The sequence below is a fragment of the Cyanothece sp. BG0011 genome (assembly GCF_003013815.1).
Taxonomy (GTDB): Bacteria; Cyanobacteriota; Cyanobacteriia; order Cyanobacteriales; family Microcystaceae; genus Crocosphaera.
In genome coordinates, this window is the sequence record NZ_PRLH01000006.1 from 1 (window position 1) to 56588 (window position 56588).

Annotated in this window: 64 protein-coding genes and 2 pseudogenes (1 of these 66 running past the window's edge); 38 read left to right on the forward strand and 28 right to left on the reverse strand. The window is 39.7% G+C overall.

Annotated elements, in window-relative coordinates:
* Positions 1–70 precede the first annotated feature (70 nt).
* The 6 genes from C4E06_RS01820 to pap form a co-directional block, all read right to left on the reverse strand.
* On the reverse strand, positions 71–604 hold the full coding sequence (locus C4E06_RS01820) for a transcriptional repressor (RefSeq protein WP_107666524.1): 534 nt from the start codon (positions 602–604) through the stop codon (positions 71–73).
* A gap of 114 nt (positions 605–718) precedes the next feature.
* Complete coding sequence (locus tag C4E06_RS01825; protein WP_107666525.1) at positions 719–1606, reverse strand: D-alanyl-D-alanine carboxypeptidase; 888 nt, start codon at positions 1604–1606, stop codon at positions 719–721.
* A 210-nt stretch (positions 1607–1816) separates the two neighbouring features.
* The gene (locus C4E06_RS01830; RefSeq protein ID WP_107666581.1) at positions 1817–2515 is read right to left on the reverse strand and encodes a choice-of-anchor E domain-containing protein; all 699 of its coding nucleotides are present in this window, start codon (positions 2513–2515) and stop codon (positions 1817–1819) included.
* Between the two features lie 302 nt (positions 2516–2817).
* Positions 2818–3291, reverse strand: a complete 474-nt coding sequence (locus C4E06_RS01835) for a hypothetical protein (RefSeq protein ID WP_107666526.1) — start codon at positions 3289–3291, stop codon at positions 2818–2820.
* A 16-nt stretch (positions 3292–3307) separates the two neighbouring features.
* Positions 3308–4075, reverse strand: coding sequence for a hypothetical protein (locus C4E06_RS01840; RefSeq protein ID WP_107666582.1), 768 nt, complete (start codon positions 4073–4075; stop codon positions 3308–3310).
* 160 nt (positions 4076–4235) lie between these two features.
* On the reverse strand, positions 4236–5729 hold the full coding sequence (gene pap / locus C4E06_RS01845; RefSeq protein WP_107666583.1) for a polyphosphate:AMP phosphotransferase: 1494 nt from the start codon (positions 5727–5729) through the stop codon (positions 4236–4238).
* A gap of 181 nt (positions 5730–5910) precedes the next feature.
* Between pap and galE the strand changes: the two genes are divergently transcribed.
* The 3 genes from galE to C4E06_RS01860 are packed head-to-tail and all read left to right on the forward strand — an operon-like array spanning position 5911 to position 7739.
* Positions 5911–6915: a UDP-glucose 4-epimerase GalE gene (galE, locus tag C4E06_RS01850; RefSeq protein ID WP_107666527.1), complete on the forward strand. Its 1005-nt coding sequence runs from the start codon at positions 5911–5913 to the stop codon at positions 6913–6915.
* Positions 6916–6963: 48 nt separating this feature from the next.
* Positions 6964–7245, forward strand: a complete 282-nt coding sequence (locus C4E06_RS01855) for a hypothetical protein (protein WP_107666528.1) — start codon at positions 6964–6966, stop codon at positions 7243–7245.
* Positions 7246–7295: 50 nt separating this feature from the next.
* The gene (locus tag C4E06_RS01860) at positions 7296–7739 is read left to right on the forward strand and encodes a hypothetical protein (RefSeq protein WP_107666529.1); all 444 of its coding nucleotides are present in this window, start codon (positions 7296–7298) and stop codon (positions 7737–7739) included.
* 244 nt (positions 7740–7983) lie between these two features.
* On the opposite strand, the gene acsF is transcribed toward C4E06_RS01860, so the two are convergent.
* The 9 genes from acsF to cysE form a co-directional block, all read right to left on the reverse strand.
* Positions 7984–9060 carry a magnesium-protoporphyrin IX monomethyl ester (oxidative) cyclase gene (acsF, locus tag C4E06_RS01865; RefSeq protein ID WP_107666530.1) on the reverse strand — a complete coding sequence of 359 codons (1077 nt, stop codon included), beginning with the start codon at positions 9058–9060 and terminating at the stop codon, positions 7984–7986.
* 627 nt (positions 9061–9687) lie between these two features.
* The gene (locus tag C4E06_RS01875; protein WP_107666532.1) at positions 9688–10113 is read right to left on the reverse strand and encodes an ArsC/Spx/MgsR family protein; all 426 of its coding nucleotides are present in this window, start codon (positions 10111–10113) and stop codon (positions 9688–9690) included.
* Positions 10113–10709 carry a (2Fe-2S) ferredoxin domain-containing protein gene (locus C4E06_RS01880; RefSeq protein WP_107666533.1) on the reverse strand — a complete coding sequence of 199 codons (597 nt, stop codon included), beginning with the start codon at positions 10707–10709 and terminating at the stop codon, positions 10113–10115. The genes C4E06_RS01875 and C4E06_RS01880 overlap by 1 nt, the downstream gene beginning before the upstream one ends.
* A gap of 412 nt (positions 10710–11121) precedes the next feature.
* Positions 11122–11322: a putative nitrogen fixation protein NifT gene (gene nifT, locus C4E06_RS01885; protein ID WP_107666534.1), complete on the reverse strand. Its 201-nt coding sequence runs from the start codon at positions 11320–11322 to the stop codon at positions 11122–11124.
* A gap of 179 nt (positions 11323–11501) precedes the next feature.
* Positions 11502–11846 carry a nitrogen fixation protein NifZ gene (locus C4E06_RS01890; RefSeq protein ID WP_107666535.1) on the reverse strand — a complete coding sequence of 115 codons (345 nt, stop codon included), beginning with the start codon at positions 11844–11846 and terminating at the stop codon, positions 11502–11504.
* Positions 11833–12966: a homocitrate synthase gene (nifV, locus tag C4E06_RS01895; RefSeq protein WP_107666536.1), complete on the reverse strand. Its 1134-nt coding sequence runs from the start codon at positions 12964–12966 to the stop codon at positions 11833–11835. Before nifV ends, C4E06_RS01890 begins: the two co-directional genes overlap by 14 nt.
* A 28-nt stretch (positions 12967–12994) precedes the next feature.
* Positions 12995–13207, reverse strand: a complete 213-nt coding sequence (locus C4E06_RS01900) for a DUF2949 domain-containing protein (protein WP_107666537.1) — start codon at positions 13205–13207, stop codon at positions 12995–12997.
* Between the two features lie 290 nt (positions 13208–13497).
* A complete protein-coding gene (locus tag C4E06_RS01905) occupies positions 13498–13785 on the reverse strand; it encodes an Asr1405/Asl0597 family protein (RefSeq protein WP_107666538.1) in 288 nt (95 codons plus the stop codon).
* A gap of 16 nt (positions 13786–13801) precedes the next feature.
* Positions 13802–14512, reverse strand: coding sequence for a serine O-acetyltransferase (gene cysE / locus C4E06_RS01910; RefSeq protein ID WP_107666539.1), 711 nt, complete (start codon positions 14510–14512; stop codon positions 13802–13804).
* 959 nt (positions 14513–15471) lie between these two features.
* Here cysE and nifB point away from each other — a divergent pair.
* The 28 genes and pseudogenes from nifB to C4E06_RS02050 all read left to right on the forward strand — a co-directional run bounded on the left by nifB (position 15472) and on the right by C4E06_RS02050 (position 38839).
* The gene (gene nifB / locus C4E06_RS01915) at positions 15472–16947 is read left to right on the forward strand and encodes a nitrogenase cofactor biosynthesis protein NifB (RefSeq protein ID WP_107666540.1); all 1476 of its coding nucleotides are present in this window, start codon (positions 15472–15474) and stop codon (positions 16945–16947) included.
* 3 nt (positions 16948–16950) lie between these two features.
* The gene (locus C4E06_RS01920) at positions 16951–17151 is read left to right on the forward strand and encodes a hypothetical protein (protein ID WP_107666541.1); all 201 of its coding nucleotides are present in this window, start codon (positions 16951–16953) and stop codon (positions 17149–17151) included.
* Between the two features lie 18 nt (positions 17152–17169).
* Entirely contained in the window at positions 17170–17532 is a 363-nt protein-coding gene (locus tag C4E06_RS01925) for a 4Fe-4S binding protein (RefSeq protein WP_107666542.1), read from the forward strand.
* Positions 17533–17625: 93 nt separating this feature from the next.
* Positions 17626–18831, forward strand: a complete 1206-nt coding sequence (gene nifS, locus C4E06_RS01930) for a cysteine desulfurase NifS (protein WP_107666543.1) — start codon at positions 17626–17628, stop codon at positions 18829–18831.
* Positions 18832–18944: 113 nt separating this feature from the next.
* Positions 18945–19826 carry a Fe-S cluster assembly protein NifU gene (gene nifU / locus C4E06_RS01935; protein WP_107666544.1) on the forward strand — a complete coding sequence of 294 codons (882 nt, stop codon included), beginning with the start codon at positions 18945–18947 and terminating at the stop codon, positions 19824–19826.
* Between the two features lie 300 nt (positions 19827–20126).
* Positions 20127–21110, forward strand: a complete 984-nt coding sequence (nifH, locus tag C4E06_RS01940) for a nitrogenase iron protein (RefSeq protein WP_107666545.1) — start codon at positions 20127–20129, stop codon at positions 21108–21110.
* Between the two features lie 210 nt (positions 21111–21320).
* Positions 21321–22763, forward strand: coding sequence for a nitrogenase molybdenum-iron protein alpha chain (nifD, locus tag C4E06_RS01945; protein WP_107666546.1), 1443 nt, complete (start codon positions 21321–21323; stop codon positions 22761–22763).
* A gap of 180 nt (positions 22764–22943) precedes the next feature.
* The gene (gene nifK / locus C4E06_RS01950) at positions 22944–24479 is read left to right on the forward strand and encodes a nitrogenase molybdenum-iron protein subunit beta (RefSeq protein WP_107666547.1); all 1536 of its coding nucleotides are present in this window, start codon (positions 22944–22946) and stop codon (positions 24477–24479) included.
* Between the two features lie 222 nt (positions 24480–24701).
* A complete protein-coding gene (locus tag C4E06_RS01955) occupies positions 24702–25004 on the forward strand; it encodes a Mo-dependent nitrogenase C-terminal domain-containing protein (protein ID WP_107666548.1) in 303 nt (100 codons plus the stop codon).
* 68 nt (positions 25005–25072) lie between these two features.
* Positions 25073–26491 (forward strand): nitrogenase iron-molybdenum cofactor biosynthesis protein NifE, encoded by a 1419-nt coding sequence (nifE, locus tag C4E06_RS01960; RefSeq protein WP_107666549.1) that lies wholly within the window; start codon positions 25073–25075, stop codon positions 26489–26491.
* 101 nt (positions 26492–26592) lie between these two features.
* Positions 26593–27957, forward strand: coding sequence for a nitrogenase iron-molybdenum cofactor biosynthesis protein NifN (nifN, locus tag C4E06_RS01965; protein WP_107666550.1), 1365 nt, complete (start codon positions 26593–26595; stop codon positions 27955–27957).
* 54 nt (positions 27958–28011) lie between these two features.
* Positions 28012–28428: a nitrogen fixation protein NifX gene (nifX, locus tag C4E06_RS01970; RefSeq protein WP_107666551.1), complete on the forward strand. Its 417-nt coding sequence runs from the start codon at positions 28012–28014 to the stop codon at positions 28426–28428.
* Between the two features lie 187 nt (positions 28429–28615).
* Positions 28616–29092, forward strand: a complete 477-nt coding sequence (locus C4E06_RS01975; protein WP_107666552.1) for a NifX-associated nitrogen fixation protein — start codon at positions 28616–28618, stop codon at positions 29090–29092.
* A gap of 90 nt (positions 29093–29182) precedes the next feature.
* Complete coding sequence (locus C4E06_RS01980; protein ID WP_107666553.1) at positions 29183–29419, forward strand: CCE_0567 family metalloprotein; 237 nt, start codon at positions 29183–29185, stop codon at positions 29417–29419.
* Complete coding sequence (gene nifW, locus C4E06_RS01985; protein WP_107666554.1) at positions 29416–29766, forward strand: nitrogenase-stabilizing/protective protein NifW; 351 nt, start codon at positions 29416–29418, stop codon at positions 29764–29766. Before C4E06_RS01980 ends, nifW begins: the two co-directional genes overlap by 4 nt.
* A gap of 91 nt (positions 29767–29857) precedes the next feature.
* Positions 29858–30676: a HesA/MoeB/ThiF family protein gene (locus C4E06_RS01990; protein ID WP_107666555.1), complete on the forward strand. Its 819-nt coding sequence runs from the start codon at positions 29858–29860 to the stop codon at positions 30674–30676.
* A 49-nt stretch (positions 30677–30725) separates the two neighbouring features.
* Entirely contained in the window at positions 30726–31085 is a 360-nt protein-coding gene (locus tag C4E06_RS01995) for an iron-sulfur cluster assembly accessory protein (protein ID WP_107666556.1), read from the forward strand.
* A gap of 99 nt (positions 31086–31184) precedes the next feature.
* A complete protein-coding gene (locus C4E06_RS02000) occupies positions 31185–31526 on the forward strand; it encodes a 2Fe-2S iron-sulfur cluster-binding protein (protein WP_107666557.1) in 342 nt (113 codons plus the stop codon).
* 98 nt (positions 31527–31624) lie between these two features.
* The gene (locus tag C4E06_RS02005; RefSeq protein ID WP_198648224.1) at positions 31625–32053 is read left to right on the forward strand and encodes a hypothetical protein; all 429 of its coding nucleotides are present in this window, start codon (positions 31625–31627) and stop codon (positions 32051–32053) included.
* Positions 32043–32396, forward strand: a complete 354-nt coding sequence (locus C4E06_RS02010) for a hypothetical protein (protein ID WP_107666558.1) — start codon at positions 32043–32045, stop codon at positions 32394–32396. The genes C4E06_RS02005 and C4E06_RS02010 overlap by 11 nt, the downstream gene beginning before the upstream one ends.
* Before the next feature lie 339 nt (positions 32397–32735).
* Positions 32736–33362, forward strand: a complete 627-nt coding sequence (locus C4E06_RS02015; protein WP_107666559.1) for a FeoB small GTPase domain-containing protein — start codon at positions 32736–32738, stop codon at positions 33360–33362.
* Positions 33328–34790: pseudogene (locus C4E06_RS02020) on the forward strand (nucleoside recognition domain-containing protein). The gene C4E06_RS02015 and the pseudogene C4E06_RS02020 overlap by 35 nt, the downstream one beginning before the upstream one ends.
* On the forward strand, positions 34790–35044 hold the full coding sequence (locus C4E06_RS02025) for a FeoA family protein (protein ID WP_009546656.1): 255 nt from the start codon (positions 34790–34792) through the stop codon (positions 35042–35044). Before C4E06_RS02020 ends, C4E06_RS02025 begins: the two are co-directional and overlap by 1 nt.
* A gap of 167 nt (positions 35045–35211) precedes the next feature.
* The gene (gene modB, locus C4E06_RS02030; RefSeq protein ID WP_107666560.1) at positions 35212–37167 is read left to right on the forward strand and encodes a molybdate ABC transporter permease subunit; all 1956 of its coding nucleotides are present in this window, start codon (positions 35212–35214) and stop codon (positions 37165–37167) included.
* A gap of 18 nt (positions 37168–37185) precedes the next feature.
* The gene (fdxB, locus tag C4E06_RS02035) at positions 37186–37482 is read left to right on the forward strand and encodes a ferredoxin III, nif-specific (protein ID WP_107666561.1); all 297 of its coding nucleotides are present in this window, start codon (positions 37186–37188) and stop codon (positions 37480–37482) included.
* A 111-nt stretch (positions 37483–37593) separates the two neighbouring features.
* A complete protein-coding gene (locus tag C4E06_RS02040; protein ID WP_107666562.1) occupies positions 37594–37830 on the forward strand; it encodes an antitoxin in 237 nt (78 codons plus the stop codon).
* Positions 37831–38226, forward strand: a complete 396-nt coding sequence (locus tag C4E06_RS02045; protein WP_107666563.1) for a type II toxin-antitoxin system VapC family toxin — start codon at positions 37831–37833, stop codon at positions 38224–38226.
* Between the two features lie 136 nt (positions 38227–38362).
* Positions 38363–38839 (forward strand): hypothetical protein, encoded by a 477-nt coding sequence (locus C4E06_RS02050; RefSeq protein WP_107666564.1) that lies wholly within the window; start codon positions 38363–38365, stop codon positions 38837–38839.
* A 12-nt stretch (positions 38840–38851) separates the two neighbouring features.
* Here C4E06_RS02050 and C4E06_RS02055 read toward each other — a convergent pair whose 3' ends face one another.
* The 3 genes from C4E06_RS02055 to C4E06_RS02065 all read right to left on the reverse strand — a co-directional run bounded on the left by C4E06_RS02055 (position 38852) and on the right by C4E06_RS02065 (position 42836).
* A complete protein-coding gene (locus C4E06_RS02055) occupies positions 38852–39310 on the reverse strand; it encodes a DoxX family protein (RefSeq protein ID WP_107666585.1) in 459 nt (152 codons plus the stop codon).
* Positions 39311–39363: 53 nt separating this feature from the next.
* Positions 39364–40911: an efflux RND transporter periplasmic adaptor subunit gene (locus tag C4E06_RS02060; protein ID WP_107666565.1), complete on the reverse strand. Its 1548-nt coding sequence runs from the start codon at positions 40909–40911 to the stop codon at positions 39364–39366.
* A 290-nt stretch (positions 40912–41201) separates the two neighbouring features.
* Complete coding sequence (locus C4E06_RS02065; RefSeq protein WP_107666566.1) at positions 41202–42836, reverse strand: alpha-D-glucose phosphate-specific phosphoglucomutase; 1635 nt, start codon at positions 42834–42836, stop codon at positions 41202–41204.
* Between the two features lie 961 nt (positions 42837–43797).
* On the opposite strand from C4E06_RS02065, the gene C4E06_RS02075 reads away from it, so the two are divergent.
* Both C4E06_RS02075 and C4E06_RS02080 read left to right on the forward strand, forming a co-directional pair.
* Positions 43798–44088 carry a nucleotidyltransferase family protein gene (locus C4E06_RS02075; RefSeq protein WP_107666568.1) on the forward strand — a complete coding sequence of 97 codons (291 nt, stop codon included), beginning with the start codon at positions 43798–43800 and terminating at the stop codon, positions 44086–44088.
* On the forward strand, positions 44078–44428 hold the full coding sequence (locus C4E06_RS02080; protein WP_107666569.1) for a DUF86 domain-containing protein: 351 nt from the start codon (positions 44078–44080) through the stop codon (positions 44426–44428). The genes C4E06_RS02075 and C4E06_RS02080 overlap by 11 nt, the downstream gene beginning before the upstream one ends.
* Positions 44429–44478: 50 nt before the next feature.
* On the opposite strand, the gene purQ is transcribed toward C4E06_RS02080, so the two are convergent.
* Both purQ and purS read right to left on the reverse strand, forming a co-directional pair.
* Positions 44479–45162, reverse strand: a complete 684-nt coding sequence (gene purQ, locus C4E06_RS02085) for a phosphoribosylformylglycinamidine synthase subunit PurQ (protein ID WP_370051235.1) — start codon at positions 45160–45162, stop codon at positions 44479–44481.
* Complete coding sequence (gene purS / locus C4E06_RS02090) at positions 45162–45434, reverse strand: phosphoribosylformylglycinamidine synthase subunit PurS (protein ID WP_107666571.1); 273 nt, start codon at positions 45432–45434, stop codon at positions 45162–45164. The genes purQ and purS overlap by 1 nt, the downstream gene beginning before the upstream one ends.
* A 32-nt stretch (positions 45435–45466) precedes the next feature.
* Between purS and C4E06_RS02095 the strand changes: the two genes are divergently transcribed.
* Complete coding sequence (locus C4E06_RS02095; RefSeq protein WP_198648226.1) at positions 45467–45622, forward strand: transcriptional repressor; 156 nt, start codon at positions 45467–45469, stop codon at positions 45620–45622.
* Positions 45623–45648: 26 nt separating this feature from the next.
* On the opposite strand, the gene C4E06_RS02100 is transcribed toward C4E06_RS02095, so the two are convergent.
* Positions 45649–46914, reverse strand: a complete 1266-nt coding sequence (locus C4E06_RS02100; RefSeq protein ID WP_107666572.1) for an RNA-guided endonuclease TnpB family protein — start codon at positions 46912–46914, stop codon at positions 45649–45651.
* A gap of 31 nt (positions 46915–46945) precedes the next feature.
* On the opposite strand from C4E06_RS02100, the gene tnpA reads away from it, so the two are divergent.
* Together tnpA and C4E06_RS02110 are read left to right on the forward strand one after the other, a co-directional pair.
* The gene (gene tnpA, locus C4E06_RS02105; RefSeq protein WP_107666573.1) at positions 46946–47359 is read left to right on the forward strand and encodes an IS200/IS605 family transposase; all 414 of its coding nucleotides are present in this window, start codon (positions 46946–46948) and stop codon (positions 47357–47359) included.
* Positions 47360–47449: 90 nt separating this feature from the next.
* Positions 47450–47695 (forward strand): annotated as a pseudogene (locus tag C4E06_RS02110) (Fur family transcriptional regulator); the annotation flags it as partial.
* Positions 47696–47998: 303 nt separating this feature from the next.
* On the opposite strand, the gene C4E06_RS02120 reads toward C4E06_RS02110, so the two are convergent.
* A complete protein-coding gene (locus tag C4E06_RS02120) occupies positions 47999–48292 on the reverse strand; it encodes a YkvA family protein (protein WP_107666574.1) in 294 nt (97 codons plus the stop codon).
* A 223-nt stretch (positions 48293–48515) separates the two neighbouring features.
* Positions 48516–48938 carry a hypothetical protein gene (locus C4E06_RS02125; RefSeq protein WP_107666575.1) on the reverse strand — a complete coding sequence of 141 codons (423 nt, stop codon included), beginning with the start codon at positions 48936–48938 and terminating at the stop codon, positions 48516–48518.
* A 309-nt stretch (positions 48939–49247) separates the two neighbouring features.
* Between C4E06_RS02125 and C4E06_RS02130 the strand changes: the two genes are divergently transcribed.
* Positions 49248–49610, forward strand: coding sequence for a hypothetical protein (locus tag C4E06_RS02130; RefSeq protein WP_107666576.1), 363 nt, complete (start codon positions 49248–49250; stop codon positions 49608–49610).
* 117 nt (positions 49611–49727) lie between these two features.
* Here the strand turns inward: C4E06_RS02130 and C4E06_RS02135 are convergent, their stop codons facing one another.
* Genes C4E06_RS02135 through C4E06_RS02145 form a run of 3 tightly spaced genes read right to left on the reverse strand, consistent with a single transcriptional unit; the run spans position 49728 to position 53123 of the window.
* Positions 49728–50579: an energy-coupling factor transporter transmembrane protein EcfT gene (locus C4E06_RS02135; RefSeq protein ID WP_107666577.1), complete on the reverse strand. Its 852-nt coding sequence runs from the start codon at positions 50577–50579 to the stop codon at positions 49728–49730.
* Positions 50566–52290, reverse strand: coding sequence for an ABC transporter ATP-binding protein (locus tag C4E06_RS02140; protein ID WP_107666578.1), 1725 nt, complete (start codon positions 52288–52290; stop codon positions 50566–50568). The genes C4E06_RS02135 and C4E06_RS02140 overlap by 14 nt, the downstream gene beginning before the upstream one ends.
* A 56-nt stretch (positions 52291–52346) precedes the next feature.
* Complete coding sequence (locus C4E06_RS02145) at positions 52347–53123, reverse strand: hypothetical protein (protein WP_198648228.1); 777 nt, start codon at positions 53121–53123, stop codon at positions 52347–52349.
* A gap of 149 nt (positions 53124–53272) precedes the next feature.
* On the opposite strand from C4E06_RS02145, the gene C4E06_RS02150 reads away from it, so the two are divergent.
* Entirely contained in the window at positions 53273–55486 is a 2214-nt protein-coding gene (locus tag C4E06_RS02150; protein ID WP_107666587.1) for a cation:dicarboxylate symporter family transporter, read from the forward strand.
* Here C4E06_RS02150 and C4E06_RS02155 read toward each other — a convergent pair whose 3' ends face one another.
* Both C4E06_RS02155 and pyrF read right to left on the reverse strand, forming a co-directional pair.
* Positions 55487–56065 carry a hypothetical protein gene (locus C4E06_RS02155; protein WP_107666579.1) on the reverse strand — a complete coding sequence of 193 codons (579 nt, stop codon included), beginning with the start codon at positions 56063–56065 and terminating at the stop codon, positions 55487–55489.
* Positions 56031–56588 carry the 3' portion of an orotidine-5'-phosphate decarboxylase gene (gene pyrF, locus C4E06_RS02160; protein WP_107666580.1) on the reverse strand. The gene runs 159 nt beyond the window's last position, so the window shows 558 of its 717 coding nt (coding positions 160–717); its start codon lies beyond the right edge, outside the window — the gene reads right to left on this strand; the stop codon is at positions 56031–56033. The genes C4E06_RS02155 and pyrF overlap by 35 nt, the downstream gene beginning before the upstream one ends.

Here is a 56588-nt window from a genome sequence, read left to right on the forward strand (position 1 = left end):
ACTGAGTTCATCAATTTGCTTTTTTATTAACTCTGATCAGAAATATTATTATCTAGAAAGAGGGTTATTCTCACTCGCTTTCATCGTCACTTAAATCGTGGGAATTTTTGTCAGAAATAGCGCGAGTACAAACCCAATTACTAGGAAGAGAAGAAGGCCAACCCATACGAATGGCCTCAGGACAAATAGTCATGACTGTTAATTGACAATCTATCAATTGATAACCTTCTTTATCACACTGCTTTAAACTATGTTTTAAGATAGAATCGTTCTTAAATTCAGTGGTTTTATTACACTGAATACAAACCATGTGATGATGATGGTTAGGATGAGGATGATTTAATTCATAATGTTTGTGGCCCTCCGCTAATTCTAACTCTCGTAAAATTCCCATACGAGACATTAACTTAACACTACGATAAATCGTCGATAAACTAATGGTTTCGCCTCGTTCCTCTAATAACTCAAACAATTCCTCAGCACTTAAATGATTCCCTCGTGGGAGGTTTTGGAAGACGTGGAGTATTTTTTCCCTTTGTGGAGTCAAACGCCAACCTCTGGCATTCAATTCAGCTTTTAGGGAATTGGCTGTATAGGGAGACATAATAAATTGCTCTATACTAATTCTATTTATTAAATATGATAGTCTTTCTTAAGAGCGATTTGCAACAATTCTTGCTTATTGACAATAATTGGCAACTGATCTCCATACAGCGTATTAGTCACAAGGACGGGTGCTACTCAATTGCAGCACGATTTTATCAATAGAAGAGATCATCGAAGAACCAGACACATTGGGATTGTTCACTAAGATACTAAACACTACCATACCAAAATGGGGGTGTTTCATGTAACCCGATAACGCTCTTACCCCTCGTAATGTGCCGGTTTTAGCAGATACAGTTCCTTGTGCGGGGGTTCCCTTCATACGGTTGCGCAGGGTACCGGTGACTCCAGCAACTGGTAAAGAACTGTAAAAGACATCTCTGTTAGGGGTATAATACATGGCTCTGAGGATTGTCACGAGAGAGCGAGGGGTGGCCACATTGCGACGGGATAACCCGGAACCATCTACTTGACGAAACGCATTCGGAGGCACGCCTAATTTACCTAAAGCACTTTGAGCGGCTTGTTGTCCTCCAATGTGACGTAAAAGGGTGTCAGCATAATAGTTGTTACTTCTGACATTGGTGACATTAACCCAAGATTGTAGGGATTTTGAGCCGATTTTCGATTGAGGGGTTTTTAACTGCAGTGCAGCGGCCGTGGTAAAGATTTTATTATTAGACGCAGGGATAAAATGTCTATCCGCATTATGGCTGTATAAAACTGTGCCATCGTCTAATTTTTCCACTAAAACTCCCCAGTGTTTTTGATAGGGACTGATGATATTATCAATAACCGGGGTAATTAAAGCCGAGCAACTTCCAGAGGTATTATTTTCTGGGGGGGGAACAAAAATTTCAATGGGACCGTCTGAAACGGGAGCCGGTTCAGGATTATTTAAAAGGGGTCTTAAGTTGTTACCGAAACTAGGGTTAATTACGGTTAAGGATGTTGTAGCAACAATGGCTAAAGTTGGGAGCAAAGAACGGGTTAATCGCATAGTTGTAATGTTTCTGTCACTACCTCACTGGCTTACTCAAAGGTATAGCTAGTAATAATAGAACTAATAGGAGTAAGACGTTTTACTCCCGAAACCTTAGCTTATGTTTTGTGATAAGTCAAGTTCTTTTTTGGTGCTAAAAAGATGAGGGTTGAAACCTCATCTTTATTTTTTAATCAGCATTAAAAAAACTGGATATTAACTAAATCCCTATGATTTGCGACGACGACTGATGAAACCAGCACCAGCAACGCTCGCAAGACCTAACAGCATTCCAGGTTCTGGAACTGATTCGGTTGCTGCTGGCTCAAATTCATAGAACACTCTTACTGTAACGTCTGCATTCCCGTTGTTACCTGTTAAAACGGAGTTAGGTACAGAACCCCCTTGTGAACCAGAAGATGATAATAAAACGCTTACTGCATTAGTTCCACCGATTAATGAAGAAAGATCATTAGCAGGAGAAGAATAGGACTGTGATGCCATCTGATCAGTGGTCGAAGCCGTACCTACCACATTAACCATTGAGTTATCAGGAACGATTCCATCAAATTCAGGAGTGGTTAGTGAATCAGATACACTTAGACCAAGAGCTCCTAAAACTGCTGCTGTGATAGTTGCAGTGGCAGTTAGAGGAGTAGGGGTTCCAACATTCTGATCGCCACTACCTGGAGGAAATACGGAAGCTGTATTATTCAAAGTGGCATCAAATTCAAGTTCGATGTTGAAACCAATCAATTCTCCTAGACTAGAATCAAAACCATCGAAACTTAGAGTTGTATCACCACCTAAAGAAGCAAATGAAAAGGATTGTTCTTGAGTAGGGGTAAAGGACGCTGCACTGGCAGCACCAGCCAATATTATTGTGCTTAGGGAACTAGCTGCAACAGTCTTCAGTATAGATACCATAGGGAACTCCTCATTATGTTAAAAAAATCAAAAAACGATCAGTAAGATTACAGATTTTATGTAAACGTAAAATTTTACGAAAGTCAAGCTCATGACGATAAAATTTTATTTATGTCCGTAAGAACTCTTAAATTCTCCTTTATACTGTCGTCAAGAATACCTAAATCTTCTCTATACTTAAAATTACCTCTACTTGATAAAGTCGTTTTCAGTGACCAGTTATGTTTCTCTACAAGTCAAGGGAGACAACACAGAAGAAATTGTTCACACTGAGTCTGGGTAACGTTTTTTCTTTTTTTCTTTCATTTTTGTTCATTGTCAATTATTTGGTTGACCAGGACAACAAGAGAATTTATTTCTAGATGAATCATCTTTATTTCATTTTCTATCCTTAAAAGACGTTGAGATAAATTACTAAGCGAAGGTTCTGAGATACTATTGTTCTGGTTTTCAAGCTTAACTTTGGAGTTCAGTTTATCGACTAATGACTGCCAACTATTGGCTTTGATTCCTAAAGCTGATTTAGCATTACGTAACTTTTGATATTGTTGCTTTAAGTCATTAATAGTATAAACTATTTGAGTTTCAGGAGATTCTTTATCTAAATCTTCCATGACTACATCAACAACTTCATCAATTAATTGATCATGATTTTCTGCTATTTGAGCTGCTGCTGCTAAAATATGAGAAGTTGCTTTAATTTGAATTTTGGTTTCTTGTTGAAGTTGATCAGCAATTGTTCTTATCGTTTCACTGATTGATGATTTTTTTGTCATTTTTGAATTCCCTTGTTTACTCGGCTAAAATTTCTCTAATTGCTAACCAGATTTTTTTTAGTTTATCTAATAAAACAACAGGGGTATGACTTGATTCATTATCCACTGAATCAACTAAATTTTGTATTCTTTCCATGCGTTCAGCAACGATATATAAATTATTAATTGCTTGATCTTTTCTTTCGAGAGATTCTTTTAATAATTGTGTCATTTTACCAATTTCTTGTTTTAGCTGTTCATTTTCTTTCTTTCTACGGGTACTCCATCCTTTAATCCCTGCTTTTGATCGTCGTTCAAGTTTAAGATCCGCCTGAGCTTCATGATATAATTTGATATAATTTTCTTTTTGTTGATTCGCTTCTTCATACTTCATTAATAATTCATTTGTTTTATTTTTTTCTTCATTATATAGGGCTAAGGTTGTTTGATATTTTTCTTGTTCTTCTAAGAAGAATTTATTATTTTTGTCGGCTCTATTTTTCCAGTTTTCTACCTCAACTATGACTGTATTTAACTGTTGTTGCTTCTCTTGGTATTGGTTTAATAATTGGATAGAGTGAACTTTTTCTTGGTCATAAAGAATCACTACTTTTTGATGTTCCTGTTGAATATGAACTAATTGTGATTGATTATCTTTTAATTTTTGTTTTAACTCATCCCGTTGACTTTGAATTGTTAAAAAACGTTGTTCTAGTTCACGTCTTGACATCGGTTCTTTTTTTTTACTAATAGGATGTCTAATGGCATTATCATCACTAGGTATTTTACGATCTGCTCTTTTCATTGCCATAGTCTTAAATTTCTAATATAATAATTGTTAAATATCGAAAAATCCACTGAGGCTCTTTTACTAATATTTTAGCAATATTCTTCAATATTAGTTGTCAGTGGATCTCCGTATTATTAATTAATTTTTGTGAAGAATAGTCTTAATAAGCTCAAGACTACCCCCATTTTTTCAACTCAGTTTCGATCCCATGAATCACTGTTTCTAACACATCAACACGGGCATAATATTTATCATTCCCTGGTACAATAGTCCAAGGGGCATAAGGGGTACTGGTACGGGCAATCATTTGATTAACAGCAACATAATATAATGGCCATTTTTCGCGATTTCTCCAATCTTCATCGGTTAATTTATAAGCTTTAAAGGGATCATTTTTTCTGTCTTCAAATCGTTTTAACTGTTCTTCAAAGCTGATATGTAACCAGAACTTAACAACGACGTATCCTGATGCTGTTAACTGTGCTTCAAATTCATTAATTTCTTTATAAGAACGTCGCCAGGCCAACTCCGAAGCTAACCCTTCTACCCGTTCGACTAACACTCGTCCGTACCAACTTCTATCAAAAATACCAATGCTACCTTGAGAAGGAATTTCTCGCCAAAATCGCCATAAATAATGATAGCTTAATTCTTCAGAAGTGGGCGCAGAAAAGGCATGGACTTGATAACTTCTTGGATCTAAAGTATCAGTTAATCGTTTGATGGCTCCCCCTTTTCCGGCTGCGTCCCATCCTTCAAATAGCACTAAAACAGGAATCTTTTTTTTGAAAATTTGTAACTGTAATTCTCTTAATTTAACCTGTGCTTCTCGTAACCGTTGTTTATAATCATCCTTGGGGAGATGTAAACCTAAGTCTATTTTGCCTAAAAAATCTGGTTCTGTAGGTTGTAACTCCCTTTGAGGGGGTAAAGAAGGAATATCGGTTTTTGGCAGTCTGAGACGGTCTAAAGCTTGGGTAATGACCGCTACAATCTGAGATAGTACCTTAACCCTTGCCCAACGTTTACAGTCCCCTTCTACCAAGGTCCAAGGAGCGTGACCGGTACTGGTATAAGTTAACATTTCCTCGGCAAAACCGGCGTAGCGATCGTATTGTTTGGACTGTTGCCAGTCTTCTGGACGCACCCGCCATGATTCTAACTCATCGGAAGCATATTTTTTGAGTCGCTTTTTCAGTTCTTTTTGACTCAAATGTATCCAAAATTTGGCTATGGCTACGCCATCATCCACTAATTGTCTCTCAAACGCATTAATATCTCGCATTAACAAGGGAATACTGCCGTCGGTTTCTATGTCAAATAAACGATCTTCTAAAACATGGGTGTACCAACTATGATAAAAAATACCAATACTGCCTTTTGGGGGCAAATCATGCCAAAATCGCCAAAGAAAAGGATATTTTTTTTCTTGTTCTGTGGCTGCTAAAATAGGATGAACGTTAAAGCCACGGGGGTCCATATAACCGACGGTTTTCTGTAATAGCTTTCCTTTCCCGGCTGCGGCCCATCCTTCTAAGACGATGATGACGGGTAGTTGATGATCCCAACAGTCTTTTTGGAGCGATCGCAACTGTCGCATTAAGGCTTCTATCTCAGTCTGATAGGTTTCTTTATCTAACTTTACTTGAAGATCGAGGGTATCTAACATGGTTAAGTAATAATAAGTATTATGGGATACATTGATAGACTTACCAGTATAGAAGCAATAGAACCAAACCATTCTTGATTTTGGCTTTTCTTAAGGGTAAAAATGCCCTATCCTAAGTAAGTAAAACCCATTACGGGCGATCGCTGTAAGGAGCGTCTTTAACCCATGCTCAGGAGTGCTTGTGTCTGACACCAAACCCACCATTTTAGTGACAGGAGGGGCCGGATATATCGGTTCCCATGCTGTTTTATCGTTACAAAAAGCTGGTTATAACGTTATTGTCTTTGATAATCTTTCCTATGGCCATCCTGAGATTATAAAAGATGTTTTAAAGGCTGAATTAATTGTGGGAGATACTAATGATCGCCCTCGGTTAGATGAGCTATTTTCCACTCGAAAAATTGATGCTGTCATGCACTTTGCTGCGTTTATTGCGGTAGGAGAATCGGTCAAAGAGCCGTCCATATATTATCAAAATAATGTGGTGGGAACCTTAACTTTATTAGAAGCGATGATAGCGGCTAATATTAACAAGTTTGTCTTTTCTTCTACCTGTGCTATTTATGGGATGCCTCAAGAAATTCCCATGACAGAAAACCATCCCAATCAGCCATTAAGTCCCTATGCTTCTAGTAAGTATATGGTAGAAAAAATTCTCAAAGATTTTGATCAAGCCTATGGCTTGAAATCCGTTGTGTTCCGCTATTTTAATGCATCTGGGGCTGATCCTTCTGGTAATTTAGGAGAAGATCATACCCCCGAAACTCATCTCATTCCTTTAGCTTTATTAACAGCTTTGAAAAAACGGGATCATCTGTTTATTTTTGGCACAGATTATGATACCCCTGATGGTACTGCAGTTCGAGATTATATTCACGTTAATGATCTCGCCTCAGCCCATGTTTTAGGATTAGAATATCTTTTAAATGGGGGTGATAGTGAAATGTTTAATTTAGGGAATGGCAATGGATTTTCTGTTAGAGAAGTGATTGACATGGCTAAAAAAGTAACAGGCATTGATTTTCTGGTCAAAGAAAGCGATCGCCGTTCGGGGGATGTGCCTATGTTAGTGGGAAGTAGCGAAAAAGCACGATCTATTTTAGGATGGAATCCTCAATATTTTGAGCTTGAAACCATTGTTAATCATGCTTGGCAGTGGCATCAAAAACGTCATGGTAATTCCTAACGATTCGATTTTTATTTTTCAAAATTGAGATAATTTATTGTTATACAAATGATTCATAATACACAAAAAATAGAAACAATTTTAGAACGCATGGGAGAGACGGTTATTGCTACTACTGAAACCGTGGAAAGTTTAGCGGAAAAAATGGAAAATTTAGTTGAACAAATGCAACAACAAGAACAACAAATCCAACAACAAGGTTATCAAATTTTTGCCTTAAGTGAATCGATTCAAACCTTAGTGGATGCCCAAACCGAGTCTAGAGAACAACTGACCCAACTAACTTATTTAATTCATACTTTAGTGAATAGTTTAGCGCAACAAGAATAAAAAAATAACTATTGTATTCAAGCAATTATTATCACAGTGAGGAACATAAAATGATTAAATTTTCTACAAAAAAATATCTTTCTTCAACTCTATCTTTAATAACAGTTTTGATGAACTTATTTCTAATAAGTTGCGCTGAAACTAAAGTCTCCCAATGCCAAAAAATCATTCTTTTAACCCAAAAAATGTCCGAAGAAAGCGAAAGTTATCGTCAAACCACTGACATTAAAAAAGTTTTACAAGTTGCGGATTTATTTGAAGAAACTTCTCAACAAATGAAACAATTAAAAATAGAAGATGAACAATTACAAGAATATCAAAAAGGGTTTGCTGATATTTATCAAGGCAATGCAGATACAACCCGTCAATTTGTGGCTGCCTTGAATGATAAAGATATCGATACCGCTAAATTAATACAGCAACAGGTTCAACAACTGGGTAAAAAAGAACAAGATTTAGGAACAGAAATGAATGCTTATTGTCAAGAAAATTAGCTAGAGTGCTACGCACAAGGCAAGAGGCAAACGCAAGCTGTCATTTCTACCCCTACCCCCCTGCCCCTAACCCCCCTGCCCCTTACCCCCCCTGCCCCTAACCCCCCCTGCCCCTAACCCCCCCTGCCCCCCTTATAAAGGGGGGTGTGGGGGGTGTGGGGGGTGTGGGGGGTTAGGGGGTGTAATAAATAAATGAAAAAACCCGCCTAAGCGGGTACTCAAAACGTAAACTAACTCAAAACTTTTAACGAACAGTTCCTTCTAAATGATCAACCCGAATGGGTTTAATGAAATACAGTTTCAAGAACTGAACCCCATTAGAAACAAAAGCAGGTAACTTTCTCAAGAACTTAACCGGAGTTGGACTATTAGAAGCGTCAATTTCCCGTAACTTTTCATTGTTCTTGACACAAGTTTCTAAACTGCCATAAAACTCAGGATTTTCCACGTCTAACACGATCGGAAAGACTCGACCTGCTGTTTCGTTGGTCTTCTCAATAACATATTTATCATATTCCCGTGCATCAAGTCCAATGGAGGCATAAAAATCAGACCGTTGGATATCATTGAGATACATGGTGGCAAACACAGACAACAGGAAGAAACGACACCACAAACGGGCTTTCCAGTCGTTTAAAATGTTGGGGGTTGCCTTCATAATGGCATCGAAAAAGTCCCCGTGACGGTTCTCATCTTGACACCAGTTTTCAAAGAAGTTGAAAATAGGATAGATTCTGTCTTCGGGATGTTGTTCTAAATGACGATAAATGGTGATATAACGCCAGTAACCAATTTTTTCAGATAAATAGGTGGCATAGAAAATAAACTTAGGTTGGAAGAAGGTATAACTCCGACTCTTGGTTAAGAAACCTAAGTCCAAAGACATATTAAAATCAGAGAGGGCTTTATTGAGGAACCCGGCATGACGGGCTTCGTCACGGGACATGAGGGTAAAACATTCAGCTAAAACAGGACTTTTATCCTTTAACCGTCTACCTAATTCCTTATAAAGCAGGAATCCTGAAAATTCCGCCGTGCAAGAACGTTCTAAAAATTCTACAAACAAGCGACGGGTGTCCCCATCAATATGATCCCAAGTTTGGGCAAATTCTTCACGACGGATAAAATGATGACGGTTATAATCAGTACGAAATTCTTCGAGAATAGCTTGTAATTCCTCTTCGTTTACTGAAATATCCATTTTGGCCATCGCTTCAAAGTCGGTGGTGTAAAAGCGAGGGGTTAGGATAGTTTCTTTGGCCGGAACTTTAATTCCTGGACGGAGTTCCTCAAATTCAGGTTTTTGAAGGGTATTGACCATAGCTTGTTTAAAAGGATTTTTTTTGAATCGATCAAGGACTCGTTTTACTGTTTTGTAACAAAATTGTTACTTTTTTTAGCAGGCATTTACGAGGCTTGGATCACAGTCTACCAGCCTTAATGCCATTCGTAACCCCTCTTTTTATTAAGAGTTACAACACATTATAAATTTATGTGAAAAAGATTGTCATTTTTCTAGTTTATGATGTATGCAATATGGAGCTAAAGTTAAGGTTCATGGGTCTGGTGGCGATCGCACTATACGCAGTATCAGTAGATCACAAAGATCCTAGTTTAGATTGCAAGGGAGAAGGGAGACGAGCGACCCCGGCGGACTCGAAGAGGGACGAAGTCTATCGAATTCGCCTTGGGAACGCGCGAGTAAGGAGCAGGGGAGAGCAAAAACACCGAGTAAAGTGATTTAAAACTTAGTATTATTTCGTTTCGATCTAAAAAACTTAATCTGAACATAGACGTTGAACCTGCAGTTGCAAATCTTTATAAAAAAATGGATTCAACTCAACAAAAAAAGATTTATGTATTATAAAAAATTAGGGGGACAAAGTATCTAATTATTCTTAATGCTGGAAGAATTAATTGTAATTTTGTCCACCCAACCCTTATTTATTTAAACCGTTGTACAAGGTTTTTCCTGATGACTACGGGGACAAGTTTCTAAGTCCTCCGTCACGGGATTTTCTGGGTTTAAACCGATCCAAGCCTCAATTTTTTCAGGATCGAAACCCACCCGATAAACTCCCTCAACTTGAATTAAAGGACGACGAATTAATAAAGGATCAGCTATCATTAATTCTAAGGCTTTTTCCTCAGTTAAATTATCAGGAATAACCTCGCCCGATTTAATTCTAGGTGCGCTTTTATTGAACCATAAACTAACCGGTAACTCGCCAAAAAATGGGCGTAATGTTTCGGCTGTCCAAGGTTCAGTTAAGAGACTTTTTGCCTCTAAGTTGTGACCGGCTGCCATTAGCAAGTTTTTCTGTTTGGTGTTATTTTTACACCCTGGTTTTTCGTAAAAAGTAACGTTAGCCATTATTTGTTTAAGGAAGTAATATAGTGGTCTTCGAGCAATTCTGCGATGTTTTTGGGATTCGCTTTACTGTGTTTAGCTTTTCCAGGCATTAAAATTAAATTAGGAGCTTTTCCACAGCGTTTTTGGCAACTGGTTTTCTCAATGGTAACATGATCTTGAAGCCCTAAATTACAGAGGGTTTGTTCAAGCATTTGATGTAATTTTTTGCCTCCTCTTTTGGCACAATCAGATTTACCACAGAGTAAAATTTTACCCTTTTTCGGACAAGTTTTACCTCGTGGGTTGACGGTAGCATCATTTTCTTTTTCTTGATCGCATTTGACATCACAACTGAGGCGAGTGATCTCATAAGCTTTTAATTTTAATTTAGTAAAATTACCCTTAAATTCTTGTTCTCCTGCTATAGAAATCCACTCTCCAGGTAATACATTCAAGGCTTGAGTATCTCGCAAAGTCTTATCAATTTTAATCCTTAATTCTCGTTCTCCCACTGCTAGAATTAAAGCTTTCGATTGACCATTAGATTTATAAACAAAGCCGACAAACTTGCCTTGTAATTGAAAGGGAATGGTTTGACTAGAATTAACTGAACTCATGACAACTTTCCTGAAATGATAGAAGGAATTATCAGTTATTGTAAATTTAGAATTTAGAATTTAGAATTTAGAATTAATTAAAGATAAAGATTCTGCATTCTACATTCTTCATTCTTCATTTTGTTACACTGTTCACTGACACAATTACCATTTTTTTTGAACTGATGAGAGGTTTTGTCAATTAAAATGACAATAAAGTTCCTGTCAGGTTTGGTAAGATAACTTAACCTGTACTCAAACTATAAACTTTCTCAATAAGTAAGAAAAATGATCAGAAAAAACTTGAAGAAAGGGGCTTAAAAATTTAGAATTTAGAATTTAGAATTTAGAATTAATTAAACATTCTTAATTGTGCCTTCTATCTTCTTAATTCTATTTACTATTTAATTAAGCCCGAAAAACTGGAGGAAGACTAGAGACGTTTTGCGTCCAAGGTTTGGGGTAACTTGGTATCATCAGTGAGGTTAGGAAATTGTAATTCCCAACCATTGGCTAAGGTTAAAATTTTGCCGTCTCCTTCAATGGTTTCGTTAACCACTGCTTCCTCTAAATCTTTCTTAGGAACGTAAACGGATAAATTTCCGGCATCTTCTCTGCTTAAGATCACTTTCATAGGGTAACTCCTGAAATTAGTTAATTGTTGATAAGGAATAGTTAATAGTTTTCACTATTGCCACCTCCTCTAACTCCCCCTCACAAAAGGGGGAGAACCCTTGCCTGTTGGCTATTGCCTCTCTTGAAAAGTTGCTCTACTTGGGGAGACCCCAAGACCGCACTTTTCGCTGTTGCCTTCTAAACTTGAGACTCTTGTAAAGAAGGTTCTTCGACAAATTCTTCAATGTCTTCATCATCGGTATCATCGATGAATGTCTCGTCTGCCGGAATTAATTCCTTACGACGACAACCGACAACGTAACCCTTTTCAAGAAAATGAACTGCGTAGATGTAATAACTTTGCAGATAGGTTCCAATGCCGACAACATAGCCCACATCGCCTTTTTTCGCTAAAGTTTCGCCAACTTCTTTCCCAGGAAACGTCCCATCATTGCGAATCATTCTCCGAAGACGAACCTTTGCCTCCATTTCAAAAGCTGGGGGATCATTAAGTTCAATTTCACCTGGATTATACAATCCCATGAGACATACTCCTATTGGTTACAACATCAATTAACTCCTCAACTGTCAGACTGCGTTTCATCTGTACCGATAAACGACGAACCGAGTCTAACACCACTTGGGACTCTTCATGGTTTAAACTAATGCCATGTTGACTCAATAAATTGGTCAATAAATGTCGTCCCGAATGCTTACCTACCACTAAACGGCGTTTCCACCCCACCTCATCTGGGGAAAAGGGTTCATAGGTTTGGGGGTTCTGTAAAACACCGTGGGCATGAATACCCGACTCGTGGGCAAATACATTGTCCCCGACGATCGCTTTCCAAGGGGGAAGGGCTATTCCAGAAGCCTTAACCACCAGTTGAGATAATTCTCGCAGACGAGAAGTATCCATTGCTAAATCAACCTGATAGAGTCGTTTAAGAGCCATGATCATCTCTTCTAAGGCGGCATTACCGGCCCTTTCGCCCAAACCATTCACCGTAGTATTGACCGAAACGGCTCCAGCTTGTAACCCGGCTAACGCATTGGCTGAAGCTAAGCCAAAATCATTATGGGTGTGCATTTCAATGGGAATATTGAGGGACTGTACTAATTTTCCCACCTTTTGAGCCGTGGTTAAAGGGTCAAGAATGCCCACGGTATCACAGAAACGGAACCGCGAAGCCCCTAAACTTTCGGCAAACTGAGCCACTTCGAGTAAAAAGGACTCATCAGCCCGTGAAGCGTCCTCAGCCCCCACAGAAACAAATAAATCATTATCTAGTGCAAAATTAATACTATCTCGTAACCGATCCCAAACAAGATTAGTTTTTCCTTTAAATTTTGCCTTAATTTGTATCTCTGATACAGGAACTGAAACATGAACCCTGGTTAACCCACAGGCGATAGAGGCTTCAATATCCGAACGCACGGCGCGGTTCCAACCTAACAGGGCTGTTGTTAATCCTTTATGGACAATGGCCGTGATGGCTTCGGCTTCTGAGCCTCCCATCGCAGGGATACCCACTTCCAACTCAGGCACACCGATGGCATCCATGAGAGTGGCGATCGCTATTTTTTCGATGGCACTAAACACAATGCCGGCCGCTTGTTCCCCATCTCGCAGGGTTGTATCATTAATATGGACATGATTCATGGCTGAAACTCCTCAGATTGACCAATAATTAGGGAAACTGGAAATAAATTTGAGCATCGAGCCAATCCCAAATTCTTTGTAATTGGGTCACTGAGATTAAGCCATATTGCCATAAGAGCATGGGGATGGGATCGCCAGGTTGTCGTTGGTTGTTGAGAACAACCGCCAGATCATCCCGTGATAAGGCCATTTCTTGTTGTAAAAATTGACTGAATTCTCTAGAAATTGAATTGTTTTCCATGACAGCACTGAAACGTTCAGTTATCAACAGTATGAGACGGCAGGAGGTAGAAGGCAGGAGGCTTTGAGAATGTCACCCTTGTTTCAAGGCTCTCGGCTGTCCTAACCCATACCTCGACTGCTGTAACTGAGAAAACCACAAAGAGGCTTAAGAGGAATAAGAAAGCAAACTTTACGAATAATAATTAACCTTAATTGAGGGGGAACCCCAGATCAGGGCAACTAATTACTAAATTTTCCCAGTGTAATACAAATGGTCTAGGCTAAGAGAGAAGGCAACGCATCACAGTCTTAGTATTGCCTATTTTGATAAGACTTAATGGACTCAGAATCAACGGTGTCCCAGCATCGTTCCAGCCAGCCTACCAACTCTTGACGAGGAGCGATCGCCCCATAGATAGCACTGCGTAGTAAAATAGCATGAAGACCATGTTCTATTTCTACCCATAAAGAGCCATCTTCAGGACACCAGCAGGGAATGGTTAATTCTTGGAGACGTTGGTAAACACTCCAACGATCGCAACGAGAAACTTTCTCAACTTGACTGATGAGAGCATCAGAATTGTAAGGTTGCATCATAATTGTAAGGTATAGGTCAAGGTAGTTTTTGTATCTTTTGTTCCAATTCTTCAATTCGGTCTAATAAAGTCCGAATGACTTGGCCCTCAACATCGGGTAATTTGCCATGTTCTAAGGGGCAACCCCGACCACTACGGGAGATAACACGGCCAGGAACGCCCACTACCGTGCAATCATGGGGAACATCGTTTAACACGATTGATCCGGCTCCAATACGGACATGATTGCCAATTTCGATGTTGCCTAATACTTTTGCCCCGGCTCCCACAATGACCGAATCACCAACGGTGGGATGGCGTTTACCACTTTCTTTACCAGTTCCCCCTAGGGTAACATTTTGGTAAATGAGGCAATCATCACCAATAATCGCCGTTTCCCCAATCACTACCCCCATACCATGATCGATAAACACCCCTTGGCCAATGGTGGCCCCTGGATGAATTTCGATTCCCGTGAGGAAACGGGCAAGATGGGAGAGAAAACGAGGAAAAAAGGGCAACTTGCGATGCCACAATTCGTGGGAAAGACGATGGATCGCCAAAGCGTGTAAACCTGGATAGCAACACACCACTTCTAACCAATTACGGGCTGCGGGATCTCTTTCAAAAATGATTTGAAAATCCTTCCGCAAAAAGCTTAATAGGTTAGGTCGAGAAGTGCGCGGTTCAGAAATAGAGCTTTCTGACGGACTTCCACGACGCTCTCTGACAGGGAGTGATCCAAACATTAAATTCTGTGTTTGCACATAGACTTAGTTGTTATGCTTATACCAAGTCCCCTCTTGTACCCATGCCCGAAGACGGTGAGTCAAATTGATCTAATTTATTAATGGTGTCAGGGTTTTGAACAAATGCAGCTATATTAAGCCTTTCAGCGCTTTAAAAAATTTTTTTTGGGTCGGGGTCCTAGTATTTTTCTATGGGGGATAGAGTATTTTTCAGGGGAGGGCTTTGTATTTATGTACTCAGTCAAATCCCTTATTCTGCAAGACTTTGCTCCCTTTTTGCGACCCATCATAGCGCAGATAACTGGCCACTCAAAATTAAAAAACTATAAAGGGGCTACAAGTCTCATCAAATCGACCGTTGAGCTATGTTATCCCTAAAAAACTCGAACAGAACTGTTCATAGCAAACCTACCAACGAGAAAATGTTACATTGGATACAGAATTGAATTCCGTGACAGCACTGAGAAGGCAAGAGGAAGCTAACTCGGTGTTTCTTTTGACAGTGAACAGTGACCAGTGACCAGCGATCAGTAAAAAATAACTGATAACTGGTAACTGGTAACTGGTAACTGAGTATAAAACTAGAGGAGGAAAAACCCACCAAGAACAGAGCCAAAGCCTTACGTAATAAGACTTAGACCTTGAGTACCAAAAAGCTAGAGTCCCCCCGTAAAAATACAGAAGCCTCCCCTCATAAATACCTGTCCCCCGTACCCCTAAAAAAATTTAATTAGGCTCAAATCCTCGCAACATAAAGGTTTTGAGTCTATGAGTACAGCTTAATAAATCCAATGAATCCCAACCCACTCACCCTAACCCGACCCAAAATCAGGGGGGTGGTATAACTGACATAACGCCGAAGACATACAGTTCATTGTTTTACCCTTTGCTTTTAACTAAGCCTCTGACAATTCCTCTTACAGTCAGGCTTTAGCTCACCCTCTAACTTACGGAATTCAATGTTACAATCTACTGGTCTCATTAATACTGACGCATCTACGGCTAATCCCACCACTGCTCCGGGAACCTCATTTATTCCCAAAGCAAAAGGAGATTGTGCTTGTCCTTCTAGTGGGGATAGTACACAAACCATAGATGCAAAGATTCAAGAAAGAATTGCCAAACACCCTTGTTACAGTGAAGATGCCCATCATCACTATGCACGGATGCACGTCGCTGTTGCCCCTGCTTGTAACATTCAATGCAACTATTGTAACCGCAAATACGACTGTGCCAACGAAAGTCGGCCAGGTGTGGTTAGTGAAGTTTTAACCCCAGAAGAAGCAGCCCATAAAGCTTTAGTAATTGGTGGAAAAATTCCCCAAATGACGGTATTAGGTATTGCAGGTCCTGGTGATCCCTTAGCGAACCCCAAGCAAACCTTTCGCACCTTTGAATTAGTAGCAGATAAAGCCCCTGATATTAAACTCTGCTTATCCAGTAACGGATTGATGTTACCGGAATACGTTGATCGCATCAAAGAACTTAACATCGATCACGTCACCCTCACCATTAATATGATTGATCCCGAAATTGGGGAAAAAATCTATCCTTGGGTTCGGTATAATCGGAAACGGTATAAAGGCATAGAAGGGGTTAAGATACTTCATGAGAAACAAATGGAGTCCCTCGATGCCCTCAAAGAAGCGGATATCCTCTGCAAAGTGAACTCCGTCATGATTCCAGGAATCAACGACGAACACTTAGCTGAAGTTAATGAAGTGATTCGTTCTAAAGGTGCATTTCTCCACAATATTATGCCCTTGATCTCCGCCCCTGAACACGGCACCCACTTCGGACTCACTGGACAAAGAGGGCCTACCCCCAAAGAGTTAAAAGCTCTACAGGATAAGTGTTCTGGCAACATGAAAATGATGCGCCACTGCCGTCAATGTCGTGCCGATGCCGTCGGGTTATTAGGAGAAGATCGCTCTCAAGAGTTTACCAAAGAGAAATTCTTAGAAATGGCTCCTGAGTACGATGTCGCCCAACGTCAAGAAGTTCACGCCAACATCGAAAAATTTAACGCTGAAGTTAAAGCAGCCAAACTGCAGCAAAAAGCACAAAACAAGAAAGCCAATGCACCTAAGATACTAGTAGCAGTGGCAACCAAAGGAAACCGCTTAGTTAACCAACACTTCGGCCACGCTAAAGAATTCCAAATCTTTGAAGTGGACGGCACTGACGTTACCTTTGTGGCACACCGCAAAGTCGATCACTACTGTCAAAGTGGTTACGGCGAAGAAGCAACCCTCGATAACATTATTAAATCTATCTCTGATTGTAAAGGGGTACTTGCTTCAAAAATCGGTCATTGTCCTCAAGAAGAATTACGCAAAGCCGGTTTAGAGCCTTACGAAGCCTACGATGTCATCGATAACGTTGCCATCAACTTCTACAAAGACTATATGCAAAAACAAGCATTAGGAGCTTAATGAATGATTGATACTCTTAGTTATCGTTCTCAATCTTCTTTAGTTTCTTCAACCCCAAGTTCTCAAACCCCCGTCATCAACCCCTCGACTTCAAACTCAACTCAAACGGAAAATAACTGTAATACTTGCGTTGATGACTATTCTATTCCTCCCTGTACAGGGTTTTCCAAAGACTACAGTTGTTTTCCTAACCTAAACAATTAGACAAGGAGCGATCGCATCATGAGTTACACTATCACCAACGAATGTATTAACTGTTCTCGTTGTCGGACTGCTTGCCCGACGGGGGCCATTACCATACAGGATAATGTATTTCTCATCGATGCGACCCTATGTAACGATTGTCAAGGTTATTATGGAACCCCCCAGTGTGCCTCGGTATGTCCTACCAACTCTGCTTGCTTACCTTCCTATCAAGTCACTGGGGGCAGTGAAAACCAAATGGCTGACTATTGGGATCTCTGGTTTAACCGTTATCACAACTTAGTGGGCAAACTCAAAGGAAAACAAACGAGTCCATACTGGGAACAGTGGTTTGAGGCTTACTCCCAAGAAATTTCAACCTTAATGACAGTAAATAGCTAAATAAGATTTTAGTCATCACTTCTGACTTCTGTACAGACGTTTCATGAAACGTCTCTACCACTTCTGACTTCATCTGACTTCTGGTACAAACTGATGAGAGACTGTATATATCTAGACAATAACGCAACCACCCAAATAGATGAGGAAGTGCTAGGCACAATGATGCCTTATCTTACCCTCTACTACGGTAACCCCTCCAGTATGCACACCTTTGGGGGACAAGTCGGAAAAGCCGTTAAAACCGCCAGGGAACAAGTAGCATCTTTACTCGGTGCCGAACCTTCAGAAATTGTTTTTACCAGTTGCGGAACCGAAGGAGATAATGCAGCTATCCGTGCAGCCCTCACCGCTCAACCCAATAAACGTCATATTATTACAACAGAAGTCGAACATCCTGCGGTTTTAAACCTTTGCAGACATTTAGAAAAACAAGGATATACCGTCACTTATCTCGGCGTTGATAGTCAAGGCAGATTGGATCTCGATGAAGTGCAAGCATCCTTAACCGGTGGCACCGCCCTCGTTACCATCATGTATGCTAATAACGAAACCGGTGTTGTCTTCCCCATCGAACAAGTGGGAGCCATGGCCAAAGAATATGGGGCCCTATTCCATGTCGATGCAGTGCAAGCTGTCGGGAAAATTCCGCTAGACATGAGCAATAGCACCATCGATATGCTCACCCTCTCCGGTCATAAAGTTCATGCGCCCAAAGGCATTGGTGCTTTATATGTGCGTAAAGGAACCCGTTTTCGTCCCTTTATGGTGGGAGGCCATCAAGAAAGGGGCCGCCGTGGAGGAACAGAAAATGTACCCGGTATCGTAGCCTTAGGGAAAGCCTGTGAATTAGCAGAATACCACCTGGCTAATATCTCTCACGAAAGACAATTAAGAGATTATTTAGAAACCAGCATTCTCACCCTAATTCCTGATACAGTAGTAAATGGAAGTACAAAAGAAAGATTACCTAACACCACTAATATCGGTTTTAAATATATCGAAGGGGAAGCCATTTTACTCTCCATGAATCAGTACGGTATCTGTGCCTCTTCTGGTTCGGCTTGCACCTCTGGTTCCCTTGAACCCTCTCATGTGTTGAGAGCTATGGGACTTCCCTATAGTGTCTTACACGGTTCCATTCGCTTTAGTCTCTCTCGCTATACCACCCAGGATGAGATCCAGCGTGTGATTGAAGTTTTACCTGATACCATTGCACGTTTGCGATCGCTGTCTCCCTTTAGTAGCGATGACGCAACCTGGTTACAAGAACAAGAAAAAGCAACTTTAGCTAAGAATTAAGAATGAAGAATGAAGAATGAAGAATTAAAACAAAATTGCCTTTTAAATTCTACATTCTTAATTCTAAATTTTCCCCTCAACTATTAACGAAGAATTTTAACTGGTAACTGCTCATGTGGGAATATACAGACAAAGTAATGGATCTCTTCTATAATCCTCGTAATCAAGGAACGATTACCGAGAAAGGAGAAGGACAAGCGATCACAACGGGAGAAGTCGGTAGTATTGCTTGTGGAGATGCTCTAAGATTACATCTCAAAGTGGATGAAAAAACAGAAATTATTTTAGATGCACGGTTTCAAACCTTTGGATGTGCTTCTGCGATCGCTTCTTCTTCAGCGTTGACTGAGTTACTGGTTGGCAAAACCTTAGATGAAGCCTTAAGTCTCACCAATAAAGAGATCGCTGACTTCTTAGGAGGTTTACCAGAAGAGAAAATGCACTGTTCGGTGATGGGACAAGAAGCCTTAGAAGCTGCTATCTTTAACTACAGAGGCATTCCCCTCGATAACCACGAAGATGATGAAGGAGCCTTAATCTGTCGTTGCTTCGGAGTGACTGATAGTCGTATTCGTCGCATTGTCTTAGAAAATGACTTGACCACAGCAGAGCAAGTCACCAACTATGTTAAAGCCGGGGGGGGATGCGGTTCCTGTTTAGCGGATATCGATGATATGATCGCAGATATTCTGCAAGAAAAAACCACTGCCGTTGCCGTTGCCACCGAAGTGGTTAAGGCCAAATCAGAAACCAAACCCTTAACTAACTTACAAAAAATCACCCTTATTCAACAAGTCTTAGAAGAAGAAATCAAACCCTTCTTAGCCAAAGATGGGGGAGACTTAGAATTAATTGATATCGAAGGAGACTTAGTAAAAGTCACCCTAAAAGGAGCCTGTGGTTCTTGTGCCAGTAGCACCGCTACCCTTAAAGGCGGTATTGAAGCCAGACTCAAAGAGAAGGTTTCCCCAGATTTAACAGTAATTGCAGTGTAAATCAATAATCAAGCCAATAACAAGGAGAACACTATGTTAACTCAAAAGAAAGGTAGAGAGCGATCGCCTCCATAAGCATCGCTTCTCACCGGACGTTTCTCAAACGTCACCTCTTGACCCAATGAGTAAAGTTTCACAGCCTTTACTCAGGTCTAGAAGCCCACTGCTGTGCAGAAGGCAAAAGGCAAAAGGCAAAAGGCAAACCCTTTAAACCTAATGTTCAATACCCCACACCATAGCAACAAAAAAAGGGCTTCTTACCTCGGAAGACATCCACTGACGTAGGGATCGAGGGTTCTAATGGGACGCAACTCCCAAGGTTTCCTAACCAAAATACGAATCATCTTTACGTCAGCAACGGATCAACCTTCCAACTTTATACACTCACTGTCTAACAAGCGAGAATCAACTATGCGTCAGATTGCATTTTACGGAAAAGGCGGTATCGGTAAGTCTACCACTTCTCAGAATACCATTGCTGCGTTAGCTGAAACCAACCGCATCATGATTGTTGGTTGTGACCCTAAAGCTGATTCTACCCGCTTAATGCTTCACACCAAAGCACAAACCACCATTCTGCACTTAGCAGCAGAACGGGGAACTGTTGAAGACATCGAACTCGAAGAAGTATTACTCGAAGGATACCAAGGAGTCAAGTGTGTTGAGTCCGGTGGTCCTGAGCCTGGAGTTGGATGTGCGGGTCGTGGTATTATCACCGCCATTAACTTCTTAGAAGAAGAAGGTGCTTACGAAGACCTAGACTTCGTATCCTACGACGTATTAGGAGACGTTGTATGTGGTGGTTTCGCAATGCCTATCCGTGAAGGAAAAGCACAAGAAATCTACATCGTAACCTCCGGGGAAATGATGGCGATGTACGCTGCTAACAACATTGCTCGTGGTATTTTAAAATACGCTCACACTGGTGGTGTTCGTTTAGGTGGTTTAATTTGTAACAGCCGTAACGTTAACTGTGAAGCTGAGTTAATTGAAGAATTAGCTCGTCGTCTTGGCACCCAAATGATTCACTTCGTACCCCGTTCTAAGCAGGTACAAGAAGCTGAATTACGTCGTATGACTGTTATCGAATACTCTCCTGATCACCCTCAGGCTCAGGAATACCGTGAGTTATCTCGCAAAATCGAGAATAACACCAACCTCGTTATTCCTACTCCTATCACCATGGAAGAACTCGAAGAACTCTTAGTTGACTTCGGTATTCTCGGTGGTGAAGACGAGTACGAGAAAGCTCTTCAAGCTGATAAAGCTAAAACAACAGCTTAGACTGAGTCTCGCTTAGTAGGATTGAGGATCATTCTAAGGCAAATACAGTGAACAGAATGAAGAATGCAGAATGCAGAATGCAGAATGTGTAATTAATTCTAAATTCTAAATTCTAAATTCTAAATTTTTGAAAACTGATAACTGCTCATTTGCCTTCCCCTCTTTCCCTTTCTCTAATTTTTCTTCTACACCAACTTTGAGAGGAACACCATGGCAACAGTTGAAGACAATAAGAAGCTCATTGCCGACGTTCTGTCGACTTATCCCGAAAAAGCTGCTAAAAAACGTGCAAAACACTTAGGTGTTTACGAAGAAGGCGAAGCTGATTGTGGCGTAAAATCCAATAAACAATCCTTACCTGGGGTTATGACCGCTCGTGGTTGTGCCTATGCAGGATCAAAAGGGGTTGTTTGGGGTCCGATTAAGGATATGGTTCACATCTCCCACGGTCCTGTGGGTTGTGGTTACTATTCCTGGTCTGGTCGTCGTAACTACTACATCGGAACCACTGGGGTTGATAGCTTCGGTACTATGCAGTTTACCTCCGATTTCCAAGAACGGGACATCGTTTTTGGTGGAGACAAAAAACTCGCTAAAATCATTGATGAAATTGAAGAATTATTCCCCTTAAACGGTGGTGTTTCTGTTCAGTCAGAATGTCCCGTTGGTTTAATCGGAGATGACATCGAATCCGTTGCTCGTACCAAGAGCAAAGAAACCGGTAAATCTGTTGTTCCCGTCCGTTGTGAAGGGTTCCGTGGGGTTTCTCAGTCCTTAGGACACCACATCGCTAACGACATGATTCGTGACTGGGTTTTCCCCACTGCTGACAAAGAAAACGCAGAAAACGGATTTGAAGGCACTCCTTATGACGTAGCCATCATTGGTGACTACAACATCGGTGGAGATGCTTGGTCTAGCCGTATCTTACTTGAAGAAATCGGTCTTCGTGTGGTAGCACAATGGTCTGGTGACGGTACTTTAACCGAGATGAAGGCAACCCCCAACGTTAAGTTGAACCTCATCCACTGTTATCGTTCCATGAACTATATCAGTCGTCACATGGAAGAAAAATATGGTATTCCCTGGTTAGAATACAACTTCTTTGGTCCTACCAAAATTGCTGCTTCTTTAAGAGAAATCGCTTCACGCTTTGATGAGAAAATTCAAGCGAAAGCTGAAGAAGTCATCGAGAAGTACAGAAAGCAATCTGAAGAAGTCATTGCTAAGTACCGTCCTCGTTTAGAAGGTAAGTCCGTAATGATGATGGTGGGTGGTTTACGTCCCCGTCACGTTGTTCCTGCTTTCAAAGACTTAGGCATGGAAATCATCGGAACTGGATATGAATTCGCTCACGGTGATGACTACAAACGTACCACTGGCTACGTTGAAGATGCTACCCTCATCTATGATGACGTAACTGGTTATGAATTTGAAGAGTTCGTTAAAGAACTTAAGCCTGACTTAGTTGCTGCTGGTATCAAAGAGAAGTATGTCTTCCAAAAGATGGCTCTTCCCTTCCGTCAAATGCACTCTTGGGATTACTCCGGACCTTACCACGGTTATGATGGCTTCGCTATCTTCGCCCGTGACATGGACTTAGCCCTCAATAGTCCCACCTGGGGATTAATTGGCACCCCTTGGAATAAATAAGAGGGAGGATGATCATGGGGGATCAACTAGATAAGGGAGAATTAAGAATTAAGAATTAAGAATTAAGAAACTTCTAAATTCTACATTCTAAATTCTACATTTACCTCCCACACCCCCCCTCTCTCCCCTTTTCCAAGTTCGTTTGTCTGAGATATCCATCCTATACTGGAGTTACCACCAATGGCTCAAAACGTAAACAACATTAAGGATCACGTTGATCTATTCCATCAGCCTGAATACCAAGAACTTTTTGAAAATAAGAAACAGTTTGAAGGAATGCCTTCTGCTGAGAAAGTTCAAGAAGTAGCTGAATGGACCAAATCCTGGGAATATCGGGAAAAGAACTTTGCTCGTGAAGCGTTAACCGTTAACCCTGCTAAAGCTTGTCAACCTTTAGGTGCTTTACTCGCTGCGATCGGCTTTGAAGGAACCTTACCCTTCGTTCACGGTTCTCAAGGTTGTGTGGCTTACTTCCGTACCCACTTAACCCGTCACTTCAAAGAGCCTGTTAGTGCTGTTTCTTCTTCCATGACTGAAAACGCTGCGGTTTTCGGTGGATTAAAGAACATGGTTGATGGACTTCAAAACTCCTACGCTCTTTACAAGCCCAAAATGATCGCTGTCTGTACAACTTGTATGGCTGAGGTTATTGGGGATGACTTAGGTGCTTTCTTAGGAAATGCTCGTCAAGACGGTGCTATTCCTGACGATTTACCTGTACCTTTTGCTCATACACCTAGTTTTGTGGGTTCCCACATCACTGGTTATGACAGCATGATGAAATCGATTCTTTCTACCTTAACTGAAGGTAAGAAGAAAGAAACCACCAACGGTAAAATCAACTTCATCGCTGGATTTGAAACCTACATCGGTAACGTCCGTGCGTTGAAAAACATCATCTCTGCATTTGACTTAGAAGGTACTCTTTTAAGCGACACCGAAATGTACTTAGATTCTCCCAACTTAGGGGAATTCAAAATGTACCATGAAGGAACTTCCTTAGAAGATGCTGCTGATTCTATCAACGCTGAAGCTACCGTTACCCTTCAAACCTACACCACTCCTAAAACTCGTGAATACATCGAGAAGAAGTGGGGACAAAAAACCTACACCTATCGTCCTTGGGGTATTAAAGCGACTGATGAGTTCTTAATGGGCTTATCTGAGTTAACTGGCAAACCCATTCCTAAAGAGTTTGAAATCGCTCGTGGACGTGCTGTTGACGCAATGACCGATACTCAAGCTTGGGTACATGGTAAGCGTGCTGCAGTTTACGGTGATCCTGATCTCGTAATGGGCTTATTACAGTTCATGTTAGAAATGGGTATCGAGCCTGTTCACGTCTTGGTTAACAACAGCACCAAGGAATTTGAAGAAGAAGCTAAAGCATTATTAGCTGCTAGTCCTTACGGACAACAAGCTACCGTTTGGGGTGGTAAAGACTTATGGCATATGCGCTCTTTACTCTTCACTGAGCCTGTTGACTTCTTAGTTGGTAATTCCTACGCTAAGTATTTACAGCGTGATACCAAGACTCCTTTAATCCGTATTGGATATCCTATCTTTGATCGCCATCACTTACACCGTTACTCTACCATCGGTTATGAAGGGGCTATCAACCTACTCAACTGGATCGCCAATGGACTAATGGATGAATTAGATCGCAAGACAGATACTCCTTCTGTAACGGATATTTCTTTTGACTTAGTTCGTTAATCCAAGGAAATCTGAATACGAGGGAGACTAGGAAGATTCAGGGAGTACCTTACTCCCCCCTCTCCTCTCCTCTCCCCTCTTTTTTGAAGTTAGAAGTTTGAAGTCAGAAGTCAGAAGTTAGAAGTTTGAAATTAATATTCTCCCTGCTCCTGCGCTCCCTACTCCCCTGCTTCACATAAAACTCTCTGCCACTATATTTTAATCAAAGATGAGGAAATGGTTATGACGAGTCCTACTCCTTATTCTACGGGCAAAAAATTTACACTCGACCCCCTTTTTCCCCTAAAACGCAGGCTTAATCGTATAGAGGTGACAAGTACCTCTTTTGCTCATTTTATCTGTCGAGTCATTCCTTGTTCTTGTCCCTTTGAAAGAACCATAACTGTGTTAGGACGCCAGTTATTCCACATTCCTCCTCTATGTAAATTGAATCCTTTTTATCATGAATTTGTCTCATTACGACTTAAAGCCTTAAGTTATCTATCAGATATTTGTGGTGAAAATGTTGATCATTATATTTGTTAAGTGATTATTAATTATTAATCATTAATTATTAATTGCTCGGTCATCGGTAATTATTAGGGAATTCAGTCATGAAACTAACGAAGAGCAAAATTAACGATCTATTGACACAACCAGGTTGTGAACATAATCAAAATAAGGAAGGTCAAGGTAAAAATAAGTCTTGTACTCAAACCGCTAACCCCGGTTCTGCTCAAGGAGGTTGTGCGTTTGATGGGGCTTCTATTGCTTTAGTTCCTATCACCGATGCTGCTCATTTAGTTCATGGTCCGATTGGTTGTTCTGGTAATAGTTGGAACAGTCGCGGTAGTCTCTCTAGTGGTCCAATGACTTATAAGATGGGTTTCACTACCGATTTATCAGAAAATGATATTATTTTTGGTGGGGAAAAGAAGCTTTATAAGGCGATCGCTCAATTAATAAAAAAGTATCATCCGGCTGCTATTTTTGTCTATTCTACCTGTGTAACGGCACTGATTGGTGATGATTTAGATGCGGTTTGTAAGGCAGCTACAGATAAATATAAAACCCCAGTTATTCCGGTTCATGCTCCGGGGTTTGTGGGAAGTAAAAACTTAGGAAATCGTCTCGGAGGCGAGGCTTTATTAGATCATGTCGTCGGGACAAAAGAACCGGAATATACCACTGCTTACGACATTAATTTAATCGGTGAATATAATGTTGCCGGTGAAATGTGGGGGGTTCTTCCTCTGTTTAAAAAGGCGGGAATTCGTGTTTTAGCAAAGATTACAGGGGATGCTCGTTACGAAGAGGTTTGCTCTGCTCATCGGGCAAAACTAAACGTCATGATTTGCTCTAAGGCCTTAATTAATATGGCCTCTGCCATGAAAGAACGCTACAACATTCCTTATATTGAGGAATCTTTCTATGGTGTCCAAGACATGAACCGTTGTCTACGCAATATTGCTCAATTTTTTGGGGATAAAGTATTAATAGAACGGGTTGAAGAAATAATCGAAGAAGAAACCAATAAATTAAACATTGCTTTAGCCCCTTATCGGGAACGTCTCAAGGGTAAGCGCATGGTCCTCTACACCGGCGGTGTTAAGAGTTGGTCCATTGTTTCGGCAGCCCAAGACTTAGGCATGGAAGTGGTAGCCACTAGCACCAAGAAAAGCACAGAAGAAGATAAGGGACGCATTAAGAAACTTTTGGGCAAAGATGGCATTATGCTCGAAAAAGGAAGCCCAGAGGAGCTTTTACGAGTCATTGAGAAGACAAAAGCTGACCTCTTGGTGGCAGGGGGCAGAAACCAATACACCGCACTCAAAGCGAGAATTCCTTTCTTAGATATTAACCAAGAACGTCACCATCCCTACGCTGGTTATATCGGTATGGTGGAAATGGCCAGGGAGTTAAGCGAAGCAGTTTATAGTCCCATCTGGCAACAGGTTCGTAAACCGGCTCCTTGGGAAATCTGGCAACAGGAACATGAAAGTTTATTGAACTTAGAAGCAGAAGGGGAATAATGAATTAAGAATGTAGAATTAAGAATTTAGAAAATATATAATTCTACATTCTACATTCTGCATTTTAAATTTTCCCCTACACCCCACACCCTAACAAAGCAATGACAACCATACTCAACCCTCACAAGTCTCTATCAGTCAACCCTTTAAAAATGAGTCAACCCCTAGGGGCAGCCTTAGCGTTTTTGGGGTTGCGGAAAATGATGCCCCTATTTCATGGCTCCCAAGGATGTACCGCGTTTGCTAAAGTTGTCCTGGTGCGTCATTTTCGTGAGTCTATCCCCCTGTCTACCACTGCCATGACCGAAGTTAGTACCATTTTGGGGGGGGAAGATAATATAGAACAGGCGATCTTAACCATCTTAGAAAAATATCAGCCTCAAATTATTGGCCTGTTAACCACTGGGTTAACGGAGACAAGAGGGGATGATATGCCGCGCATCCTTAAAACATTTCGGGAAAAACACCCAGAACTAGATAGTTTTCCTGTTATTTCTGTTTCTACCCCTGATTATAAGGGATCGTTACAAGATGGTTACACAGCAGCGGTTGAAAGTATTGTTTCTACGGACTACAGTAATGTAGCGGATGATGAACCCCCCACCGTGGGAATGAAACCCCAAGTGACAGTATTATGTGCTTCCCATTTGTCTCCTGGGGACGTAGAAGAGATCAAAACTATCATTGAAGGGTTTGGTATTACCCCGATTATGGTGCCTGACTTATCTCGTTCGTTGGATGGCCATTTAGAGGATGATTATCATACAGTAACCACGGGAGGCACTAGCTTAACTCAATTAAAACAGTTAAACCGGTCTTGTTTAACGTTAGCGATTGGGGAAAGTATGCGTAAAGCTGCGACAATTTTACAGGAACGTTTCGGCACAAAATACCAAGTATTTTCCCGTTTAGCTGGTTTAGATGCAGTTGATTCGTTTGTCTGGGAATTGTCGCAAATTTTAACCTCTCGTTGCGATCATCATTTTCCGATTGTGCCAAATGTTCCGGCTCATTTACAACGACAACGCCGGCAGTTACAAGATGTGATTCTTGATACTCATTTCTATTTTGGGGGTAAGAAAGTTTCTTTAGCTTTAGAACCTGATTTGCTCTATCAAACTGCTTGGTTATTAACAGAAATGGGAGCAAACATTCAAGCTGCTGTGACCACGACAAAGTCCCCCCTCTTGGAGAATTTACCCATCGATACAGTAACCATTGGTGACTTAGAAGATTTAGAAGAATTGGCTGTTGGTTCGGATTTAATTATTACGAATTCTCACGGTACTAGCTTAGCCAAACGTCTCAAAGCTCCCTTATATAGAATGGGTTATCCTGTGTTTGATCAATTGGGATTAGGTCAACGCTGTTTAGTGGGATATCGTGGCACCATGAAGTTTTTATTTGATGTTGGCAATATTCTTATGGAAGAAGAAGCCAAACATAGTCCCGTTGCTCTACATTAACACGGGTTTACTGTTTAAACTTTTCCCTTATTTCATTCATCTGAGAGGAAAAACATGAAAGTTGCATTTACTACTAGCGATAATGTCCATGTCAACGCTCACTTTGGTTGGGCGAAGAACATCGACTTATATGATGTGTCTCCTGACGGCTTCAATTTTGTCAATACCCTAGAGTTTGGTGGCGACTTAAAAGAAGACGGTAACGAAGACAAATTAGTACCTAAATTAGAGGCATTAGATGGCTGTACGTTACTCTATGTTTCTGCCATTGGTGGCAGTGCGGCAGCCCGTTTAATCCGTCAAAATGTGACCCCTATTAAAGCAAGAACTGACCAGGATAAAATTGACGAAATTCTAGGGGAATTAGTCAAAACTTTAAAAGGAAATCCTCCTCCTTGGTTACGGAAGGTTCTGCAAAAAGAAGCGGGACTTGAGCCAACGCCTAACTTTTTATCTGAAGAAGATGAATAACGGGTAATTAGTGAAAAGTTAGCAGTTACCAGTCATCAATAAATTGAGAATTGATAGCTGCTTTCTGATCGGTTTATTTCCCTATTTTCCTCTTCTTAATTGTCTTAAAACTTCTATGAATAATTAACAACAAAATAGTGTAAAATTGTTCATAGATAACGGAAATGCTCTCATTGTAATTGTTATTATGACAACAACAACAACAAATTCGGAAACCAATACTCTCTTAGTCGAACAAAGTCCTTTTCTACAATCATTAGTTCAGCAAATTCGGGCTTACGATCACTATGGAGTGTATCGTACGTGGACTGATGAACTTGTTATTGCACCTTATGTTATTCCTAAGAAGAAAAGACGGGAAATTTCATTAGAAGGGGATATTGATCCGACGACAAAATTAAGAATCCTGTGTTATTTTCGGGCGATCGCAGCTTTAATAGAAAAAGAAACAGGGTTATTATGTCAAGTTGTTGTTGACCTCAACCATGAAGGCTTTGGCTGGGCTTTAGTTTGGGGCGGAAAATTAATGGTAGTTTCTCGTAGTTTACGGGATGCTCATCGCTTCGGTTTTGACACCTTAGAAAAGTTAAACGACCAAGGAACTAAACTGGCCAATGCTGGCATTGAATTAGTTAAAAAGTTTCCTGAAGTTTCGAGACTTTAATGTAAGGAAATAGGGAACCCACCCCTAACCCCTCCCAGGAGGGGAAGGCAAAAGTTTTGAAATAGTCAACCAGAAAACTGAGGTAAAAAGATGACAGTTGCTACTGATAATAATCCCACGCCAGAAGCGGTTGCGGATCTCAAAAAAAAGGTTCGTAAACTCAATTCTAAAGCTGGTCAAATGAAGATGGATTTACACGATCTCGCTGAGGGATTGCCTACCGACTACGAAACCTTAGTCGAAACGGCACAAAAAACTTACGATATATTTCGTGAGTTAGATCAACTAAAGAAAAAACTTAACATCTGGGAGGAAACCCTAAAATGACTTTAACTGCTGATACCCCAAGAACCCTGGCTGAGTTCACCAAACTTATCGACACAGAAGACTATTTAAACTTCTTTGGTATTAGTTATGACCCTACTTTTGTTAACGTTAACCGTCTCCATATTCTTAAGCAGTTCTCTTTACTTGTCGCGCAAGTCGACAAAGCCTTCCCCGATCTCAGTGAAAGTGAAAAATTAGAAAAATACAAATTAGCTTTTTCAGAAGCTTACGAACTGTTTAAAACCTCTAGTCCTCTAGAAACCAAACTGTTTAAAGTCTTTAAAGACGTTCCGAGTAATGTGGTTTTATTGGATGATTTAACCAAAGAAGCTGGCATTATTCACTAGGAATTAAGAATGTAGAATTAAGAATTTAGAAAATATAAATTCTACATTCTACATCCTACATTCTACATTCTACATTTACCTCAAAACGGTCATGAACTTCACCCCTACTGAACTCGAACGTTATTCACGACAAATACAACTCCCTGGTTTTGGCGAGGAAGGACAAAAACGCCTGAAGGACACCACTGCTGTGGTCACAGGGGTCGGTGGCCTTGGGGGAACGGTTGCCCTCTACTTAGCTGTTGCTGGTGTGGGTAAAATCATTCTCGTTCGGGGGGGTGAGCTTCGCCTCGATGATCTCAACCGTCAAATACTGATGACCAATAGCTGGGTGGGTCAACCGAGGGTTTATAAAGCCAGAGAAACCCTGCTCAATATTAACCCTGAGATTGAAGTTGAGGCGGTGAATGAGTTCGTCACAGCAGACAATATCGATGCGTTGGTACAAAAGGCCGATATTGCTTTTGACTGCGCCTTTGACTTCAAAGAAAGGACTCTGTTAAACAAAGCTTGTGTCCGTTGGGGTGTTCCCATGGTGGAAGCCGCCATGAGTGGCATGGATGCGTACTTAACCACCATTATTCCTGGAGAAACCCCTTGCCTATCCTGCATCTTCCCAGAAACCCCTGAATGGGACCGTTGGGGGTTTGGGGTATTAGGGGCGGTATCTGGCAGTTTAGCCTGTTTAGCGGCCTTAGAAGGCATCAAACTCTTAACCGGACTCGGAGAACCCCTCACCGGTCAATTATTAACGATGGAGTTAGGCACTGCCACCTTTGCCAAACGTCGTCCTTACCATGACCCTGACTGTCCCGTTTGCGGTAACTTTACCCAGCAACAGTTAAGTCGTTATGTCGGAAGGCAAGAGGCAAGAGGCAACAAGCAACAGGCAACAGGAATGAAGAATTGAATTAATTTTTCATTCTAAATTCTAAATTCTAAATTCTAAATTCTTAACCATGACTGTCACTCTTACTGAAAAAGCTGCCTTGAAACTCCGTACCGTCTTATACGGGAACTCAACCAATATCACTGGTATTCGTGTTGGTGTTAAAGACGGTGGCTGTAATGGCTACGAATATGCCTTAAATTTAGTCAAAGAAGCCAACAGCGAAGATGTTCGCTTTGAACAGGATAATGTGCCTATCTATGTTGACCCGAATAGTGTGTCTTTATTGGATGGGGTGATTATCGATTTTGTCGATAGTTTAACCCAAAGCGGTTTCACTTTTACTAACCCCAATGCAACGGATACTTGTGGCTGCGGTAAGTCTTTCTCTACAGCCAACTGCGGCGGCCAAGCTACTTCTTGTAGCTAAATAAAGTTTTGATTTTTAATGGTTATTTCTTCTGTTTCCAGGGGGAATCAATTGTTAAAAATCAATGGTAAACGTTCCTATATTTTAAGGAGAACACTCATGACTGCTACTTATCAAGTTCGTCTCATGAAAACCTACAAGAAAAAGAACAAAGAGACGGGCAAAAAAGAAGAGTTTGCTGAAGTTGATGTAACCCTAGAAGTTCCTGAAGATGAGTATATCTTCGATATTGCTGAAGAAGAAGGGGTTGAACTTCCCTCCTCTTGTCGGTCTGGGGCCTGTTCTAGTTGTGTGGGACGCATCGTTGAAGGAGAGGTTGATCAAGAAGATCAAAGCTTTCTCGATGATGAACAAGTGGAAAAAGGATGGGTATTACTTTGTGTGGCTTATCCTCGTTCTAACTGCACCATTAAAACTCACCAAGAGGCTTATTTGGCGTAAATTCTTGACCTATTTTCCTCTTCCAACTGCTGGGGAAGTCGTGGCCAATGCTACGACTTCCTATCCCTAAATTTTAGACTGTTCAAGGGAAACATTTTATGAATACTATTAACCAAGACAATAACGTGCTTTCTCTGAGGTATTCGATGAATTTAAAGTGGAGAACATTTGTATATAAAACAGCATTTTGGATGATGGGAGAAATCTTGCTCAATATCCTGGGTTTGGATAATGTTGCTGATTATAGTGAGTTTCTATTTGGTCACGAATTAGAGTTATCTAAAAAGAATCATCGCACCGTCAAACTCTCTTGTTTGAAGCCAAAGTTTTGTGACAAAGTTCATGAAAATTGTCCAGTGGATGAAGTGGCTTTACAATTTTCAGATTCTCCTCTGGAGAATTGTATTACTAATCATGGAGTGTTTTTCAAAAAATGCACCAAAATTAAACATTATTGTATTAAAGCCTCTCTATTCTCGGATCTCTCTTACAATTTGAAATGGGAAGACTATCACCGTGATTCGTGAAAAGTTAGTCAACGAGTATCGCTATCTTATTAATGATTCATATCCTTATATTAACTCTTTATTAAATAATTGTTATATTAAAATTATTGACGGCTGTCTGAATCCTGTTTCTGCTCCTTACTATTATTTGGGCATTTATTATGCAGGGAGAAATGGAAAAGAAATTACTTTATATAAAAATGAATTGCGGCAAATTGCCAACAGTTTTGGTATGATTGATATCGTTTTTATCAATGCTAAAAGAATTATTCGTGATCCAGCATCAACTTTAAAAAAAGAAAATCCTCGTCTATGGTTAGAACTTTATTGGGTTTCTAGTAAGGTTTCAACTAATTTAGACTAATTAAATCTTCCCACACCCCCCACACCCCCCACACCCCCCACACCCCCCACACCCCCCACACCCCCCTTTAAAAGGGGGGCCGGGGGGGTCGGGGGCCGGGGGGGTTATGGGCCGGGGGGGTAGGGTGTCGGGTATGATCAAAGGCGTAATATATGATTGATAATTATTACTAATTACCCTAGCCCAACTGGATGATGACAAGATAAAAAACCTATGATAAAGAAAATTTAAATTAATAAAAAATTGGTTGTAAATTAATATTTTTTGTGTTATGTATCTCTAGTTACTGTTTAAAATAGGCGAAAAAATTACACTAATAACAAGGTACAAAAAAGACCTATGAAGTGTAATCAATGTCCTGATAGTTGTCAAAACAATTCTCAAACTTATAACAGGTTGTGGCAAAGTTTCTTACCGAAACCCTTTCAAGGTAAATCCCCAGAAGTAGTTTCTCAAGGAACTATTGCCTTAGTGGGTTCTCCTAACGTAGGTAAAAGCCTTTTATTTAATGTATTAACTGGGGCTTATACCACCGTTTCTAACTATCCTGGAACCACTATAGAAGCCTCTCGCAACTATATCACCATTGCGGGAAAAACTATCACCCTAATTGATACACCAGGGATGTATTCTCTGATTCCAATGACAGAAGAAGAACGGTTTTCTCGAGAGTTATTATTTAAAGAATCCTTAGATTTAGCTGTTCATGTCATTGATGCCAAAAATCTCAGTCGAATGTTAAATTTAACCTTTCAACTGATGGAAACTCAAGTGCCAATTATCCTGGCTGTCAACATGATTGATGAAGCTGAAAAATTAGGCATTTGGGTCAACGAAAAGCAATTAGAAGCATCTCTGGGTATTCCTGTTGTCACTTTATCTGCAGCCCAACAACGAGGCATCAAAAGTTTAACCGCTAAGATGGCTAATTATGTCCACATTCCTGCGCTATCCTACAGCTATTGAAGAAGGAATCACTAAAATAGAATGCCTTCTCACCAGCGATCATAACGTTGTGAAAGCGGCCATTGAACCGTTGGTTTCTCGGCGTTCTTTAGCTCTTTTATTACTGCAAAAAGATCCCTTACTATGGGAAAAAGTCCGCCACAGCGAACCTAGATTTGAAGCCATTGAAATGGTGATCGAATCGGTGCAATCTCAATTTAGTGATCCCTTGGTGTTAGTGATAGCCAAAACCCGACATCAAGCTGCTAAAAAAATTGAAGAGTCCGCCATTGTCAAAATTAAGAAGAAGTCAACGGAAAGTGAAGAATTTTTTCATCGTTTAACCGTTAATCCTGTCACGGGATTTCCCTTACTCTTTTTGATTGCTTATATCGGCATTTATCAATTTGTTGGTGGCTTCGGGTCAGGGGTGTTAGTGAATAATTTAGAAGGGGTGTTTACTCAACAAATTGATCCCCTCATTAATGGGATCATTAGTCGCTTATTGCCTTGGACAATTTTACAAGATTTACTGGCTAACGAACAGGGAATTCTGACCTTAGGAATGCGTTACGTCATCGCCATTATTTTTCCGATTACGACTACATTCTTTTTGGTTTTTTCCATTCTTGAAGATAGTGGTTACTTGCCGAGAATTTCCCTATTAGTTGATCATTTATTCAAACTGATTGGGTTGTCCGGTCGTTCCATTATTCCCTTAATTTTAGGCTTAGGTTGTGGCAGTACAGGTTCATTACTGACCCGTACCATCGAAAGTAAACGAGAACGGTTTATTGTCTCTTTACTCTTAGCTTTGGTGATTCCATGTTCCGCCCAATTGGGTATTTTTATCGGACTGCTTTCTCAGAATTTTATGGCCTTAGTGATTTGGGTAATTTGTATTACTTTCATTTTCGCCATTGTTGGGGCCGTAACCACCAAAGCACTACCGAGAAGTTTGTCCTATTTTTATATGGAAATACCCCCGTTGCGCTTACCTCATCTTCGTTCTATTCTAACGAAAACCTATAGCCGAGTTCGCTGGTATTTAAGTGAAGTGATTCCTTGGTTTATGTTAGCATCGGTTCTCATTTGGTTCGGAAAATTAAGCGGATTATTACCTTTATTAACCAAAGGCATAGAACCCATAATGCTAAAATTAGAACTTCCCCCAGAAGCTTCTATTATGTTTATTTATGGCTTTTTTAGGCGGGACTATGGGCAGCCGGAATGTTTGATTTACATCATTCTGGGGTGTTAATGGGAAGACAATTAGTGGTTTCTGCTGTTACTTTAACCCTATTTATTCCTTGTTTATCGCAATTTTTATTTATGGTGAGGGAGCGAGGGCTAAAAACAACCATTGCTTTGAGTAGTTTGGTTATTGTTTTTGCCTTTTCTATGGGCTATTGCTTGAACAAACTATTGCTAATTTTGGAGATACTCTAATGATGTTTACTCAAACCTTTACCATCGAATCTTCAGCGTTAAACCTTATGAAGGAAAAGGAAAAAGGCGTAATCACGCAATTCCGAAAAAGCGATGAAACCTTACTCAGGAAACTGATTGCTATTGGCATTATGCCGGGACTTTCTATTACCTTAGAACAAAAAATTCCTTCCTATGTGGTTAAAGTTGAAGGAACGAGAATTGCTTTAGATCGCTCCATTGCTAAGGCAATTTATGTCAGAAAAACAAAATAGAATAGGGAAAGTGATGAAAAAAATAAGCTTGAACCCCAAACAAGGTTATTTCTAGAAACCACTAACCTGTTAAAAATTATCCTAGGTATTATCTTAAAGATTGTAGCGTGGAAAGTGTTGTTACACCGCCAAGCTTAATTGTTTATTTATCAATGTAAGGAAGTATCATGACATTGGATTGGTCCCCCGTTTGGATATCATTAAAAACCGCAGCTTTAGCAACCCTGATTGCTTTTTTTCTGGGGGCGATCGCAGCTAGAACGATGTTCAAATATCGGGGGAGAGCCAAAGGGTTAATTGATGGTATTTTCACCGCCCCCTTGGTGCTTCCTCCTACAGTTGTGGGCTTTTTTCTCCTCTTATTGTTAGGAAAATATGGTCCGGTTGGTCGACTGTTAAGAGTATTTGATGTTACCATCATTTTTACATGGTATGCTGCGGTAATTGCGGCCACCGTTGTCGCCTTCCCCTTGATGTATAAGACAGCCTTGGGAGCCTTTCAACAGATTGATACGACCCTGCTGTCCTCAGCCAGAACCCTAGGGGCAACAGAATGGCAAGTCTTCTCAAAAGTCCTTTTACCCCTCGCTAGACCGGGATTAATTGCCGGGGTATTGTTAGCCTTTGCCCGTGCCTTAGGGGAGTTTGGAGCCACCCTGATGTTAGCCGGGAGTATTCCAGGAAGAACCCAAACCATCCCCATTGCCATCTTTTTTGCAGCGGAAAGTGGGGATATGGCAGAGGCCATGCTCTGGGTGAGTGTGATGTTAGGGTTATCCCTCTCCATTGTGGTAGCGGTGAACTACTGGAGCGATCGCCGTCCCGAAAAACGGATCAGAAGACGGGCAAAAGAAGGCCACCTCAGCTTAGTGGACGAAAGCTTACTTCCTTGGGATCATCCGGTGACCCCCTTAACCTGGGAATATAGCCGTACCCATGTGTTACCCACCCCCATCGAGTTAATTGTCGATATCCAGAAACAATTACCCGGTATTAAGATCAATGTTTCTTTTTCCACCAATCAACTGCCCCTAGGACTCTTAGGCGGTTCTGGTGCTGGCAAAAGCTTTATTTTACGCTGTATTGCAGGGTTAGAAACCCCGGATCAGGGTTGCATTGTCCTCAACGGGCGAGTGTTATTCGACTCTCGACGGGGCATTAATGTGCCTATCCGCGATCGCCGAGTTGGTTTCTTGTTTCAAAATTATGCCCTGTTTCCCCACCTTACCGTTGCTCAAAATATCGCCTTTGGCCTGCCCAAAGGGTTATCTAAGATCGCTATTCGTCAACGGGTGGAAAAACAACTGATCGCCATTCAATTACAGGGATTAGGCGATCGCTATCCACAAGAGTTATCAGGAGGACAACAGCAAAGAGTCGCCTTAGCCAGAGCCTTAGCCAGTGAACCGGACATTTTACTGCTGGATGAACCCTTTTCCGCCCTGGACACCTATTTACGGGATCAACTCGAAAAACTTCTAAGACTCAGTTTAACCCATTTTCCAGGGGCTACCCTTTTCGTTTCCCATAACCTAGAAGAAGCCTATCGTATTTGTCCAAACCTCTTGATCTTAGACGAAGGACGGATCATTGCCCAAGGACCCAAACAAGAAATCTTTGACTATCCCCATGACTTCCGAGTGGCGCAACTGACAGGATGTAAAAACTTCTCCCGTACTCTAGTTACATCAGAAAATGAAATTACCGCCCTTGACTGGGGATGTACCCTGAAAATTTATGAGCCTATCCCCCCCAATTTAGCCCATATGGGTATCCGCGCCCATCAATTGGTCTTTCCCGACATTGACGGCATCAAAGATGGCTACAGCGACAATATTTTTACTTGTTGGCTCACCAGTCAAAGTGAAACCCAACACCGAACAACGTTATACCTGAAGTTAAAGTCTGCCCCCACCAGTCCCTTCGACTATCACCTACAGGCCGAAGTGTTTAAGGACAAGTGGAATGAGTTAAAAGAACATCCTCAACCCTGGCGGATACAACTTCATCCCCTGCGCCTCATGTTACTACAGAATTCAAGCGGTTCCGTATCTCTTGAATATCAACCTAGCCACTCCCCAAGAATGACTAGGGATGATCGATCAAATCAACAACCATCCTAATACAAGGAGGACACTTATATGGCAAGTTTAACTGGCCTTACTTTTGGTAAACTCGAATGGATTCCTAAATTTGTTGAAGCCATCAACAAAGATACCTGCCTCGGTTGCGGACGTTGTTTCAAAGTCTGTGGTCAAAACGTTTTAACCTTAATGGGGGTTAACGAAGAGGGTGAGTTTGTAGACGAAGACGAAGATGATGACGATATCGAGCGTCAAGTCATGACCATTGCTAACAAAGCAAAATGTATTGGTTGTGAAGCTTGCGCCCGCATTTGTCCCAAAAATTGCTACACTCACGCCCCTTTACCTGCGTAAGTCTCTTAGGTTAAGTTGGGTTGCGCTTCGGCGCACCCTTCTTTCTCTTAGAAGATACTTAAATCGTAGGATAAATGATATATACTGATAATATATATCAAAAGAATCCCCATGAAACAAAAAACAGCTAAACTCTTTATGAATGGCCGTAGTCAAGCTGTACGGTTGCCTCAAGAATTTCGATTTGAAGGGAAAGAAGTTTATATTCATAGAGTTGGCAATAAAGTTATTTTATCTCCTAAACCGACTACCTGGGAAGACTTTTTTGAGAAAACCCCTTTACCCTCAGAAGATTTTATGGAACAAAGAATTGATTCCCCTCCTCAAACTAGAGAGGAACTATTCTAAATGTATATGTTAGATACGAATATTTGTATCTATATCATTAAAAAGCGTCCATCTACAGTATTAACTCGTTTTCAAACTATTTCATCTGAAAACTTGTATATTTCTGTGATAACTGTAGCTGAATTACAATACGGTGTAGATAAATCTAATGCTAAAAGTAAGAATCAAGAGATTTTAGATGATTTTATCTCACGCTTACAAGTTTTACCTTGGGAAGAAACAGCAGCACAATACTATACCAAAATTCGTAATTATTTAGAAACAAAAGGGACTCCTATTGGTAATATGGATATGTTGATTGCAGCACATTGTCAAAGTGAGAATTATATCTTAGTTACTAATAATATTCGAGAATTTGAAAGAATTCCTGAGCTAAAAGTAGAAAACTGGATTTAGGGCGATCTCGTAGGTTGGGTTGAGGCACGAAACCCAACAATATGATGAACTATTTCATTACATTAATTTCATCTAAAATTTTATCAAATTCTCCAATCTTAGAAGATAATATAATTAACTCCTACATCTTAATATTATGAATCAAATTTCTTGGTACGATGCGTCAGAAGAAGTCAAAGAGTTATTAGTATTAGCGACAGATAACTGGGAAAATAGCAGTTTATCTGAACAATATATTAATCAAGCGTTAGAAAAAGCAGGGGATAATATGGATGTTTTAGTGGGTGCTTATCGCTTCTTTTTCTATAAAAATAAACCAGAACTTGCTTTAAAAATTGCCAAAAAAGTCGTAAAAATTATCGAAAAACAGGAAAATTTACCCATAGAATGGGAACAACTGCAACCCATCTTATTAAAGCGTCAACAAGAACCAAATATTAGACTTTATCTGAATGCTTATGCGTCTCAAGGCTACATTTTAGCGAAAATGGGTGAAATTGAAACAGCAAAATTAATAACGGAAAGGGTTCAAGGAATTGATGAACATCGGGAGTTTTGTGCAACAACCGTATTTGAGGTATTAACCAAAGACCCCGATGAGGATGATGATTAATACAGTTAACAATTAATTACGTCTATTTTTAAGCCAATTATCAACTGAAAATTGGTTAAAATTAACCCCTGCTAAAAGAATAAACAGGACAATATTATAAATTAACTGACTACTGGCCCCATCCCAATTCTGAATAATGGTAATACCATACATCAGAATAATCATGAGAACAAAACAAGCAATTAAAGCACTTCTGGTCAAAAATCCTACCGTAATTAAAGCCCCCACAATTAACTCAACGGGAGGCACTAACCCCGCATTCATTCTTACTAAAAATTCAGGAATTCCCGAATCTTGCATGGTACTAACCATTGCATTAATAAAGCTAGGCACATCAAAAATTCTGGTAAATCCGTGGTTAAAATAGTTTACCCCGACAACAATTCTAAGTAAGGTATAAGCTGCCACAATATCTTTAGTTCTTAAACTAACTTGTGATTTATTATTAATGGTTGGTTTACTATCTAACATAATCCTAATAGTAGATAATTGTTCATTGGTCACTGTTGAGTGATCACTGAAAATTAACTTTTAATAATTGTCACCGTAGTATCATCTTGTAATCCATCACCGCCTTTAATCACAATCGATTGACCTTTTTTAAGTTGAGGATGACTGATAATAACATTTTCTCCAAGATCCTCAATTAATTGGACTTCTAATTGTTCGGCTTGATTATTATCAACGGTAAATAATAACCATTGGTCGCCCCGTCTTGTTAACGCATCTCTGGGAACCGTAAACGTATTTTTATCAATAATAGGCATGATTAAATCGGCTTGAATGGCCATCCCTGGTAACAATTGTTCAGGGGGATTATTAAGGCTAACTCTCACTAATTGTCGACGGGAATTTGTATTGGCCGCTGGTACAACTGCAGTAATTTGGGTTAGTTTTTCCCAGTTAGGTAACGCCCTGGCGAATAAATTCACCTGCATTCCTTCGGTTATTTGTCCACTTAAACTTTCAGGAATTTCTAAGAAAATATCCAATGAGCGATCGCTAACTAACGTTAAAATCGGGTCATTTACCTCCACATAGTCCCCTGGGTCTGCTTCTCTCGACTGAACGACCCCGGACACAGAAGCCCTAATTTTCGTCCGTTCTAGGCGCAATTTCGCCTGGTCTACCGCAGCTTGAGCCGCCTTAACCACCCCTTGTTGTGCGTCAATTTCTTCTTGGGTGGGACCGGCTTGAGCTTCTGCTAAAATAGCGGTGGCTCGAAGGCGATCGCTTTTGGCATTATCCACACGGGTTTGCCCTTGGGCGATATCTTGACGGGTTGAAGTTTCTTCAGCTTTTAAGGCAGCTTCGGCCCGTAATCTTTGGTTGCGCGTTTCATCGGCCCTCGCTTCGGCTTCGACTAACGCCCTTTCTGATAACGCCCCTTCTAAGCTTAACCCTTTAATCCGTTGTAAGTTGTCTTGTGCCTCTTTTTCGCGACTTCTGGCTGCTTCGAGTTCGGCCTGACGTTGCATCATTAAATCAGGTTGTAGGGCGATTAAACGCTTTAAATTATCTAAAGCCTCTTTTTCTCTAGCTTGGGCTGCGGTTAACTCTGCTTTACGTTGAGCAATAATCTCGGAGCGGGTTCCCACTTCTAACCGTTCTAGGTTACTCTGTTCTTGTACTAATCTGGCTTGAGCTTCCGCTAAGGCTATTTGACCATCCGCATCGTCTAAAATAGCAATGATCATCCCTGGGGTCACTTTATCCCCTTCTTTAACTAAAATCTTCTCCACAGTTCCGGCAACTTGAGGACTGAGGGTTGCTTTTTCCCCTGCTTCGACTTGGCCCAGTAATCTGACCTGCTGATTCCCCGTTTCTGAGCTTAACATCACCGTTTCTACTGGTTTAGGGGGTGGGGTTGCATTGTTAGTTTGGGGGGTTGGCATTAATAAAGGACTGAGGATTTGCCAGAGGGTGATTCCTCCCCCTAAAATGACAATACCGATTAACCAGTAACGAAATTGACCTTTTATCGGTTTATTAGTTTGGTTTTCTTTTTGTTGCTCTTCAACTTCAGGGTTGGAAGTTGATACGTCTTGTGAGGAAATATCAGGTGATTTCATGGCCTTACTCAAGATTGGGGGGCAATTTGTCTACAACTTTAATTTATATTAATTTTTATTGACGAATTTTACCAAGCCTTAACCAAGAGATTCATGTAGATGACAAACATCCTAGTGAAGATTGTAGGGGAGATCCGGAGACTGGAGCATGGGAGAAATTAACAAAGATGTCAGCAGCAGTTCCCATCTCCCTGCTCCCTGCTCCCTGCTCCCTACTCCCTACTCCCTGCTCCCTGCTCCCTGCTCCCTGCTCCCTACTCCCTGCTCCCTACTCCCTACACCCCTAAAATTTAAGTGATCACAGTAGGTTTATCCCGTCCTGTAAATTGCTTAATTTGGGCAATTTCTTCGGCTAATTCAATCAGGGAAGATAAGGCTTCTTGGGTGTCTACATCATGCTTACTACTATCAGGTTCATAACTTTCTAAATACACCCGTAAGGTTGCTCCTTTAGTCCCGGTTCCTGAGAGGCGGAAAACAATACGAGAACCATCCGTAAACCCGATACGAATGCCTTGTTTTTCGCTAACACTCCCATCAACAGGGTCAGTATAAGCAAAATCATCGCCATAGGCAACTTCATAGTTACCGTAGGTTTTCCCTTTCATGTCCCCTACCAGAGAACGTAAACGGTTCATTAACTCATTGGCCGGGCCTGACTCAACTTCTTCATAGTCATGACGGGAATAGAAGTTACGGCCATATTCTTGCCAATGATCTTTGACAATTTTTTCAACGGACTCCCCTTTTACCGCTAAAATATTTAACCAGAAAAGCACTGCCCAAAGACCGTCTTTTTCGCGAATATGGTTTGATCCGGTGCCGAAACTTTCCTCACCGCAAAGGGTAGCTTTCCCTGCGTCGAGTAAGTTACCGAAGAATTTCCAACCGGTGGGGGTTTCATAACAGTCTATGCCCAGTTTAGCAGCCACACGGTCAGCCGCCGCACTGGTAGGCATTGATCGCGCCACCCCTGCAATACCATCCTTATACCCTGGTACTAGGGTAGCATTGGCCGTTAACACGGCTAAACTGTCGCTAGGGGTGACAAAAAAGTTTTGCCCTAGGATCATATTGCGATCGCCGTCTCCATCGGAGGCGGCCCCAAAGTCCGGCGCATTGTCCCCAAACATAATGTCGACAAGATCATGGGCATAAACTAAGTTAGGATCAGGATGGCCACCCCCAAAGTCTTCTAAGGGTTCACCATTTTGTACCGTTCCTTCTTTTGCCCCTAAATATTGCTCAAATAATGCCTTTGCATAGGGACCCGTCACAGCATGGAGGGAGTCCATACACATTTTGAAGTGATCAGAACTGACCATTGACTTAATTTTATCGAAGTCAAATAATTCTTGCATCAACTCCACATAGGGGTTAACTGAGTCGATCACTTCTACGTCCATTGTCCCTAGTTTAAAGGAACCGGGGCGATCTAAGTTGATGTCGGCCGCGTCCAAAATCTTGTATTCTTTAATGGTTTTAGTGCATTCATAGATAGCATTGGTGACTTTTTCAGGGGCCGGACCACCATTACTCACGTTATATTTTACGCCAAAGTCTCCGTTAGGGCCTCCAGGGTTATGACTGGCGGATAAAATAATGCCTCCAAAGGCGTTATATTTGCGAATAACCGCCGATGCTGCGGGGGTGGAGAAAATGCCCCCACAACCCACTAAAATGCGTCCGATATTGTTCGCTGCCGCCATTTTGAGGATAATTTGAATGGCTTGACGGTTATAATAACGGCCATCACCCCCGACTACCAGGGTTTGGCCTTCGCAACCATCGAGACTGTCGAAGATAGACTGGATAAAGTTTTCTAAATAATTAGGCTTTTGGAAGGTAGGGACTGCTTTTCTGAGTCCAGAAGTGCCTGGTTTTTGGTCATCAAAGGGGGTTGTAGTAACGGTACGAATTGTCATAATGCAATTAGACCTATAGTTTAGTATTCTGCTATACCCATGCTTAGGTAGGGTTCATAACCACTTTACGTCATTTACGGTCAATCAGAATGTAGAATTTAGAATGTAGAATTTAGAATTACCGCCATCTCAAGTGTTTGTGTAGGGTGGGTTAGACGGGGATAATATATGCAACTAATGAGAATTTCATTATCCGTCGTAACCCACCACGATCGCTTCACTCGAAGTTAGAAGTCAGAAGTTGTTTTTTCTAATATAAGTGAGGGAATGATTAAAAATAGTCAAAAATCAATTAACTCATGTTCTCAAAGATTCTAGAATAAGCAAAACACTGATTTAATTGTGGACAGTTTATCGTTAATTTAATACAATATGCAAAAACCGAGAATAAGAATGATTGCTTAAAATTCCAACAGTATAGCCAAACATATAGAGAAGCCAATATTGACAGATCATTAATTCTATTATTGTTAAACTTGATTACTAACAGTGAGAATAGATATAATAAGAATGATGACTTAAAAATAAAAATAACATTATTTTATTTAGTAATCTATTGTCTGAAAATAATCCTTTTTTTCTTGAGTGTATAAAACAAGGTTATTTAACAAATTATAATTTTAGTCAATGGTTGCAACAAGATAAAACCTGGGAAGAAACTATTCAATTAAATATAAATTCTTCTCTTCCTATTATTACTTATTATCAATATATTTCATTGAGACTAAAAGATTTTTCTAAGATAAAGTTTCCTTAATCAGAGGATTATAAATATTTTGAACACATTAAGCAAATGTTAGTCTATAAAAATTCTTTAATGACTGAGTTGAATAATTATAATGATTTTATTGAATGGTTTAAACAACATTTTTTCTAAATAATTAAAAGAATGCTGACTGATTTATGTTAAAATAATTTATAATAGCTTGATCTTTAAATTTAAAATTTTTAGGGAATTCAAATGAAACGGGATGAGGTGCTTAAAATCATAGCAGAACATCGAGAACAATTAGAAAAATTGGGGGTCAAATCTTTGTCTTTATTTGGTTCAGTAGCAAGAGAGGAAGCTGGACCTAACAGTGATGTAGATTTCTTAGTAGAATTTAATCGTCCAGGTGGTTTATTTCAGTTGTTAAGAGTCCAACATTATTTAGAAGACATTTTAGGCTGTTCCGTTGATTTAGGAACAGAAACGGCGTTAAAAGAACATTTACGAGAACCTGTATTAAAGGATGTAATTCATGCCTTCTAGAGAGTGGCAACTGCGTATTCAAGACATTCTAAACTCTATTTCTGAAATTAATCAACGAACGCAAGTAATGACGTTTGAAGAATTTATTAAAAATCAAACAATTGTTAAATCAGTTCTCTATGATTTGATTATTATTGGAGAAGCCACTAGAAATGTTCCCCAAGAAATTCAGTCCAAATATCCTCATATTCCCTGGCGTTTAATGGCAGGAATGAGAAATATAGCAGCCCATGAATATTTTAGAGTAGATGTGAATAGAGTCTGGTCAACAATAGAAGAAGATTTACCTCTGTTAGTTCCACAATTACAGGAACTCTTAGACCAAGAAAATAACCCTTAACCTCAACATACATACCGTTATGAAAAAAGACCCTAGATAATTTTTACGCCTTAAACCAGCAAACCTTCAAATAAAATACGCCCCTCTGTTGCCCTGATTAGGGGATCAGAAGCCCTTTCCGGGTGGGGCATCATCCCTAAAATATTGCCCTGTTTATTGCTAATTCCAGCAATGTTAGACAAAGAACCATTGGGGTTACTATCTTCGGTTATTTCCCCCAATAAATTGCAGTAACGGAAGACAATTTGATTATTATCCTCTAACCCTTTAATGGTGTCTTCATCCCCATAATAACGCCCTTCTCCGTGGGCAACTGGTAGGGTAATAACTTGATTAGAAGTATATTTTTTTGTCCAAGGTAATTGATTATTTTCGACTCTTACGGCAACGCGATCGCAGATAAAATGTAAATCTCGGTTACGAATGAGGGCCCCTGGTAATAACCCCACTTCCGTTAACACTTGAAACCCATTACAGATCCCTAACACTAATTTACCTTGGTTAGCGTGTTCGATGACTGATCGCATCACAGGGGAAAAACGGGCGATCGCCCCACATCGGAGATAGTCCCCATAACTAAACCCACCGGGAAGGACAATCGTATCAATATCACTGATATCTGTGTCTTGATGCCAGATCATGCGGGTGGGTTGGTCCAGTAACCCTTGGGTAACCGTAGTTAGATCGCGATCGCAGTTTGATCCAGGAAAAACAATGACACCAAATTTCATAATTAACTCCCAGTGGTTTCTAATGCTGTAATTTCATAACAATAATTTTCGATGACGGGGTTTGCCAGAAGGCGATCGCACATTTCGTCCACTTGGGTTTCCGCGTGAGTTTTATCATTTGCTAATATGGTAAGCTCAATATACTTACCAATTCTCACTTTTTCGACTCCTTCATATCCTAGCTGATGGAGTCCTGATTGTACGGCAACGCCAGCCGGATCTAAAACCGATGGTCTGAGGGTAACATAAATGCGACAATGGTATTCTTGAGACATTGGCAGTCAGTGATTAAGCTATATTTTCAATTATGAAACGTACTCGTTCTCAGGCTAACATTGTTCATGTCCTAAAATCCTTAACTCATCCTATTTCAGCCCAAGATTTATATATAGAAATGAAAAATCGGGATTTAGGGTTAGGACTAGCTACAGTTTATCGCAGTGTGACGTTCTCCCTCCGTTAACCGCTTGGGCGGTATAACGGGGGCTTCTAAAACAGAGATAACTGCATATACTCAGTTCCAGAAGTTTCCTGCTTCACAGGCTGTCCACTGACTAAGCCTCCACAGGCAGACGGGATGAGACCCACCCCATGTATTTGCAATGCCTTTTTTATAATATTAACTGCGGCGTTTTCATCCCTATCCATTGTCAAATTACATTTCGGACATTCATGTAATCTAACTGATAGTGTTTTCGGAACTTTATGACCACAGCTTGAGCAATTTACTGTCGTTCCATGAGGACTAACTTTGACAAACCAAACGCCGCGTTTTACCGCCACTGCTTCTAATTTTGTTAAGAAATTTCCCCAAGCGACATCTAAAATACTCTTAGCCAATTTAGTTTTAGCTAACCCTTTGATGTTTAAGTCTTCACAAGCAATAAAATCATAATTATTGACCAACCAATGTGCTGTTTTGTAGTGCCAGTCTTTTCGATATCTAGCAATTTTTTGATGAGTTAAAGCTATTCTTTTTTGTTGTTTCTCATAGTTTTTTGACCCTTTATTTTTTCTGGCTAATTTACGTTGTTGACGAGCTAAATGCTTTTGTCGATTGCGATAAATCTTTTTAACAGCAACTGTTTTTCCTTGACTGGTAGTCAAAAACTCTTTTAATCCTACATCAATTCCAACTGCTGATTTGATATTATCTATGGGAATAACATTCGGAATCGTCTCATCTTCTGCTGTAATACAGACATAGTATCCATCTGCTTTTTTAACGATTGTAGCTGTTTTAAGAATAAAACTTTCAGGAATCGGACGATGGATTACAACTGGTATAGCTCCCCATTTTTTTGTCCAAAGACAATTATTTTGAAACTTGATAACAGCTTTGGGATGATTAACTCTCGAAAAACTAAAAGACCTTAATTGACCAGCTTTTTTAAATCTAGGTCGCCCTCCTCTTTTACCTTTTTTATCTGGAACTAACCATCTTTTCCAGGCTTTTTCTAATCTTTGAAGATTCATCTGTTGAACTTCGCAGTAGATATTTTTGTAGTCAGGAAAGAGAGTTTTTGTCTGTTTTAAATCTGATTGTTGAGTGTAATAATTAACTTTTTCTGGTATTTCTCCTATGGTTTCACTAATTAAACTGCATCTATCAATAGCACATCGAGTCCGTCTTAACCAGTCCAAACGCTGACCTAGCGCATAGTTCCAGTGACGACGTAAAAGTTCTAACCACTGGTTTATACACTCTGCTTGCTTTTGATTAGGCTTGATTCGGTACTCAAATGTCAGTATCATAATACTATTATTGTAGCACTTATCGTTGTTAATGAACAATAGTTATAGTAAAGAAAATAGGTCAGTTTACTTACTTGCCGTACATATTGTCTTAGTGACTAAATATCGGAGAAAAGTCATTACCCCTGACATCCTATCTCGTCTGCAACGAATTTTCACAGATACTTGCAGTAAATGGGATTGTCGATTAGTAGAATTTAATGGTGAAACAGACCATGTTCATCTACTTGTTGAGTTTAATCCTAAAGTTCAACTTAGTAAATTTATTGCTAATTTAAAAACTGTTTCTTCTCGTTTAATCAGAAAAGATTTTTCAGATCATTTAACTCAATTTTATGGACAAAAACCTGTGTTCTGGACTGGTTCTTATTTTATTGCTACTTGCGGTGGTGTAACGATTGAACAACTTAAACAATATGTTGAAAAACAACAATCTCCTGTTTAAAAGGACTCCCTATGGTCGGTTTATTTTTTGGTCGGTAATTCCCCTCCCCCTAACATTCGTATAAGGGGAGACCCCTTACCGACATTTAAGTTGGAAGCATTAAAACTAGAGGGTGAGGTACAAGTCAGACAGTTACCCAATGGTGAGGCTGTTTATAGTTTAGTCCACGAAGATCAACATCATCTGACTTGTGTTAATTGTGGCCAATCTTTCCCCATTGATCAATGTCCCGTTCATGACTTAGAAGAAAAGTTAGAAACTTCTCATCACTTTAAAGTGTATTATCATACTTTAGAGTTTTTTGGTTTGTGTCATTTGTGTCAGGTGGGAGATTAGACGGTGGCAAATTGGTATTAAGTAGGTAGGTATAAGGAAATGAATCAAACTTGTAGGGTGGGCAATGTCTCAAATCGTGGTTCAAGTTTGTCAGCTTTTTCTTAGCATTGCCCACCTTACGTTTTAGAAACTTCCCATCACTTTAAAGTTTATTATCATACTTTAGAGTTTTTTGGCCTGTGTCATTTGTGTCAATTAGAAGAGTAGCTATACAGGAGTCAGGAGGAAATCAAAAAATAAAGCTGATTAAGTTTTAATCAGCTTTCAAAACCTATATTATTAAGTTACTTATCGATGGTTTATTTACGAAACTGGTTCAACATCGATAGTTTGTTCTTTGTTCAGTTTATCTTCTTGGGTAATAGATGATTTATTACCTTTTTGACGATGTTCTAAGAATAAAGCCGATAATTCACCCACTAATAAAGATAAAATGAGTCCATCATCGATCCATCCCAAAATAGGAATAAAATCCGGTGCAATGTCAAAAGGAAGTAATAAGTAAGCAACGGTTCCTAAAATAATAAACCAACGATATTGAGGATGTTGAATTTTGGATCGATACCAGTTGTAAAAGGATTTAACAATAGAATCCATGAATGTTTCCGTAACGTTTTAACTATTATTAGTTTGCCATTTATTGATAGTCATAACCAAGGGTTGATTACCGATCCTTTTTGTAGGGTTTCTCTTTTTTATAAGTGACAGTTTGCCAACTGTCCTATTAATTTTTTAAAATTCTGTAGGAATCTATAAAGTTACAAATTCCTACTATTTTTCAGCTTTTTTGACTCAAAATCTCTCTCTAATGTTATCTTTTCTAATCTGCACTAGGAGAGATACGAAAAGCTTGTTTTACATTAGGTTGATAGAGGTAATAAAGAATTAAACCAGCGATTCCTAAACTGATCACCGATCCTATCAAATTTTTACCATTTAAAAGACTGGTAATGTAAGTAAGGGCATAAATAAACTGAATAACCACCGCCATGGCCCAGGCCCAATTTTTCATGGCAAATAGACCATAACTAACCCCCAATGAGAGAATACTATTCACTAAACCAATAATTGCGGTTATTACCATCACAAAACTGGTTCCTGTAAAGTCAGCTTGTCCGGCTAAAAATCCCCCTACGGTTCCTAAACTACCGAACAGTAAAAAAAGTAAACTCGAAATAATTCCCAGTATTCCACCTAGTAAGTTAAGAATAGCAAGAATAATCACACCTTTAGGGCGTTTCATCTTTAATTACTCCTTATTAATTAAGATAATACTAATCTATAGTGAATTGTAACGAAATTTTCTGGATTGAGACAACTTTTTAATTTAATCCCTTATGATAAGAAAACCTAAAAAAGTTGCTAACTTATCTCAACAGTTAAGAGAACTTCTCATACTACATTGGGTCAAAAACTGCTGTATAAATAGTTCCTATCTGGGTTCATCCTATTGGTTATATTTCTTCACCCCATTGCATGAAGAAATGTTAAGTTAATCATTGTAAATTAAATAGTATCTTCTAATTTTTGCAACTTCTAGGAACGAGTCTTCATGATTAAATATATAATTGCTAGTGGTTTTTCTGCTGCTATGTTACTTAATTTAGCTTCTCCTGCAGTATCTTCTGAAGATGTAGCTGTGAACCTTAATATCGATTCTAATCGTAATTATTACACTACTACTAATAGTTTAGGTGCCACCAGTCTGGTTCAATTAGCCTATCAAGGATCTTTTAAAACTCAAGGTATTCCTAGTCATGGAGGACTTGTTCGTTCTGTTATGTCTGGCAAAGTTAACGCAGAAACCCTCGTAACGGCTGCTATTGCTGAAGGTCGAGTTTCCCCTGATACTTTATCTGATAAAGGTTATCTTGATCTTGTCAATCTCAGACTTAGAAGCTTCCGTAATTTTTAAGAGAAAACATCATCAATATAACAATTTAATAGATTAGTAGAATGAGGGATCTTTCTCTCATTCTATTATTGTTGTACTGGGGTTAAGGGTTTAGCATTGCTAAACCCCTACAATTTTTTATGAATAAATTAACCAGGGAAACTGTCCGACACCCCACAGAAAATATAAAATAGTTGCGATGATAAAGAACAAAACAAAACCCATCATAAAATTATAATCGGTTTCAGTTAAAATTGATTCGTGTAAATAAGTCCGTTTTGAACTCCCAGAAAAGGCTTTTGATTGTAAGACAACTTCTAATTTTTGAGATTTTGCCATGGCGTTTAAAATCAAGGGAACGGCAATAGTAGCATAAACACTAACTTTCTTAAAAATACTCATCTTTTCTAATGCTAATCCTCGTAATCTTTGCGCTTCTAAAATCCCTTGAATTTCTTCTAATAATAAGGGAAAAAAGCGCAATGTCGATGAAAAAATAAACACAACTTTATAGGGAATATTCGCTTTGACCATTCCCACAACCATATCATTAATATCTGTGGTAAAAATTCCCAAGGGAATAATTAAAACCATCGTCAATGTTTTAAAAACAATGTTTAATCCATAAACCATTCCTTCTTGATTCATAGTTAAACCCCCAATCCAAAACCAATCTTCAGGAACGGAAAAAATAGGGGTTAATGTCTCTGTGTTTAACAAAGTTTGCACTTGAGAAACATTAAAAAATCCCATGACTATAACAATTAAAATATAAAAAGGAATCATTACCTTAAAAACAGTGCTGAGATAGTCTAATTTTACCCCTGCAAATAGACAAGAAATGCCAACAATTAAGGTTAAGATTCCTCCTGTAACGGGACTTTCCCAGACAAAAGCGATAACAGTAATAACCGCCATCATTAACAATTTTGTGCGAAAATCTAGACGAGTAAAAATAGAATCTTTGTCAACGGTTTCAAACTTCATCATGATAGAAACACTCCGCTAGTTCATTAGGGGTTAATAAAGGATAATTTTCATGAGTTAATTGACTCAATGTTTTAGATAATAAAACCGCTTGAGGAGGGGTTAAATAAGTGGATTCTAATAAGTCTGTTTGGTGGTAAGCTTCTCTGATGGGTGCATCTAATAAGACTGTACCTTTACCCATGATAATAACTCTTTCTGTGTACTCTGGCATTAAATATAAATGATGAGTAATAACAATAATGGTTTTACCCATTTGATGCAGTTGACGACTCACATCTAAAATAGCACGAGATCCCTTATAATCTTGGCCTGTGGTGGGTTCATCGAAGATAATAATATCAGGTTCCATGGCTAAAATAGCAGCAATAATTATTCTAGCGCGATCGCCTTTCGGTAAGGATAAAGGATGGTCTTTTTTATACTCTAATAACCCCATTTCTTCGAGACTTTGGGTTACTCTTTTTTCTATTTCTTCTTTCTTATATCCCACATTATTTAAAGCAAAAGCGACTTCTTCTCCTACTGTCATACTAAAGATTTGATTATCGGGATTTTGGGCGACATAACCGATAGACTTGGCTAAGTCACTAACGGTTAAAATTTTAGTATCTTTTTCTCTTATTTTTACAGTTCCTTTAGTGGGTTGTAACAAGTTCAAAAAATGTTTAACTAGGGTACTTTTTCCGGCACCATTTTGTCCAATAATTAAACAATATTCCCCCTCATAAATGTTTAAAGATATGCCATGTAATGCTTTGGTTCCATCCTCATAAATATGGGTTAAATCTTTTGTGGATAAGACAGGGGTTTGATCTTCTCGATAGGGTATGGTTTCAAAGTCAAATTTAGGAGAAATGTGAGCAGTATTTTGTAACTGTTTTAATCCCTTTTTTCCTTCTTCTAAAGTAACAGGTATTTTAGGGATAGTTAAGCCCCTTTGTTTAATCCCATAAAAGGTTTTTGCCACTTGAGGAGGACGAAGATTATGACGTTCTAATAAATCAATTTCTGAGTAAATTTCGTGGGGTTTTCCCGTGGCAATAACTTCTCCTTCAGAGAGTAAAATTAAGCGATCGCTAAACTCGGCCATTTCTTCGGCTGAATGGGATACCATAACAATCGTTACCCCTAATTCTTCGTTTAACTCTTTCACCGTTGAAAACACTTCCATTGTCCCGATAGGATCAAGTTGGGATGTGGGTTCATCTAATATTAATAAACGGGGTTGTAAGGCCAAAGCAGCCGCGATCGCTAATCGTTGTTTTTGTCCCCCTGATAATTCTTGAGGGTGTTTATCTTCCGTTCCTTCTAATCTGACGGCTTCTAAAACATGGGGAATACGTGCTATAATTTCATCGCGATCAACACACAAATTTTCTAGGGCAAAAGCGATCTCATTTTCTACCGAAGTTGAAATTAATTGAGTTTCGGGATCTTCAAAAACTGCCCCCACATAACCAGCTAAATGACTAACCGGATGCTTCAAAGTATCCAAACCAGCAACCGTTACATAACCAAAAAAACGACCCCCATAAAACTGCGGTACAATCCCATTCAACGTTAAACAAAGGGTGGTTTTACCGGCCCCGGTTGGGCCAATAATGCCTAAAAATTCCCCTTCATAAATCTCTAAGGAAATATCCCTTAAAACCGGCTGTTTTGAATTGGGATAAAAATAAGAAACTTTATCTAAACCAGCAATAATATCCATGATTTTTTCAGTTATCAGTGTTCACTTTTTCTAAATTCTACATTCTAAATTCTAAATTAATAAATAGCTGCTTCCGGTTTCATAATACCAATTGCCCGAAGTCCAGAAATAACCCGAACCCCAATAAACGCCCCCACTAAAGAACGAACTAAATTTTCTAATGGCATAATAGGAATTAAAAAGATCCAAATCTCTTCAGGCCAGTTAAACATGGCGTAAGTAATGACAATTTGAGCAATATGATAAACCCCGGCAATGGTCCAACTACCAAAAAATAAACCTAACCAAACTAACCGTAAATTCTGACTATTAATCCATTTTGCAAATAAAATCCGAGTGGGTAAAATAAACAATAATAACCCTGACCAATCAATAAAAGATCCCTTAATAATCACAGATAGAGAAACCCCATTATTCATGGCACGAGAGATATATAGAAAATAGGCAATCACAAAGACAATGGTCATCCCAAACCACCAATATCGGCGTTTTTTTCCGATCACCATACAACCAGCAGCAAAACTGGCCACCATTGCCCCAAAAATAGAAACCGGCGGAATACCGGCCGTATGAGGGGCTAAAAACACCCCCATGAGGGTTCCGATGCCACTGGCTAATGCACCCCCCACCGGCCCCAGAATCCAGCCCAGAAGGGGGAAAATACCCTGACTGAGGGGGAAAATACCACCCGAGCCAATGGTAATGGAAAAAGGAATAAACGCCAGCACTGTGACCACTGCCGACATGACCACAATATAATCTAAAGGGGTTCCATCAATAGAAGCACTTCCTAAAGATTTGATCTCTCGTTGTTCACCAGAAGGTTGAATCATTATTATATTTTGTCTATCCATATAAAAACTTATTCTATCATTGTCATTCAAGTTAAATGATCGGTTGGGGTAAATTTAGTAATTTTAGTTACATTGTCTACCCAAGCGATCGCTACCTAAATATTATTTACACCTCGGATCAATCAAGCGTGAGAAAACTCTATAACACGGTTAGATCGACTTTAGCATTAAAAGTATTAATCGGGTTTATTTTAGGCATATTAACAGGTCTATTTCTAGGGGAAATGGCATCAGTTTTCGGTGGGGTTGGTATTGCTTATATTCGTTTGTTTCAAATGCCAGTGATTCCCTATATTTTAGTTTCTTTAATTTCAGGTTTAGGTAAATTAGATTTTACAGCAGCTAAAGGAATTTTTATTAAAGGGGGAATAGTTTTATTATCGTTATGGATGCTGACTATTGTTGTTTTGATCTTGATTCCTTTTGGTTTTCCCAGTTGGGAGTCAGCTTCTTTTTTTAGTGCAAGTTTAATCGAACCCCAAAAGAGTATTAACTTTTTAGATTTATTTTTGCCATCTAATCCTTTTTATGCGATGGCTAATACGATTATTCCCTCTGTGGTAACGTTTAGTATAGCTGTGGGCTTAGCTTTTATTTTTATTCCTGAAAAATCAACAGTTATTGAAGTTTTTAGTAAACTCAGTGATAGTTTAATGTTAATCACTCGATGGGTTGCAAAATTAGCACCAATTGGTGTTTTTGCTATTGCTGCCAATGCGGCTGGAACCTTAAGATTTGAGGATTTTGAACGATTACAAGTTTATATTATCTTACAAGGCTGTATTGCTTTAGTCTTAAGTTTTTGGATTTTACCTAGTTTAGTAACTGTTTTAACCCCGATTAAATACAGAGATATTATTAATAGTATAAAAAATCCTTTAGCCACAGCTTTTGCCACGGCCAACCTATTAGTGGTGATTCCGATTTTAGTGGATAATAGTAAAAAACTGATTGCCAATATTAAAATTAGTGATAGTGGAATAGATGAAGAAGAATCACCCTTGGATGTTATAATCCCTGCTTCTTTTAACTTTCCTAATATGGGAAAATTACTATCTTTAGGATTTATTCCTTTTGCGGCTTGGTATGTCGGATCACCTTTATCAGCGACTCAATATCCCAGTTTTTTAGTAACAGGAATTGCTGTTTTTTTTGCAGATGGAACCTTAGGAACAACTTTTTTATTAAATCTGTTTAAAATACCTACAGATATGTTAACGCTCTATATCACTGTCGAGATTTTTACCGCTCGTTTTGGGGTATTAGTAGCAGCGATGCAGACAGTTGTGTTAGGCATTTTAGCCACTTGTGCAATACAAGGATTAATTGTCATTAGAAGAAAGAAAATAATTAACTTTGCTATTAGTTCTATTTTGTTATTAGCATTGATTTTAGGATCGATTCATTTTATTTATACTACTTTTTTTCCGAGTGATTATACTAAAAATCAACTGTTAAGTAATTTGGAACTATTAAGAGTCAGAGATGCTCAACCTGTGAACGTTTTTAAAACGCCTCCTATGATTAACAATTTAGAGCCAAAAGAACCAGAAGGTTCTAGATATCAACAAATCAAAACTAATCATCTTTTACGAGCTTGTTATTTACAAGATGATTATCCTTTTTCTTATTTTAATAATCAAGGAAATTTGGTCGGTTTAGATGTAGAAATGATTCATATTTTAGCCAGAGAATTAGGAGTAAAATTAGAGTTTCTTCCCCTCCAAGAACCTATCAATAAAAAAGAAGATATTGCTGCTTATCTCAATGGAAATTACTGTGATATATTAATTCCTGCTGTGGCTTTGACACCAGAAACAACGGAAGTCGTTACCTTTACCCAATCTTTTTCTAAACGAACGTTATCTTTTGTTTTTAAAGACGATAAAAAAGAACCCTTTACTAATTGGAAAAAACTTCAAAAAAAACATAATTTACAATTAGCCATTCCTGCCGATGTTCCTTACTATATTGCGAAATTGAAAGGCTTATTACCTAATGCTGAAGTTGCCATTACTAATCGAACCATTAGAGATTTATTAGGAGTCAACTCAGAGGAATTTGATGCTATTGTTATACCAGCAGAAAATGCGTCAGCGTGGACGATTCTTTATCCCAATAATGGGGTAGCCGTTCCCCAACCCATCGTATCAATTCCTGTCGGGTATATGCTACCTAAAAATGCCCACAGTTTAGCCGATATTATTAATCTTTGGTTAGATTTAAAACAAGAAGATAAAACCATACAATCTCTCTATGATTACTGGGTTCAAGGAAATATTCAAAGTATCAAAAAACCGCGCTGGTCTATTATTAGAGATGTATTACATTGGATAGAATAATTATCGTCTTAAAACCCCTGCCCGACAGTCTTTTAACCATAATTTTATCCCTTGTCCGATCGCTCCATTCATGGCATCTTGAGGGGGTAAAGGGAGATCACCCTGTTCTAAATCAGCTAATTGAGAAAATAATAAAACCAGTCGCCAACCTTCAGAAGTCGGGGTTAAAAATAACCAGTAATAATTCTGTAATAAAATCGCTTCGGTGGGGGTATATTGTCGTTCTAACGTAGTAAAAAAAACCTGTTTTGTTTCATCCGGTAACTCAGGTTCATATTGTAAGTTACTCAAGGGTAACGGCTCAAATTCTGGGTTACCTGCCACTAATATATAATTATAAATCTCCACACTGCGATCGCCAATATTAGAGCGTTGTGCCACTCGGTTGCTGTAACCCGGTAAATCTTTTAACATCCGAGTCATTAAGGTTTCAATATCAGAGGGGCAAGCTGTCTCTCGTTTCGGTAACGCTTGTGTGGGTAAGGCAAGAGGCAAGAGGCAAGAGGCAACAGTTAAAATTGTGATAACCGTTATTCGGCTAACATTACCCCATTTTGTCATTGTGACTTCTAACTTCATCAATAATACGATTCCAGGCCATAACAGGATCATCTGCCATTGTAATCGGTCTACCAATCACTAAATAATCAGCCCCTGCCTTTAAAGCTTCTTTTGGCGTCATCACCCTGCTTTGATCTCCCCTTTGAGACCAAGCCGGACGCACCCCAGGACAGACTAACACAAAATCCTTGCCACACACTTGTCTGAGTTGAGCCACTTCCTGGGGGGAACACACCGCCCCATTAATCCCTGAATCCCTGGCTAATAAAGCCATCTGTAAGGCGTATTCTGGGAGTTCTAGGGGGATTTTTAGATCAAATGCGAGATCCCGTGAATTGAGGCTAGTGAGGAGGGTGATGGCTAATAATTGAGGGGGTGAGGGGCTTTTAGAAATGGCTTCGGTGGCTGCTTTGAGGGCGGTTTTGCCGGCAGTGGCATGAAGGGTCATTAAATCAACCCCATACTCACAGGCACTGCCACAGGCTCCGGCGACGGTGTTGGGAATATCATGAAATTTGAGGTCAAGGAAAATCTTTTTTTC

Bases quoted from the DNA above. Each gene is read 5' to 3' on its own strand.
- C4E06_RS01820 (WP_107666524.1), bottom strand. From the start codon at position 604: ATGTCTCCCTATACAGCCAATTCCCTAAAAGCTGAATTGAATGCCAGA.
- C4E06_RS01825 (WP_107666525.1), bottom strand. From the start codon at position 1,606: ATGCGATTAACCCGTTCTTTGCTCCCAACTTTAGCCATTGTTGCTACA.
- C4E06_RS01830 (WP_107666581.1), bottom strand. From the start codon at position 2,515: ATGGTATCTATACTGAAGACTGTTGCAGCTAGTTCCCTAAGCACAATA.
- C4E06_RS01835 (WP_107666526.1), bottom strand. From the start codon at position 3,291: ATGACAAAAAAATCATCAATCAGTGAAACGATAAGAACAATTGCTGAT.
- C4E06_RS01840 (WP_107666582.1), bottom strand. From the start codon at position 4,075: ATGAAAAGAGCAGATCGTAAAATACCTAGTGATGATAATGCCATTAGA.
- pap (WP_107666583.1), bottom strand. From the start codon at position 5,729: ATGTTAGATACCCTCGATCTTCAAGTAAAGTTAGATAAAGAAACCTAT.
- C4E06_RS01855 (WP_107666528.1), top strand. From the start codon at position 6,964: ATGATTCATAATACACAAAAAATAGAAACAATTTTAGAACGCATGGGA.
- C4E06_RS01860 (WP_107666529.1), top strand. From the start codon at position 7,296: ATGATTAAATTTTCTACAAAAAAATATCTTTCTTCAACTCTATCTTTA.
- acsF (WP_107666530.1), bottom strand. From the start codon at position 9,060: ATGGTCAATACCCTTCAAAAACCTGAATTTGAGGAACTCCGTCCAGGA.
- C4E06_RS01875 (WP_107666532.1), bottom strand. From the start codon at position 10,113: ATGGCTAACGTTACTTTTTACGAAAAACCAGGGTGTAAAAATAACACC.
- C4E06_RS01880 (WP_107666533.1), bottom strand. From the start codon at position 10,709: ATGAGTTCAGTTAATTCTAGTCAAACCATTCCCTTTCAATTACAAGGC.
- nifT (WP_107666534.1), bottom strand. From the start codon at position 11,322: ATGAAAGTGATCTTAAGCAGAGAAGATGCCGGAAATTTATCCGTTTAC.
- C4E06_RS01890 (WP_107666535.1), bottom strand. From the start codon at position 11,846: ATGGGATTGTATAATCCAGGTGAAATTGAACTTAATGATCCCCCAGCT.
- nifV (WP_107666536.1), bottom strand. From the start codon at position 12,966: ATGAATCATGTCCATATTAATGATACAACCCTGCGAGATGGGGAACAA.
- C4E06_RS01900 (WP_107666537.1), bottom strand. From the start codon at position 13,207: ATGGAAAACAATTCAATTTCTAGAGAATTCAGTCAATTTTTACAACAA.
- C4E06_RS01905 (WP_107666538.1), bottom strand. From the start codon at position 13,785: ATGATGCAACCTTACAATTCTGATGCTCTCATCAGTCAAGTTGAGAAA.
- cysE (WP_107666539.1), bottom strand. From the start codon at position 14,512: ATGTTTGGATCACTCCCTGTCAGAGAGCGTCGTGGAAGTCCGTCAGAA.
- nifB (WP_107666540.1), top strand. From the start codon at position 15,472: ATGTTACAATCTACTGGTCTCATTAATACTGACGCATCTACGGCTAAT.
- C4E06_RS01920 (WP_107666541.1), top strand. From the start codon at position 16,951: ATGATTGATACTCTTAGTTATCGTTCTCAATCTTCTTTAGTTTCTTCA.
- C4E06_RS01925 (WP_107666542.1), top strand. From the start codon at position 17,170: ATGAGTTACACTATCACCAACGAATGTATTAACTGTTCTCGTTGTCGG.
- nifS (WP_107666543.1), top strand. From the start codon at position 17,626: ATGAGAGACTGTATATATCTAGACAATAACGCAACCACCCAAATAGAT.
- nifU (WP_107666544.1), top strand. From the start codon at position 18,945: ATGTGGGAATATACAGACAAAGTAATGGATCTCTTCTATAATCCTCGT.
- nifH (WP_107666545.1), top strand. From the start codon at position 20,127: ATGGGACGCAACTCCCAAGGTTTCCTAACCAAAATACGAATCATCTTT.
- nifD (WP_107666546.1), top strand. From the start codon at position 21,321: ATGGCAACAGTTGAAGACAATAAGAAGCTCATTGCCGACGTTCTGTCG.
- nifK (WP_107666547.1), top strand. From the start codon at position 22,944: ATGGCTCAAAACGTAAACAACATTAAGGATCACGTTGATCTATTCCAT.
- C4E06_RS01955 (WP_107666548.1), top strand. From the start codon at position 24,702: ATGACGAGTCCTACTCCTTATTCTACGGGCAAAAAATTTACACTCGAC.
- nifE (WP_107666549.1), top strand. From the start codon at position 25,073: ATGAAACTAACGAAGAGCAAAATTAACGATCTATTGACACAACCAGGT.
- nifN (WP_107666550.1), top strand. From the start codon at position 26,593: ATGACAACCATACTCAACCCTCACAAGTCTCTATCAGTCAACCCTTTA.
- nifX (WP_107666551.1), top strand. From the start codon at position 28,012: ATGAAAGTTGCATTTACTACTAGCGATAATGTCCATGTCAACGCTCAC.
- C4E06_RS01975 (WP_107666552.1), top strand. From the start codon at position 28,616: ATGACAACAACAACAACAAATTCGGAAACCAATACTCTCTTAGTCGAA.
- C4E06_RS01980 (WP_107666553.1), top strand. From the start codon at position 29,183: ATGACAGTTGCTACTGATAATAATCCCACGCCAGAAGCGGTTGCGGAT.
- nifW (WP_107666554.1), top strand. From the start codon at position 29,416: ATGACTTTAACTGCTGATACCCCAAGAACCCTGGCTGAGTTCACCAAA.
- C4E06_RS01990 (WP_107666555.1), top strand. From the start codon at position 29,858: ATGAACTTCACCCCTACTGAACTCGAACGTTATTCACGACAAATACAA.
- C4E06_RS01995 (WP_107666556.1), top strand. From the start codon at position 30,726: ATGACTGTCACTCTTACTGAAAAAGCTGCCTTGAAACTCCGTACCGTC.
- C4E06_RS02000 (WP_107666557.1), top strand. From the start codon at position 31,185: ATGACTGCTACTTATCAAGTTCGTCTCATGAAAACCTACAAGAAAAAG.
- C4E06_RS02005 (WP_198648224.1), top strand. From the start codon at position 31,625: ATGAATACTATTAACCAAGACAATAACGTGCTTTCTCTGAGGTATTCG.
- C4E06_RS02015 (WP_107666559.1), top strand. From the start codon at position 32,736: ATGAAGTGTAATCAATGTCCTGATAGTTGTCAAAACAATTCTCAAACT.
- C4E06_RS02025 (WP_009546656.1), top strand. From the start codon at position 34,790: ATGATGTTTACTCAAACCTTTACCATCGAATCTTCAGCGTTAAACCTT.
- modB (WP_107666560.1), top strand. From the start codon at position 35,212: ATGACATTGGATTGGTCCCCCGTTTGGATATCATTAAAAACCGCAGCT.
- fdxB (WP_107666561.1), top strand. From the start codon at position 37,186: ATGGCAAGTTTAACTGGCCTTACTTTTGGTAAACTCGAATGGATTCCT.
- C4E06_RS02040 (WP_107666562.1), top strand. From the start codon at position 37,594: ATGAAACAAAAAACAGCTAAACTCTTTATGAATGGCCGTAGTCAAGCT.
- C4E06_RS02045 (WP_107666563.1), top strand. From the start codon at position 37,831: ATGTATATGTTAGATACGAATATTTGTATCTATATCATTAAAAAGCGT.
- C4E06_RS02050 (WP_107666564.1), top strand. From the start codon at position 38,363: ATGAATCAAATTTCTTGGTACGATGCGTCAGAAGAAGTCAAAGAGTTA.
- C4E06_RS02055 (WP_107666585.1), bottom strand. From the start codon at position 39,310: ATGTTAGATAGTAAACCAACCATTAATAATAAATCACAAGTTAGTTTA.
- C4E06_RS02060 (WP_107666565.1), bottom strand. From the start codon at position 40,911: ATGAAATCACCTGATATTTCCTCACAAGACGTATCAACTTCCAACCCT.
- C4E06_RS02065 (WP_107666566.1), bottom strand. From the start codon at position 42,836: ATGACAATTCGTACCGTTACTACAACCCCCTTTGATGACCAAAAACCA.
- C4E06_RS02075 (WP_107666568.1), top strand. From the start codon at position 43,798: ATGAAACGGGATGAGGTGCTTAAAATCATAGCAGAACATCGAGAACAA.
- C4E06_RS02080 (WP_107666569.1), top strand. From the start codon at position 44,078: ATGCCTTCTAGAGAGTGGCAACTGCGTATTCAAGACATTCTAAACTCT.
- purS (WP_107666571.1), bottom strand. From the start codon at position 45,434: ATGTCTCAAGAATACCATTGTCGCATTTATGTTACCCTCAGACCATCG.
- C4E06_RS02095 (WP_198648226.1), top strand. From the start codon at position 45,467: ATGAAACGTACTCGTTCTCAGGCTAACATTGTTCATGTCCTAAAATCC.
- C4E06_RS02100 (WP_107666572.1), bottom strand. From the start codon at position 46,914: ATGATACTGACATTTGAGTACCGAATCAAGCCTAATCAAAAGCAAGCA.
- tnpA (WP_107666573.1), top strand. From the start codon at position 46,946: ATGAACAATAGTTATAGTAAAGAAAATAGGTCAGTTTACTTACTTGCC.
- C4E06_RS02120 (WP_107666574.1), bottom strand. From the start codon at position 48,292: ATGGATTCTATTGTTAAATCCTTTTACAACTGGTATCGATCCAAAATT.
- C4E06_RS02125 (WP_107666575.1), bottom strand. From the start codon at position 48,938: ATGAAACGCCCTAAAGGTGTGATTATTCTTGCTATTCTTAACTTACTA.
- C4E06_RS02130 (WP_107666576.1), top strand. From the start codon at position 49,248: ATGATTAAATATATAATTGCTAGTGGTTTTTCTGCTGCTATGTTACTT.
- C4E06_RS02135 (WP_107666577.1), bottom strand. From the start codon at position 50,579: ATGATGAAGTTTGAAACCGTTGACAAAGATTCTATTTTTACTCGTCTA.
- C4E06_RS02140 (WP_107666578.1), bottom strand. From the start codon at position 52,290: ATGGATATTATTGCTGGTTTAGATAAAGTTTCTTATTTTTATCCCAAT.
- C4E06_RS02145 (WP_198648228.1), bottom strand. From the start codon at position 53,123: ATGATTCAACCTTCTGGTGAACAACGAGAGATCAAATCTTTAGGAAGT.
- C4E06_RS02155 (WP_107666579.1), bottom strand. From the start codon at position 56,065: ATGAAGTTAGAAGTCACAATGACAAAATGGGGTAATGTTAGCCGAATA.